This window comes from Bacillus sp. N13C7, from assembly GCF_026790065.1.
Classification (GTDB): Bacteria; Bacillota; Bacilli; order Bacillales; family Bacillaceae; genus Bacillus.
Genome location: NZ_JALAMO010000007.1, coordinates 242,500 through 300,170, shown reverse-complemented (window position 1 = coordinate 300,170; position 57,671 = coordinate 242,500). Strand labels below are relative to the sequence as shown.

The following is a 57,671-nucleotide window of genomic DNA, read 5'->3' as shown; positions in this document are numbered from 1 at the left end:
TAGTGACTTTTGCATTGGTCCCTTCTTTGTAAGCCGTGAGCTTATTATCAGCGTCTAAAGAAAATCCGAGCTGGCCGGACATAAAGTCGGCTGTAGCAGAGTCTGCTGCCTGTATGCTGCCTCCTGCACCTGTTGCTTTTGAAGAAAACGCAATCGTTTCTACATACTCTGATCCATTCCAAATTTTATCTTTAAATGCTGATACGCCAAGATCCGAGCTATTGATTTTAGAAATCACATTATCAATTGTATCGGCGCTCGTCACACTGATGTTTACTGTTTTTGCCGTTGTCTCGCCAGGCGCAACAACGTTGAATTCCAAATTATAATCGCCTTGTGTGTATCCCGTATAATTACTTGCCTTATACGTTGCTGCGGTAGCCAAGCTCGCTACTTCAACAGTAGAAGAAGAGTTTGGCGCACTTGCGCTTCCTGTAGCAGTTAATACAGACTCATTTGAGCTTGTTACAGTTTTGCTCTGATACGTACTCGGATATGTCAATGTATTTTTAGACATATAATCTTGCAGTTCTTTTATTTTTGTATTCACTTCACGATAGCTGTCACGCTGCCATTCAAGAGTCTGTTTTTTTTGCGTCAGCCTGTCAAGCGGCGCTCTTTCTGTCTGCATCAGCTTTGATACGATATCATCTATGTCCATTCCCGACGCCAGACCTGTTATTCTCGTGACCATTTCAAACCACTCCTAATCTACTTTTTTTCATCAACAAATAATCCAAGAAATTCAGTCATAGCTGCATAAAAATCAAGCCACCGTTTCGGCGGAATTTCGCGGATCACTTCATTTGTAGAGTCCTCTATTACCTTTACATAGTATTCATTTAACTTTTCATGAAGCTCAAACTTCAGGTGAACTTGCGAAGGTTCCAAAAGCTTGTTCATTTCCCCTACCATTTCAGCAAGACTGGTATATGAAACTTGATGAACGGGAACCTCACTGTCACGATCTTTCTGATTATGTATTTGAGTATCGTAACGATCCCAAACAGGTTGTAACGTAGTGAGCCTTTCAATATTCAATTGATCATCCCCTATGCCCCAATCTATCGTTTATATCGACTAAGTCGAGTTAAGATTACACATATTTTTGGAAAAAAACTCATTCGTTTTTGTATGATAATACATTTATAAAAAGGTAGTGGAGAATTCGGTTATTATATCATGAGTTAGAGACAGCAAGGGGAATGATTCGGAGTTAGAAATATAAAATAAAAGACCTCGGCAAACGCCAAGGTCTTTTTCAAAATTAACGTAACAATTGAAGTACGTTTTGCGGCTGTTGGTTCGCTTGAGCAAGCATCGCTTGAGAAGCCTGAGAAAGAATGTTGTTCTTTGTGAACTCGCTCATCTCTTTCGCCATGTCAACGTCACGGATACGAGACTCAGCAGCTGTCAGGTTTTCACCAGAAGCGCTTAAGTTGTTGATTGTGTGCTCAAGACGGTTTTGTACCGCACCTAATTTTGAACGTTGTTTTGAAACTGTGTTGATAGCATCGTCAACAATTTTAAGTTGTGTATCAAAACCTACATCAGCTGCGTCATGAGCATTATCTTTAAATTTAGTTACATCAATATTTGAAACTGCTTGGTTAGCAACAAGATTACCGTCAACATCTACAGCTCCAATTGCATTAGCAGCCATATTGCCGATATTAACATCCAGTTGTTGGCCAGCATTTGCACCAATTTGGAATGTAAGTTTTGCAGTTGCAAAGTCACCATTTAATAATTTTTTACCGTTGAACTCAGTACGGTCAGAGATACCATTTTTATTAGCTCCACCACCGATTTCTTCAACAAGAGAAGAGATCTCATCTTGGATAGCTTGAAGGTCAGTGCCATCTTGAGTACCAGAGTTTCCTGCTTGTACTACAAGCTCACGAACACGTTGAAGGATAGAGTGAGTTTCAGTCAATGCACCCTCAGCTGTTTGGATAAGAGAGATTCCGTCTTGGGAGTTTTTAGAAGCCATTTCAAGACCTCTGATTTGTCCTCTCATTTTTTCAGAGATTGCAAGACCCGCTGCGTCATCTCCCGCACGGTTGATACGAAGACCTGAAGAAAGTTTCTCCATGTTCTTTTGTGATGCGCTGTTGTTTGAACCTAAACGGTTCAGTGTGTTAAGTGCTGCGATATTGTGGTTAATTCTCATTGTTTTGTTCCTCCCTGAATGTGTTGTTACGGCACGTCCTTGTGCCTTGTTTTTTTGTAACTGGCGGAGTATTCGCGCCTCCTCCCGGCTACATCATTAATATCGGATTGTCTCTGATTTTGTTAATACAAAAATAAAAAAATCCTCACTTTTTTTGTGAGGATAATGCGGAGATCACATCGCTGGATAACGCTGCCGCGCGGTTATTTTCTTCTTGAATGGTCAAGTAAATTTCTTTCCTGTGAATATCAATATGCTTTGGGGCTTCAATTCCAAGCTTCACTTGATCCCCCTCAACCGCAATCACTTTCACTTCAATATCAGTGCCTATTTGAATCGCTTCGTTTATTTTCCGCGACAAAACTAGCATGATTCTCCTCCAATCGGATGCTTTGTCGTATATGAGGAGTCGTGTAAAACGACTTGCTTAGCCATCATGTTCTTGCGATTCACAATAATGGGAGCCAATAAATTCGCAGTAGACTTTTCGAATGGCTCTGCCATGGTCAGTATTGTCATGACTTCTATATCTTCAATATTTTTAATATCCAAAAGTTCAGCAGTTGATTCATCAAGGTCAAATTCATAATTCTTAAAAAAGATAAACGGACTTACAACGATGAACGCAAGATTTTCTGAAGTGACGGACTGCAGCGCCACGAATGGAGAGTCTTCCGAAAGCGGAAGAATGACGAACTGTTTTTCTTCTAAAAAACCTGGAATCCCGTTTTCAAAAAGGATGATTTGTTCTTCTTTTACGTTCATTTGGCCATGGTACTTAGTTTGAATGATCATTGTTCACGATCCTTTACTTTTTACTTTTCGGGTGATTCTTTCGGGTATTCTACATCTATTTTTAAATCAGGGTATTGGAGCATGTCAACCTTAACATTTCCCGGCGTATATTCAACTATAGGCTTATTCGGTTCAGCCTGAATAACAGGCTTTCGCGGCGTAATCTGAATATCAAGCTCTGATGGGGCATATTGTATTTTCACCCTTGAAAGAGAAGGAGCATAATGTTCTCCTAATTGAATTTGGTGCAGCTCAGAGTTCCTCCTTGCTTGTGAGGCGATTGGATTCCCCTTATTTTCGATTCTCATAAGCTCGTCACCTTCTTCTGCAGTGCGGGCTATTCCCTCCATTACATCCTCATGTCCTTGTTGGGCAGCTTCTGCGATCCGTTTGAATATATGCTTTCTGTCTAATTCTTCCCATGCTTGCGTTTGGTCAATCGTGAGTTTTCCAGGTGTCACGGATATTTCCATTTCTGCACTTGGCTGTTCGATCTCAAGATCGGCTTGCGGCTGCTCCATTTTTAAACTGGCGGGCGTCGTTGTTAAACCAATTTTCCCTTGAACACTGTGCATAATCAATCTGGGAATTTGCATCACTATACCTCCTGAACTATAAAAAAAGCGAACTCCTGAGAGCCGCTTACTTTAAAAAGTCAATTAATGTAGGCTGGACAATTTGCGCATTTACAGCCAAAGTAGCTCTATGCACGCTTTGCTGCGCAATAAATTCTGTTATTACTTCTTCCAGTTCTACATCTTCATTGTCTGATAACACTTTTGTAGCTGTTTCTTCTTGAGCTGAGAGTCTTGTATTAATCAGTTCAAGACGATTATATCTTGCTCCAAGATCTGAGCGTTCAGCACTCATGCCCTCAGAAAATCGATCAATATCATTTAAAACGCTGTCCATGTCATCGAGTGAACCTGAACTAAGTGCTTTTTCAAATGAGTCAAGCATTTCAAAGACATTCTGTCCGCTTTCAGAAGTGCCCCCAAAAGCTGACTTTGGATCTGAATTCACTTTTAATGTCATATTATTAGATATATTGACTATGACATCAGCAGTATCAGAGATTGTATAAGTTCCGTCTCCGTTATCTGTAACCGGAGGCTTGTCTGAGTTTGTGCCATTAAAGATATATCTGCCGTTCACTTGTGTATTCGCAATATTTAAAAGCTGCTCCTTTAACTGCTTCACTTCTACGCCAATCGCTTGCCGCTCTGCTTCACCGTTTGTGTCATTTTTTGCTTGAATAGCTAATTCTTTGACTTTTGATAAAATATCAATTCCTTCAGTGATGTTCGTTTCTGTGTTTTCAAGCCAGGTAAACGCTTGAGAAGCATTACTTTGATATTGCTGGACTTGAGACAGTTGTGTATTATACTTTAAGCTTTTCATTGCTACTACAGGATCGTCGGAAGCCTTTGTGATTTTTTTCCCTGACGAAATCTGTGATTGAAGTTTATCCAGCTTCGAGTAGCTTGAACCGATATATCTCAATGAGTTTTGCTGAATCATGCCTTGTGTTACTCTCATTTGATCTACCTACCTTCCTCCGACACCCATGCCATTGATCACTTTATCAAGGATTTCGTCTTGTAAAGTCACCATTCTGGCAGCAGCATTGTACGCGTGTTGGAATTGAATCATATTCGTCATTTCTTCGTCTAAAGAAACTGCGCTCATTTGCTGACGGTTTATGTCGGCGTCATTAAGCTGTGTTTCAGTATTAGACGCCAATCGATTTGCTTCTTGTGCTTTAATTCCCAGCTCACCAATCAGGCCCGCATAATAATCTAACACACTGGTTTCTTTACCGTTAATGGTTATTTTACCGGTTAAAACATTCGCTAAATTTGTAGCATTTGAGTTATCGTTGGCTGCACCAGTCAGTGAGAAAGCAATGTTTGCGCCTTTTGAATCTAAAATGCTGTCAGTAACTTTAATCTTGCCAGCTGCCCCTTTTGCCGGCTCAGTTTCACCGCCGGTAAAATCAAAAAAGTCTCCGCCTTGATCCCCGCTCTTGGTCAAACCATTTCTGTGCACCTCATTAAAAGCTTTTGCGAATTCAAGTGCCATCTTGTCAAGGTCAGAAAGCATTTCCGGGTATATGCCCTTTTCTTGGCCATCTGCTGTAACATACCCGTATGACTCCACAAATCCTAAAAGAGATCCCTTACTGGTGAATGACTCAGTCTGTACAGCATTGTCTCCGATTGAAATACTTGATACTAACCCAGTTTCAGTATCATAGTTGGCTGCAAGTTCTGAAACCTCGTAATTTTTACCGTCCAAAACAGTTCCCAGAGACTGTTTATTCTTATCAAGAATTTCAATGGATACAGTCCCTTCAGCAGAAGCAAGCGCATTCCCGCCTGACTTGTTGTAGCTGACCTTAATATCAACCATTGAGGATAATTTATCGATCAACACATCTCGCTGATCGTATAAACCATTCGGAAGAAGCCCGACCGGTTCTACTTGTGCAATTTGCTTATTTAAACTGTTTAATTGAGAAAGTAGAGAATTGACATCCAACACAGTTGTATCCAGTTCTGCTTTTAAGTTCGATTGAACATTGGTGAGCGATTCAGAAATATAATTAAACGTTTCTGCTACAGTTTTTCCTTTTTCAGAAACAACGGAACGCGCACTGTCTTCATTTGTATTATTTGATAATTCCTGCAGGGAATTCCAAAACGAATTGAGCACACTGTTCAAGCCGCTGTCATCTGTCTCATTTAAAACACCTTCCATTTGGGACAGCGCATTGGCTTTCGTGTCATAGTATCCGGCACTGTTGTTTTGAAGACGGTATTGGTAGTCAAGAAAGATATCTCTTATTCTCTCAACAGACTTCCCTTGAACTCCTGTTCCCATTTGTCCTGCAGTTTTTTCTGCATTTTTTGATACAGCAGGGAAATAGTCAGTTGCCTCCAAAGAGACTCGCTGTCTTGTATAACCATCAGTATTGGCGTTTGCCACGTTATTTGCAGTAGTGCTTAACGCTGCTTGCTGAGCGCTTAATGCCCGCCTTGCAGTTTCAAGCCCCATAAAGCTAGATGTCATATTCTGAATTCCTTTCTGCTAAGCTTTTGAATCAAATAATTTCATTCGGCTGCTCTTCGGAAGCTCAGCTTTAATTGATTTGCTGTAATTGATGCTGTTTTCCTTAGGAACCAGCATATCGTACGAAATAGAGATGAATTGCAGTGCGTCTCTCGTCAGCTGCCTATTCATCTCATTCACTTCTTTCAATCGTCCGAGAACTTTAGAAAGTGATTCATATAGTTGTTCCAGCTCTTCCTTTTCTCCGCGTGAAGTTTTGGCAATACATGCGGAAATGGTGTTATTTTCGCTGTACCCCAGAAAAGCGGAAGTTGCTTTGATCCGGTCATCTTCTGTTTGGCCGATTGCCTGAATATATTTTTGCTCTTTTGTCAAAATGTTAGAAAGCTCTTTTGTTTTGCCGGCTTTGAGCGCTTCCGTCTTTTCCTCAGACAGCGTGAGCAGGTGCTCATGCAGAACGCAAAGTCGCTTCAATAGTTCAATAATTGGCTTTGCTGACATGGGCTTTCTCCTTTTTTATTGCTTTTTATAAAAATTAATCATATTTTTTGCTATATGATTTGCGTCTACTTTGTATGACCCATTTTCAATTTGTGCTTTAAGCTGCGCAATTTTTTCCTGGCGTGAACCAGCGACTGCGTCGGATGCATTTTGCATTTCTTTAGCCTGTGATGAAATTTCAATTTTATCTTGAGGCTGTGCAGCTGTTTTTTGCACCGTTTGCTTTTCATAATTTTTTTGATATGGATTAACGGATTGTGTTCCAAATTGATTGATTTTCATAGGATTCCTCTCGCTTTCCGTTGCAGTCAGTCTTTAAACAATCTTAACCCTTTTATCGACTGCGTTTTCAGTTAGTTTAGGGAATCAGCTGTTTTTGGTATTATAGGCATAGTATGTGTCTTTTTTACTATTTTCCTTCTCGATTTTCAGGGCGTCCTCGTGGTTCAAATGATCCATTTGAGCCTTTATATCAGACTGGCAAGCCTTGCAGAACTTGCCTTCTCGAATCGATGCTCCGCACCTTTCACATGGATATGCCAAATTGGGAAGATGAGAGATTTGAATCCGCTTCTGCCTGATGAATTTCAATATCAGCTCTTCTTCTACACCTGTTTCCTCAGTTATCCGGTTCAAAGTTGATTGCCGGTTTTCCTGTTTTCTTAAAAACTTATAGACAGTTTCAAATGATTTTTCTTCTTCCTTAATACACGCCTGACATACGGTTTGCAGCTTTGTTTTTAAAAATAAAGCATTGCATTTCGGACAATTCGCCAGTTCTCCCATCTTTTTTCTCCTTATAAAATAATATGCCTGTGTTAATTTCTAGTGATTATATCGGCATAAAAACAGAATCATTTAGCTTCTGATCAAGGTAAAAGATGCCACTGAACGGGCTTTTCCTTTTTCTAATAAGCAGCGGGCTGCAAAATGCAAAGTGGCGCCTGTTGTATAAAGATCGTCTATTAAAATGATATTCATACCTTCGGCTGAATTGTTCTCTGTATCAAAAATACACTCTGAAAGCAGGCGTTCTGTTTTCTTTTTCTTGGACTGTTTCTCATTGTTCAGGCGAATAAGGGGATGGTGGACAGGCCGGTCTAAGCATTCTGCCAGAAGCTGTGCCTGGTTAAATCCGCGCTCCCCCTCCCGTTCCTTGCTCAGCGGAATAGGAACAAGAACAAAATGCTTATCGGGGTAAACCTCTGAGAAGGTTGAGGAAAAATCGCTTTTAAATGCATGTATGATTTCTGCATCTCCTCTGAATTTAAAACGGGAGAGTGTTTCTTTCATCATATCATTATAGGTATAAACTGAACGGTTTTGGCGGAGCAGCAAGCTGTCACTTATCATTGATTTCCACGTCTTGCAATCCCTGCATACCGCATGAACGGCTTGAGGTCTGCCGCATAAGGTACACATATGTCCTGTGATTTTCTTTAATTTTCTTCTGCAGGAATAACAAACCTTTTCGTCAGGCTTTAATAAAAAAAGAGCTCTCCATGTAATAGCTTGAGAAAATTGTGAATCGCATAATAGACAGATCAGTTTATGAATGCCTCCTCCTGCTTCGTTTGGCACTGATCGCTTGGATTCTCTGATACCATAGCAGCAGATTCAGCCAAAATCACTAGCATGGCCGTATTTTTTTGTTTATCTACCAGCTCAGCTTTTGTATAAGCGATCTTTTTAAGATCAGTGACGTAGGATGGTGTTACTTTGTTTAACGAAAGTGCCAATACATCGTTTTTGCATACTTTGCAAGTACAGGTCATATGAAGCTGGTCCATATATCGGTCGAGCAGTTCTTTCATTACAATTTCTTTTGAATTGACAAGCATTTGCACAGCTCCTCATCATCGGTTATATGAGTATACTGTACCATGTTTTCGAATAATGGCTAGCCTGTACATTCATTTTTCGCTGCCAAATCATTCATTTCTTTTATATGCTTTCGTGCATCCAGCATACTCTTTGTTTTACCGTAGTGAAAGAAAATGACATCACCGTCCGCATGCTCTTTATGCCGGCCTGTTCTTCCGGCAATTTGAACAAGTGCGCTTTCCGTAAAGATTGGTGATTCCGCCCCTAATACTCCCGTCTGCACCTTAGGAACCGTGACGCCTCTTTCTAAAATTGTTGTTGTGAGTAAGAGATCAAGCTGACCGTCTCGGAATTGCTGAACTTTTTCTTTTCTGTGCTTATCTTCCGCATGTACAGACGCTGTTCGGCAATTAACATCTTTAAAGCAGGCTACCGCCTTTTCCAAAACAGAAACCGAGGGAACAAATAAAAAAACAGGCCTCCCTTCTTTCACATGAAACGCTACCCATCTTTTTACCGCTGGCGGAACTTTGCTTCGGTTTAATTTCTTTTTCCAGTCTCCGCACCAAATAAAGCGCGGTTCCGGCAAAGGTTTTTTGTGGTATCTTGCTGGTATCCGAACTGAGTCTAACTGTCCGTTCAGTGCTTTTCTTTTTAATTCTTTAGGAGGTGTTGCACTTAGGTAAACAAGGGTGCTGTTTTTCTTTCTTGCTTTTTGAACAGCGAATTGAAGAGTTTGATCTACGGAAAACGGAAAAGCATCAACTTCATCCACGATCACAACGTCGAATGCGTCTTTATAGCGCAAAAGCTGATGTGTAGTGGAAATCATAAGTGAAGATAAAAGCCCTCTGTCCTCGCTTCCTCCGTAAAGCGCTGAAATGTCTGCCCCCTGAAAGGCAGCCTTGAGTCTCGGGGCAAGCTCTAGTACAACATCGGTGCGGGGTGTCGCAATACATACACGCAGTCCTTGATTTAGCGCTGATTCTATACCGGGGAATAGCATCTCAGTTTTGCCAGCGCCGCAAACTGCCCAGATGAGGAGCTCTTCTTTTTTTGATATTGCTTTAATTAAAACATTGGCGGCTTGTTGCTGTCCGCATGAGAGCTTGCCATCCCACGTCAGCTTGACCGGCCGCCAGTTTGGTTCATTATCCTTTTTCCATGAATATAAAGGAACATCCTCACTCACTCTGCCCATCATGACACAGGAACGGCAATACAGATGTTTTTTTCCAGATGAGTGATAAAAAGAAAAATACCGTTGATCATTTTGTCCGCATCTATTACACCTATACCCGCGTTTATTTATGGATATAGAGTTTTGAGCGGTGATATAGCCATTTTTAATATGCCATTCAATCATCTCATCGGAAAATGGGAGTTCAGTTCTAAGCAGGTGACGGCTTTGAAGGGCCTCCTGCAATTCTTTTGAGAAAGAAATGTTCTTTTCAGTCACATAGAACCGCCTCCTTTCGAGACAGTATGCCTGAATGAATATTTCCTGTCCAACAATCAAAATTAGAATATAAAAAAATCTCCGTTGCTAAACGGAGATTTTATATTATTTAAAACACCAGCAAATTCCGAGCGCGCCATCCCCCAAATGAGTGCCGATAACCGCGCCAAAATAACTGTTATAAAATTCAACATGAGGATATTTTGCAGAAAGCTCCTCAATGATTTTCGCTGCTTCTTCTTCTCGATTAGCGTGGATAACAGCAGCACACATAGGCAATCCTTTACTCGCATCTTCGTCTAAAAGCTCATAAATTCGCGAAATGGCTTTTTTACGTGTGCGAATCTTCTCAAAAGGCACAATTACCTTATTGTCAAAATGAAGAATAGGCTTTACCTTTAGAAGACTCCCAATAAAGGCTTGGGCGCTGCTTAATCGTCCGCCCCGCTGAAGGTGGGCCAAATCATCTACCATAAAATACGCCCGCACTGTTTTTTTCATTTCTTCGAGTTCTTTTATGATATCTTCCGGTGATGATGCTCCATTTTTGATTAATTCAGCCGCTTTAAGCGCATAAAATCCTTGGGCCAAACAGCTGATCTCTGAGTCAAATGGATAAACGTCAATATTGTCGACCATAGTGTCAGCCGCTGCTGCACTGCTGAATGTCCCGCTGATCCCGCTGGAAAGATGGATACTGATAACAGCATCATAAGTCTTGCCAAGCTCTTCATATAAAGCAACCAGCTCGCCGATTGGCGGCTGAGAAGTCGTCGGAAGTTCGGTATGTTTTTTTACTTCTTCGTAAAAGCTTTTCCAATCCAATTCGATTTCTTCGCGGTAAGTTTCTTCTCCAAAAACAACCTGCAGAGGGATCATATGTATCTGATGCTGTTCACGCATTTCTTTCGGAATATATGCCGTGCTGTCTGTTACTACTGCAATATTCATAGCTTCGATACCTGCCTTATTGCTTTATAACTCTATTGTAAGGGAAACGGCAGCCTAAAAAAAGACCTGCCTCATAAAAGGCAAGTCTTAATTTCCACTATCTCATTTCTACCCAGCCATTTTTAATGGCGACCACAACGGCTTGCGTTCGGTCGTTTACATTCATTTTTTGTAAAATATTACTTACATGGTTTTTAACGGTTTTCTCACTGATAAACAATGATTCACCAATACCGCGGTTGCTTTTTCCGTCTGCAAGCATCTGCAGCACTTCACATTCCCGCCTAGTTAAAATATGTAATGGTCTGCGGATTTCAGGGTAAACCTCATGCTGAGGATGTGCAGAAACTCCGCTTGTTGCAAGGCGGCGGAATTCGTTAACGAGGTTGTGAGTAACCTTCGGATGAAGGTAAGAGCCACCCTCGGCAACTACTTTAACCGCTTCGATTAATGTATCAGCATCCATCTCTTTCAGCAGATAACCTCTTGCGCCTGTTTTCAGGGCATGTGTTACATAATTTTCGTCATCGTGAATTGATAGAATAATTACTTTAGATTCAGGATACAGCTCTACAAGCTGTTTTGTAGCTTCCACACCATTTACGTTTGGCATATTGATATCCATGATCACAACATCGGGATGATAGTGCTCAACAATACGAGCCGCTTCGTCTCCGTCGTCACCTTCGGCTACCACTTCAAAGGTAGGTTCAAAATCCAATATCCGTTTAACACCTTCACGAAATAACTGATGGTCGTCGATAATAACAATGTTTACTTTAGTCACAAGCCACGCCTCCTTGTATTATTGTTCTATATACTCTAGCATTCGGTCAATATGCCTTTTGGCTCTATTTTACAAATCATAGTCAAAGAGATAACGGAACCTTAATCATAATAAATGTCCCAAGACCTATTTTCGAATCTATTGTCATCGTTCCTTCCAATAAATCTACTCTTTCTTTCATGCCAAGCAAGCCGAATGATTTGTTTTTCTTCTCTTTTGCTTCCTTCAGGTCGAACCCTTTGCCGTTATCTTTTATCATTAAAATCACAAAATCCGTTGTGATCTCAACTTTGACTGTAATTTCCTCAGATTCAGAATGCTTTAGCGCATTAGACACAGCTTCCTGTGCGAGCCGGAAGAGCGCAACTTCAAACTGGGGCGCTAGCCGCCTATCCTCTGTTTCACCGATGCACTGAAAATGTATTTTCACATTTCCGTTATATTCCTCAGTTGTATATAGATATTTTCTTAAAGTTGGAATCAGGCCTAGGTCATCAAGGGCCATCGGTCTTAAATCATATATAATCCTTCTCACTTCGTAAAGGGCATTCCGCACATTTTGACGGAGATTTTTAATTTCTTGGAATCCGTCCTCAGCGCCCCGGTCACGGAAAATCCGTTCGATTAATTCCGATCTCATCATTACATTTGCCAGCATTTGAGCAGGTCCGTCATGAATTTCTCTTGAGACTCTTTTTCGCTCTTCTTCCTGCGCCTCAATAATTCTCAAGCCGAAATCCTGTTTTGCCTGAGCATCAGCAAGAAGCAGTCCGACCTCGCGCAAATCCTGATTCAAGTAGTTGAGCACAACTGTAATTTGGCTTACTAATGATTCAGAGCGCTCAATGATTTCCTGAAGGCCCAACAATCTGCGCTCTAAATCATCACGGCGTTCGCGCAGTTGCTTTTCACGCTGCTGGATCATCGTCAATTCCACCTGCAGCTTATGGGCTTTTTCGTAAGCATTGCGGATTTCTTCTTCACTGAATCTATGAAAATTCCGGCTGACCTCGGATAAACGATTTCTCGCATGTCGGGTTTGCACTTCAAGTTTATCGCCAAGCTCGATTACTTCATAAACCTGCTGTTTGATTTGTTTCAGTTCTTCAACCAGCTGTTCATACTGCTGGCGTGACTGCTCCCCGATTTGAAAAACCTCATCCTTGCTCCCGTCAACGGTTTTCAGCATCTTCATCAAAATAGAATCCAGCACTTTGGAATCCATCTTTGTTTTATTCATAATTTCCCTCCGTCACGGCGTTGTCATATATTTTTATTATAAATGTAATTGATCTGCAAATTGTGTCGAATTATAATGAAAGAATGCGTATATTCTAGAAATAAACATTTTTATATACCTTCTATTCTTTATGATACCAAAATACGCACAAAAATTCTAAAGACTGTACGAATTTGTATGGGCAGTCTTTTATGCTTAGCAGGAGGGTCAGCAAGCATGCTGCACAGCTATTTTACTGTGAAAGAAGCAGGAGAACACGAGATTGTTATAGAAAAATCGCGTTTTATCTGTCATTTAAGCCGTGTTTCTACAGAACAAGAGGCACAGGAATTTATACAGAAAATAAAGAAACAGCACTGGAATGCGACTCATAATTGCTCGGCTTACGTAATTGGCGAGAACGATCATATCCAAAAAGCCAATGATGATGGAGAACCAAGCGGTACAGCGGGAGTGCCGATGCTCGAAGTATTAAGAAAACGCGGTCTTAAGGATACCTGCGCCGTCGTTACACGATATTTCGGAGGCATTAAACTTGGGGCCGGCGGATTAATTCGCGCTTATGGGAAATCAGTGTCTGAAGGATTAAATCATATAGGTGTTGTAGAACGGAAGCTCATGCGCGTCATGCATACTTCCGCAGATTACACTTGGCTTGGCAAGATAGAAAATGAATTAAGGGAATCACAATTTCTGTTAAAACAAATCCATTATGCGGAAAATGTTGAATTCGAAACATATGTGGAAGAAAAAGATACTGGCGCATTTTCTGAATGGATGACAGAACTGACAAATGGAAAAAGTGATATTAAAGAGGGAGAGTTGACGTATCTTGAAAAAGCCGTCAATCACATAAAGGAGACTGAATAATGGCTGAACGCGTTAGAGTGCGTGTGCGAAAAAAGAAAAAGAGCAAACGCAGGAAAATTTTAAAAAGAATGATGTTATTATTCGCCCTTGCATTATTGGTAGTCGTAGGGCTTGGAGGATATAAACTATATAAAACCATTAACGCTGCGGATGATTCGTACGATGCTCTTTCCCGCGGAAATAAATCAAATCTTCGCAGCGAAGTGGTAGACATGAAGAAAAAACCGTTTTCTATTTTATTTATGGGAATAGAGGATTACGCGACAAAAGGACAAAAAGGGAGATCAGACTCTCTTATTGTAGTTACCCTTGATCCCAAAAATAAAACCATGAAAATGCTGAGTATTCCACGTGATACACGGGTGCAATTAGCCAGTGACACAACTGGAAGCAAAACAAAGATTAATGCCGCTTACAGCAAAGGCGGAAAAGATGAGACAGTTGAAACCGTTGAAAACTTCTTGCAAATCCCGATTGATAAATATGTCACAGTTGATTTTGACGGATTTAAAGATGTGATTAATGAAGTCGGCGGCATTGATGTAGATGTGCCTTTCGATTTTGATGAAAAAAGTGACGTAGACGAAAGCAAACGGATTTACTTCAAAAAAGGCGAGATGCATCTAAACGGCGAGGAAGCCTTGGCGTATGCCCGTATGAGAAAACAGGATAAACGCGGCGACTTTGGCCGTAATGACAGACAGAAACAAATCTTAAACGCGCTGATTGACCGAATGTCAAGTGCAAGCAATATTGCTAAGATTGATAAAATCGCAGAAAAAGCGAGCGAAAACGTTGAAACCAATATTCGCATTACAGAAGGTTTAGCGCTTCAACAGATTTACAGCGGCTTTACCAGCAAAAAAATCGACACCTTGAGCATTACAGGTTCTGATTTGTATTTAGGGCCAAACAACACGTATTATTTTGAACCGGATGCAACAAATCTGGAGAAAGTCAGACAAACGCTCCAAGAGCATTTAGCTTATACTCCAGATACCAGCAGCACTGACACTACCGGTACCGGAAGTTCAACATACGGAACGGACAGTTCAAGCAGTTCCGACAGCACCGGCACAGATGAAAGCACAACAACTGACGGTACGACGAGCGGAAGCAGCTATTCGAATGACAGCAGCACAAGCTCAAACGGCACAACAAATTCAACAACTGATTCATCCTATTAAAAAATGCCCGGTCCTTTAGAGGATCGGGCATTTTTGTAACGAAAAAACTCCGGCCACTCAGCCGGAGTTTTTAATTCCTTTTTAACAGCCGTTTATAGAATTTCGTAAACGGCTTGAATTTTTCATTCACAAGTCCTGTCACTTCTGCAATGATCTGCATAAAAATAATTAAAATGAAGATAATAAACAAAGAGAGCCAAATTGTGGCACTTTTGAGCACAATTGCACTTATGCTGAAAATAAATCCAATCAGATAAATCACAATGACCGACATCCGATGTGAAAGGCCAAAGGCCATCAGTCTGTGGTGAATATGGGACTTATCCGGCGCCGAAATCGGCTGTTTGTTTAATATTCTCCTGATAATAGCAAATGTTGTATCAAAAATTGGCACGCCTAAAATAATAATCGGAATAACGATACTGAATAATGTTACGCTTTTATACAGTCCTAATAATGAAAGAATTGAAATACTATACCCTAAAAAAAGTGATCCTGTATCACCCATAAAGATTTTTGCTGGATGAAAGTTGTAAAACAAAAATCCCAGCGTACTGGCGATTACAACCAATGAGAGGGACAGAATCAGTATTTTTCCGCCGGATAGCGCCATGACGGCGATTGTTGACAGGCCGATAACAGAGAGACCGGCGGCAAGGCCATCCAATCCGTCAATCAGGTTAATTGCGTTTGTAATCCCGACAATCCATAATACTGTCAGCGGATAAGCCATCCACCCTAACTCAAATCGTTCTGTTAAAAAAGGTACTGAGAAAAAGTCCATTTTTAAGCCGGTGCTTACAATCATAATGGCAACACCTAATTGAATCAAAAACTTAACTTTTGCACTTAATTGATATTTATCATCAAGAATTCCTAACACAATAATGATGAATGCTCCGACTGTAATAGCCGTCATTCTTGTTTCTGTGTAAATACCGGATGCAAGCACGCCTGCAACCACCCCGATAAATATGGCCAGCCCGCCCATCCGGGGCATAATTTTGTCATGTACTTTTCGATTGCTGGGCTGATCAACTGCACCTATTTTAATCGCAATCCTTTTTACGATTGGGGTTATGATTAAAACTGTAAGCAGCGAGACAATAAACGCAACAACAATGCGAATCATGCGTTCGTCAAGCATAAAGAAGTCTCCTTTGGAATTAAATGAAGTCTTTATTTAGATAGAGAACCGTTCCTTCCATTATACCTTCTCCTTAGTTATTATAACAAGCTTCATCAAAAAGAAACACGTATAATCAAAAAACGCGCATCCCAATTTATAGGACTACGCATGTTTTTGAATCCCTGTATACTTCATGATTTGTTTAAATAAGCAGTTCCAATCTTGCGCGCGGGCAATGTTTCGGCGCATTTCTTTATACCTTTCATCTCCGTTTTGGGCGAGGACTTTTTCGCACGCGGCTATAAAATCAATCGGATCATCGCCTTCTACATATTCGTATATATACGGCTTTTTCATTTTTGATGTTGACGGAAGATTAGAGCCGACAACAGGCTTTCCTGCCGCTAAAAATTCAAATAGTTTCAGCGGAAACACGGCTTGATTATACGGTGAATTTTTATATGGCATCATGCCGATATCGATAAGCTCCATATAATGCGGAACTTCCTTTGGATCCGCCGGGCCGGTCCATATGACATTGGGAAGCCTCAGTAGCTCTTGAAACGAGGCATCTCCGTTGGTGGCATCCGGACCAACCCATAAAAATGTCCAATCAGGCTTTTGTAATGCAGCTTCTTCAATCATTTTAAAATCGAGCTTAGGTTTAATCCCACCGATAAAGCCTAATACTGTTCCTTCTCTTCCCTGTAATATACTGCGATCAGGAGCTTTCTTATTTGCAGAAAACAGCTCAAATTCAACCCCGTTCTCGACAGTATGAACCTTTTCTCGTCCTGCGGTCAGTTTTTTGTCTACTTCTTTGTGAAGATAATCCGATGAACAGGTAATGGAATCTGCACGATGTATAATTCTTATCTCCGCCGATTTAATGACTTTTCGCCGGAATTCAGACAGCAGATTTGAACGGCCGCTGATCGGCGCTGCCCATAAGTCACTGCAATCATAAATAACCTGATCCCAGGGATACAGCGAAGACAACAGCGGGAACCCAGGGAACGTGTACCACAAACAGCAGCGTTCACCGTTTGCAGAAGCAGTTTTCAGCTCATCAAGTAAAGGGGAGAGCTTGCGCCTGTAAAAGACATCTGTATATCGTCCGAAGCGAAACATTTTTTTCTGCAGCAGGTCTTTGACCGCGAATTGCCTGATGCCTGAACGAACCTGCTGGAATTCACTTTCTTGGGGGCGCGGAGCCGGGCACACCCAAATGACTTCCTTCGTTTCTTCCTGATCGGCTAAAAACTCCGCCAGCCGGTGCCTTCTGTATCTCAATTGGTCTTTTCCCCATTCAGCAGTGGCAACGATGACATGAATCATTGTTTCTTTTGTTTCCACCTTCATCACCTTTTCTCTCTGTTTGCGGCTATAATCTTTTTTTCACCGCATTTTTCGCATATTGTACAAAACACCATGTGGCTTTGATCAAATGAAGCCGCTCAATCTCCCTGTAAACAAACCACGTTTTTTTTGCGGCCTTCCATTTGTTGCTGGATATCGAGTTATCTACAAGCCGATATTCAGCCAGGCATTCATTCATTCCATAGGCGGTAAATCCCTTTTTCAAAAGAGACAGCCATGTGGCTAAGTCCTGTCTCGTTCTGATATTCGGCATTTGGATCTGTCCCGTTTGCTCCCTGTCAATCATCACCGTCAAACAGCCGATAATCGTGTTTTTCAGAGCGTCATCGTACGTCAGACTTTCCGGGGCATGAATAAACTTATCAAGCGGAGTCCCGTCTTGGGCCATTAGGCTGTAGCCTGTGAAAGAAAACGCACAGGAACGCTCCATCATAAAATCAAGCTGCTTTTCCAGTTTGTCTTTTTTCCATTTGTCATCACTGTCCAAAAATGCGACATAACGTCCTTGAGCGCGCTCCAATGCTTTGTTTCGAGCAACCGCTGCTCCGCTGTTTTCTTCCAGATACACGACATGAATTCTTTCATCTATTTTTTCATATTGCTGTAAAATGTCGCGTGTGCCATCCGTTGAGCAATCATCCACGATAATCATTTCCCAATGAGAGTGGCTCTGATCTAACACTGAATGAATCGTGTCTTCAATATAGTCACGCGCATTATAAGAAGGCGTAATGACAGATACGAGAGGTTTCCAATTGGTCATGATCACATCTCCATCATATGATTTTAAAAGGATTCCCTGAAAAATTCAGGAATGACAACAAACATAAAGGCGATCGTGAGGCCGATCATAACGCCAAGAACCGCTTTCTTTTTTGGAGACATTCCGCCGCCTGCCGCCTCACTTACGGTTTCAGAATCAGTGACACTGGCCGGTTTCAAGTTAAGCTTCGTGTTCTTCAGCTCATACAAAAATCTCTCTTTATCCACCTTGGAATCCTCGCTAACCGTCTCACCTTCAAGCGCGTCTATGCTGCTGCGGATGACGGCTTCTCTTTCTGAATAGAGCTTTTGATCGTTTTTGAGAAAGGCGGAGGAAATAGCATTTAAGACGGATTCCGTTCTATCCTTATCCTCGTCGCTATAGCTTAAAGTCAGTAACGATTTGGATTCCGTTTTGATGGTAAGCTTCTCTTTGATTTCTGCCAAATTTTCATCCTTCTCATCAGGAAGCGCCTCCTTCAAAAAAGAGTCGCTCTTCAGCAGAAGCGGAATCTCCTCTGTGCTGTTATAAACCGGATGATCATAGCTCCCCACAGCCAAAGTGTCTTCAGCTACAAAACTTTTTTGATCAGCAATCTGCGACGGCAGGATATACCCCGCCGCACCTAATATAATTGGCACTGCTATAATCCAAATGATATTTTTTTTCACGCGCCGGGCTATTCTTATCAATATATCGTTCATATAAGTCTCCCTGCTTTTTGTAGTCTGTTTATCTGTACATCGGTTCAGGCACCTGTCTGGATCGCCTTAACACATTCACAGCGGCGATGACGAGCGCAAGAAACACCCAGTGGAAAAATAAATTTGAAACAGAGCTTGGGCTGATACTGGATACCAGGAAACTGACCAGAGCCGTGATAAGCCCTTCTGTGATCAGTTTTGACTGATTTCCCAATTTTCTTTCATAAAATTTGTAAAGCACCCAGATAAGGTAGGCATAAACAGCCAGATATCCAAGCATGATGAACAAGCCAAAGTTAGAAAGAATTTCAACAAGCCAATTGTGCACTTCTGTGACGTTGTCAGTATCATATAACGCATGATGCTCAAGGTAATAGGATACATTCCCTGCTCCGACTCCGAATCCGTATGAATCAAGGAAAAAGTGCCATGCGTTTTTCAGCAGATTGGCCCGGGCCACATTTGACGGCAGCGTTTCATGAAATGAATGCAGCGTTTGCGGGGCCAGAAACAGCTCCCAAAACTTTGAATAAATTCGGCTGGCGAAAAGAACTGCAAAAATGGTGATTCCCGCTGCAGACAGCCAGATGGCGATTTTCTTTAAAACAGGCGGCAATACAATAAAGATGTAGACAGCAGCGCCCGCAAAAATCCCCAGAAGGCTGGCTCTTGAACCGGTAGCAAAAATTAAATACAACGCACAGACCGAAAGAAAAAGGCCAATCGCCTTGATGTATCCATTCTTTATGTTTTTCACCAATGCGATGTACAAAAAGAAGCTGATGGATAAAAATGTCGCAAAGTCATTTTGATTAAAAAAGACCGATGTCGGATAATGCTGCTTATATTCCGGTCCAGTGTAAAGCGTTGAACTCGGAAGATGATGATGGGTGATATGATTGTAAAAACCAATGATCATCAGAAGTATTGTCATCACCAGCCAAATGGAATAAACAATCATCAGCCGCTCCATTTTTTGCACGTACATGACAATGAGGTAAACGAAGAAGATTCCCATTGCCAATAAGGCCAAATATTTGATGCCGGCTGTCACTGATTTTGCCCACAGCAGTGAAACAAGACCGTATATAAACCAAAAGGCGAAAAAGAGTAAAATCCCTTTCACTTGCAGCCCGTTCCATCTTTCAATATGTGTTCGATTCCGAACCATACCGATGACATGGAGGCATCCCGCTGCAATGAGCAGTAGCCTGTAAAGGAACAAACTGAAAAATCCGAGATGAATGGCAAAGAATGCATTATTTAAAAAAGTGCAGGCGATCAAAATATAAATGACAGCCATAAAGAGCCGTTCTTTCGTTGTAAATGCGGTTGCAAGCGTCAGCGCAAACAAACCAATTGCCAGCACCGCAAGCACGGCAGCCATCTGCATGAAACCTGTGTCTGTACGGATGGCGCCCAGCAGTAGGACGACTCCAAATATGGCAGCGGCCAGTAACGTAAGCGTATGGACCGCTGAACGTTTGATACTCACATGTTTAACCCCTTTCCTGATGTTTCAGGAGCCGGCGGCCGAGCCTAAGCAGCCGGCAGCTTCAACCAAGCAACACTTTTCTATTTATAAATTGACGCTCCCCAAGTCTTTAGCGAGTTCCTCGAGCGGCAAGCCCGGAAAATACTTGTCAGAGGGTTCCGTTCCACGAACAGCAGGACGGCCGATGGAATGATAAATGTATCCGGCGGCCTGCATCTCTTCAAGTGAAAATAAATTTCTGCCATCGATAATGATTGGCTGCTTCAAGAGGGTTTTCACTTTTACAAGCTCCATTTCCTTCACTTCCGGCCAATCTGTTAAAATCAGGCATGCATCAGTGTCCTCAATCGCAGCATACACATCTGTGCAATACTCGATCTGTTCGCCTAGAATCGCTGAAGCTTCAGGAATAGCAATCGGATCATATGCTTTTACATGGGCGCCCAGCTGCTGCAGCATCGGAATAATATCAAGAGCTGGAGCGGATCTCACATCGTTTGTATTCGGCTTGAAGGCCAATCCGAGAACGGAAATGGTTCTTCCTTTGATGCTTCCCATAACAGTTAAGAGTTTATCTACAATGTGAACGCGCTGCTTTTCGTTCGTTTCAATCACAGCTTCGATGAGCTTAAATGGATAGCCGGCAGATTTTGCAATTTGAAGCAGTGCGGTTGTATCCTTAGGAAAACAGGAGCCGCCAAACCCAATACCCGCTTTTAGAAACTTTCTGCCGATACGGCTGTCAAGCCCAACGCCATCAGCAACTTTTGAAACGTCTGCGCCGACTCGCTCACAAATGTTTGCGATATCGTTGATAAAGGAAATCTTTGTCGCCAGAAATGCATTCGCGGCGTATTTAATCATTTCTGCACTTTCTAAGTTTGTTTTAATGACAGGAGCATGGAAAGGCTGGTGCAGATCCTCAATGATGGCAGCGGCTTTATGACTGGTTGAGCCAATCACGGCGCGCTCCATATTCATCGTGTCATGAATCGCTGAGCCCTCCCGAAGGAATTCAGGATTAGATACAACATCGAATGAGTATCTTCCTTTTGAAGCTTTCTGAACGATCGATTGAACCAGTTTTCCCGTTCCGACCGGAACTGTGCTTTTATTTACAATAATTTTATAGCCGTTGAGATGCTCACCGATTGTTTTCGCTGCCGCTTTGACGTACGTTAAATCAGCTTCACCTGTTTTGGACATCGGGGTTCCGACAGCAATATAAATAATGTCGGATGCCCGAATGGCGGATGGAATATCGTTCGTAAAGGACAAACGCTGATCCAGCACATTTTTTTCAACTAAGTCTGAAAGCCCTGGCTCATAGATCGGGATTACTCCATTTTTCAGACTTGTGATTTTTGATTCATCAATATCACAGCAAACAACTTTATTGCCGATCTCCGCAAAGCAAGTGCCTGATACGAGTCCTACATAACCTGTTCCAATTACAGCTATTTTTTTCACAGCGCTCATCCCTCTCCTGTAAAATGATCTTCCTATTTATATTGGTCGCAGTTACTTACGATTAAACGGACGTTTTCATGACCGTCAGATACTGATGATGCAAGGCCTTGGCATTTTTTCCGGCATCAAATTGAGCCTGCACGGTCTCATACAAATCATCTGCTACTTCCGGTTTCCATATTTGCTCATGTTCGTACAGAGTGATCGCTTCCGCCAAGGCTTGCGCGGATTTCGGTTTAATCAGCAGGTGCTGATGCTTTCCGAATAAAGATGCCACTCCGCCAACATCTGTACAGATGACAGGGACTCTTAGCGCCAGCGCCTCAATTACGACAGTCGGCATCCCCTCACTGTAAGAAGGAAGCACGAATAGGTCTGCCGCAAGCAAATAGTCTCTTACCTTATGATTCGGCACTTGGCCTGTGACGATATGCCCCTTCTGCATTATCATTGATTTTGCGGGACCGTCTCCGACAAAGACTGCCGTAGGAGGTTCCTTCAGCGATTCGATCGCTTCAGACAGTTCAAAAATGCCTTTCTCCCTGACAAGCCGGCCCACAAAGACAGCCAGACGCTGATCGAGCGGGAGTCCGAGTCTTTTTCTGATTTCTTCTTTCGTTTCCTCATTCTCCTGAAAACGGCTGAGCTGTATGCCAATCGGCAAAACCGAGCTGTCAAAGCCGGAAAGCTTTTTCGTTTCTTCCTGAAGTTTGTGGCTGACTGCTAAAACAGCTGATGCGGAGCCTACCGCACGATTGAAGGCCTTAAATGCCCCTTTGCTGTAGTGCGGATAGACATTTACATCACTGCCATGCAAGGTCAGGACATAAGGAATTCGCGCTGTTTCCGACACGACTGCCGCTGCCCCGCCTGATGGCATGGCAAAATGCGCATGGATCAGATCCGGATGTAAATCGCGCTGTTTCATTGTTTTTAAAACGGCTGATGCGATTCTCCGGTGGGGCTGCGCCCACTTCAGCTGGCCGGGAACTGCTCGATAGAAAGGCCGATAAACCGGTATCCCCTTCCTAATCTCATACTCCGGTCTGGCATCCTTTTTTCGATACGCCTTTTTCAGCATACGGACAGGCGCCGAATGAAAAGGCCTTGGGCATATCACGGTGATATCAATCCCGAGTTTTTGCAGTTCTTGCACCTGTGTCTCATGAAACACACCCTCACCGGGTTTCAGACTGCTCGGGTATACGCTTGTGATCCACAAAATCTTCATGACAAACGTCCTTTTCTTAGTAGTTTGCTTTTCGTTTGAGGGTACGCTTTTACCAAAAGAAAGAGATAGCACAGCGCCCCGGCCGCAACTGAAATGGCCAGCCTCATTTCTGCCTGCAGGCTGAAGTGTTCCGTCCCCAGGCTTACACCAAACGCAATGATGCCCATCGCGGCAGTAATCAGAAACGGCTTCATTATAGACTGGAAATAAGCCAACAGGTTAAGCTTGATGACATATGCCAGGAGCCAGCGCCCGATCATAAAATTGAAAACGCTGATGATGGCGTACACCCATGCGACGGTCTGCAGATTTCCTGTTTGCACAGCTGCAAACAGTGACAAGCCGTACAGCAGCAGCACGCCGGAATCCCAATAAAACGCTAAGTCCGCCCTGCCTTTAGCAAGAAGCACAGATCCATTTGGATTCATGAGCACTCTTAGTATTCCGACAATGGCGAGAACATTGAGGACCGGAACAGCAGCAAGCCATTTTTCTCCGAAAACCGCTGCGACAAAGGCGTCTGACACAGACACGAGCCCGATTAACAGCGGAAACGAGACGAGCGCCAGCATTTTTGTCATATTCAGAAAGCCTTCTCTGATCACGCTGTTTTCATATTTGTTTTTTGCGAAGACAGGGAATGCCACCCGTGTGACAATCGGATTGATCTTTAAAACTGGAATGGTGACAATCTGGTAAGCAAGGTTATAAATCCCCAGCGCTTCAGCACCGATAAACCGGCCGATCAAAATCATATCGATATTCGCGCCCAGCCTGTTCACAAGGCGGGATGAAAGCTGAAAGGCTCCAAAGGAAAAGAACCCCTTCATGCCCCTCAAGTCAAAAACAAGAGCGGGATGCCATTTTTTCCGGTATACGGCCCAATATAAAATCCCTTTACTGGACTGCAGAAGCACTTGAGAAATGACGTATGCCAAAATTGCATCCATCATAAAAACCGCTATCGCTAAATATCCGAAGGACAATACATTTGAAAAAATCTCAATTTTACTTAACGTATTAAAATGAAGCTGCTTTTGCAGCATATACTGATACTGCTGTCCGATTGGCGCGATCAAAAACATAATCGCCAAAATCCGAATCAGAAACACCAGCTCTTCCCTTTGATAAAATCCCGCAATGACGGGGCTGCTCACATATAAAAGAACAAACAGCAGCACGCCGGTCATAATATTAAGCCAATACAATGTTGACAGCTGGCGCTCCGTCGCATCATCTTTCTGAATCAGCGCTGCGCCAAAACCCATATCAAGCACAATCTGGGCGAATACTGTAACTGTTGTGATCATGCCGACGAGTCCAAATTCCGTTAAGGTCATCATATTTCCTAGCAGGGCAAACTGAACGATTTGTATGATTGTAATACACATGGTTGAAATACTTGTCCACTTTGCACCGCTTATGATTTGTTTTGTAATACTTGGCATCATATTCCCTACTTTTTTTTAAGCTCAGATTGATGGTGAATCCAGACATTCAGTTTTATCTTGCACCATCACCTGTCCAAACAACTTTACAAGTTTTTAACATAATTTTTAATTCTAAAGTGAAAGTCAGATTGCGAATGTAATATAAATCAAATATCAGCTTTTCCTTCGGCGTCATATCGTAACCGCCGTTCACCTGAGCCCAGCCGCTCAATCCCGGTTTAACAGCCAGACGCTGTGTAAAGCCTGGAATTTCATTTTGGAATTTTTCCGTAAACACAGGACGTTCCGGACGAGGGCCAATCATGCTCATATCGCCTTTCAGCACATTAAACAGCTGAGGAAGCTCGTCAATTCTCGTTCTTCTGATAAAAGCTCCGATCCTGGTCACCCGCGGATCTTGCTTCTGCGCCCAAACCGCCCCAGACTTCTCGGCATCTATTTTCATGGAACGTAGCTTATAAAGCTTAAATGGTTTCCCGCCTTTCCCTACGCGTTCCTGCGTATAAATGGCAGGCCCCGGCGTCTCCAAACAAATCAATATTGAAAATACCGCAATCATTGGCAGCGCAATCGCCAATCCAATGAGCGCAAACCAAATATCCATTACGCGCTTTACTGCCAAATAACGAGCCGTCTTTTCAGATAATGTAAAAGAATTTATTTGCTGAACTGAGAATTCACGACTCACATTCATGCTTTTCTCTGCACTCACTGACACACACCTCACGATTTGTTTGGGATGTTATGATGACCTATGCCAGTCAGTTTAGCAGACAGATGTTAATTGGATGTAAATGGTATGTTAAGAAGTGTGAATTTGTTATTTTTTCTGACATTTAATCGTAAACTTTTTATTGTTTTAGACACTTTTTTTAATAATTAAGCATATTGTATAAAAAAAGAGACAAACCATTTTCCAGATTTGTCTCTTTTGCGCTGCGAAGCATTTAATATTGAAAATAAAATTTTGATTTAGACGTTAACAGCTTGTATTGAACCTCAACCATTTTACTGAAGAATAACATAGATTTTCGTTCTACGCTTTTTGTGCCCAGAATAATGGCTTGGTTATCCACTTTCGCACTGATTTTATTTTGAGAAGTGTTGATCGCAAATTCAATTAATCGCTCTTTCTTTACATGAGCTAGCTGTTCAAGCAAGCTCTGCACGTTGACTGTCAGTTTCGTACAATGAGGCTCTATATCAATTCGTTTTACCGGTAATGAGATTTCAGACTGTCCGGTATTCACAATGAGTCTTGATTCATTCGGCAAACAGATTTGTTTATCTTTAAATATAAATGATAAATCTTTTGATTCTGTTTCATAAGAAAGTTCAGCTTCTGTGTAAGCATGCTTTTTGATATCAATCGAAAGATTATCATAGTTCATTGTGAAATATGGTCTGGCGCTGAAAACAAACAAAGCGTTATGCCCTAAATACATCGTTTTTGTTGAATACTTGTACGCAGCACGCTTGTTTCCTATTCTTGCCCTTAATTTATAGCCGCCTATTGTTGATTCGATAAAGAAATCCCATACGCCTAAATCTTCTTCAGCAGATGCAAGTTCATCAAACTTGCACTCAAATGTAAATGTTGAATGTTCAAATGAAGCCGGTGAAATGTACTTTTCCGCCTTTGTATCGCGATGAACAAATACTCCCGTCAGAGATTGATTATTATTCAATTCATCATTGACCAATTTGTGTTTAATGGTTCCTTGAATGCTGAGGCTGTTATCGCTAAATTCAATATTCTGCAAGTAATGTTCAAGCTTATTTTTATAATTTACTTTTAATAGTTCTTCAGAAATTGGATATTGCTCTAAGCTCGGATAACGTGCAATTAACTCCCCATTATGTACAGTACAGAACTTTTTAATGTCCTGTTCCTCCCGCTCATACTGGGTTAATCCTTGCAAATCATTATTCCGGATAAACAGCAGCCGCAATTTAATATGCGGAAGCACAAATTGATCAGCCTCTTCAGGCACTGCATGAATAAATGATGACAAGTATTTAAACCATTCAGCTCTTTCTTCATCGGTTTTCATTTTAATCGTGACATTTTTTGTCCGGGAAAAATCAAAATGCCTGTTTAAAAATACGGCCATCAGCTTAATTTTTCTCGCTTCTTCCAGATCACTTGCCTTGATAGCAGAGATAATATCCTCCATTGCTCCATAAAAGTTCTCTGGAGGAACATAAGCAACACTCATATGTTCGCCGTCTCTTTTGACCAGATAGTAATAATCATAGTCAGCTGAAACAGAAATCTTCTTTGCTTTCAAATAAGCGTTCATTGTGAAAACTTGATCTTCCGCTGCTTTTATGTGAGTAGGGAAGGTGATTTGATTTTCTTTTAAAAGTGAGGCTTTAAACAGTTTTTGAGGTCCCAATGTGAATACAATTTTGGAATCAACCAAATCAACATCCGGATTCGTTTCCTTAAACATTGATTTTGGAACACCTCGGCCGTTTATCCCTTTTAACTTTCCTAAGGTAATATCTGATTCATTCTCTTTTGAGAAATTGTACCACCTTAACAATGCTTCATTGCCCAGATAATCATCGGAATCAACAAACAGGATGTATTCACCCTTGGCCATTTTTATTGCATCATTCCGCGGGGCACCTGGTCCGCCTGAATTTACCGTTCTTTCAACAACAACAATATTATCATGTTTCTTTTTATATTGATTCAAAATGTCTAGAGATGAATCCGTAGATTTATCATCAACACATATAATCTCATAATCCTCTTTTGGCATCGTTTGATTAACTAAGCTGTCAAGACATTCGGAAATAAGATCTTCTGAATTATATACAGGGATAACAATGCTTATTTTCATCGATTACCTCACTACCCTAATGGATCGGTTATATTTTTGCCAGATAATTATATCAAAAACATCTGTCAATAAGAATAGGCCAAACCTTAAATCTTGTTAAACTTTTACATAGCATGTACTGTTTAAAAATTTTTCTCATTTTATCGCATAAAAAAGCTTGCCGGCAATTTCTGATGGGTTCTGCCGGCAAGCCGCTATTAACGTATACTAATTTATTCCTTAATAATAGCCGATAATTCCTTCATATATTGCTTGAGCTGCTTTTTCTTGGTACAAAGCACTCTTTAGCTTACTTGCGTCGTTCGCATTTGAAATGAATGCCAGCTCCGCTAAACTGCTCGGCATCGTTGATTCTCTAATGACATGGAAATTCCCGATTTTCACACCACGGTTTTGAGTATTGAGCGCTTTATAGAGTCTGTTTTGTATTTCTGTCGCAAGCCGTTTGCTGTTTTCTGACTCATACTTTGTATAATAGTATGTTTCAGTACCGGTTGCAGCAGGGCTCGCTGAATTGGCATGAATACTTACAAACAGGTTTGCATTATTGCTTTTCGCTTTAGCAACCCGTTCAGAAAGCTCTAAGAAAACATCGGTAGATCTGGCCATAATCGGAATCGCTCCGCCGTTAGACAGTTTGCTGTTTACAAGCTTAGCAACGGCAAGGTTAACATCTTTCTCCTTCAAACCATTACCGACCGCTCCGCTGTCATAACCCCCGTGTCCGGCATCTACAAATACCTTTTTGCCTACAATGACATTTTTCAGCTGGTTCACGACATTGTTAGTAACTGAAATGGTTCCCCCAAGTACAGTGAATGTGTTCTTGCTATTTGATCCGATGACTGTTCTTGTTGCAGTAGGCAGTGAACCGGCATCAGTAAAAAGCATTGGACGATTTTGCTTCGCTGCCAGCACAGAACCCGCTAAGGCATCTGCATATTGATAGCCATTGCTGACAAATGCAGCTTTTGATGATGAATAGTACTTCTTTGCTATATTTGCTGCCACTTCAAAACGGCTGTTTCCGCCGATTCTTGTCGGCGAAGGAAGCTGGCTGTAAACACTTTTAGAGACACTGATTTCTCCTCCGACCACAATAGTCGAGGTTGTTCCTTTGCTGCTCATCGCACTTTTCGTTGGTGCAGGAATGGAGCTTGCAGTTGTCAGAAGAATTGGAATGCCATTACGTGCAGCATAAGAACCGATTGCCAGACTGTCAGCATATGCAGTTCCATTTGCGATTACTGCTTTTGAATTTGAAGATAATTTTTTGGAAATATTTTGAGCAACTTCGTAGCGGCTTCTTCCGCCGATTCGTTCCACAGTGGAAACACCCAATTTTTTAATGTCACTTACAACGTTGTTAGAAACACTGATCGTTCCGCCAATGACGATGACCTTGCTCGGTTTAAGCTGGCTGATTCTTTCTTTAGTCGGCGTAGTCAGTTTAGATGATTCCGTCAATAGAATCGGCGCATTGTATTTATAAGCGAGCGGAGCGGCAGTTAATACATCGGCATATGCTGTTCCATTCGCCACAACAACTGTGCTCGCACTGCTCCAGCCTTGTTTTGAAACATTTACAGCAACCTCATATCTGCTTGCTCCATCCAGCCTTGTCACAGAGTTGGCCGCAAACGCATTTGGTATAAATAGCACGACTCCTAATATCAGCATCGGTATGCTTTTAAGAAAGATCCGCAAAGATAGTCCCTCCAAAGATTGATAATGATTCATACATCAAATAACGAACGAGGGAGGCGTATCGCCTCCCTGGACTTCTATCAATCTTTTAATAGCTTGATAGAGTCGTTCCCGGATAGTAAAAACTTAAAATCGTTGTATATGATTGTCCGGCAGCTGCTCTGGCATTAGCTCCATACTGGCTCATGCCTATGCCGTGTCCGTATCCCTTACCGCTAATGATAAAGGCATTTGTATTGCTTGAGACAGAAGCGTATGTACTCTTCATATTCGAAGCGCCAAGCATTGTCCTCAGCTCTGTTGTCGGCACAGAAATAGTTGCTGTTTTTTCACTCAGGCTGCCACTTGAAAGAATATAGCCATTCGATTTTTCTTTCACGAAATATGAGAAGGTGACGCTTGCTGTTTCCGGCCGCTGACCGGCCGTTTTCTCCGTGCTGAATTTCACACTGGATATTTTCGTGATTTTGATAGACTCGGCACTGCTGTATTTATTTTTAATAAACCAGCTTTTCAAACCGCTCAAATAGGCTGAGTTTGTTTCATTTTTTGAGTTCCACCAGGATCCCGGACTTTTGAGATTCAAGCTGTTTTTATCGAGCTGGGTTTTATTTAATGACAGAGACCAGCTGATTTGCGGGTCATACGTATCTTTTTTGGCGATTAAGTAAGGAAGCTGGCTGCTCCAAACCTCGCCGCTTGCTTCTGTATACCCGCCGTTGCTTGATGAATAAGTAGCTGAAATCAAATTGCCATTGTATTTCAGCACTTTTCCTTTTGTAGCCTCTACTACGTCTGAAGTCTTCGAATTCCAATCATAACCGCCGTATACTTGAAATGCTGTCGTATCTTTCACTTCTTTTCCAGCAGAAGAAATGGAATAGGTTCTGGCCGCAACCGCCTGGGCTTTTAATGCTTCTTTTTGCCAGCTCGCCGGCATCTCATGAGGAACAACACCCTTTAAATAATCTTCAAAAGGTATGTCCACATTGATCGGACGAACATATTTGCCTGACTCAATGGTAAATTTCATGTTTCCGAGATATGGCGTTCCATTCAAACTGATAGAATTTGTCGTTGCATATTTTTTAGGATTTGCTGTGAAAGAAGTTCCAAGCGTTTTGATAGCAGTGCTGCCTTTATAAAGCACCAGGTTTCCGCCTGATAACTTGACTGAATAGCCAGTCCCTGCAAAGGTATCTGCCAGTTTGTTCTTTAGCGTGTCACTGATGGAAATGCTTCCTCCAAGCAGCGCAAATGACTGAGTTCCTTTTGACGCCACTATATCAGCAACTGGCGATGGCAGACTTCCAGATTCAACCAGAAGTAAAGGGCTGCCCTGCTTCGCTGCAAGCACAGACCCCGTCAATGCGTCCGCAAATGTTTGGCCGTTTGACATGAATACCTTTGTTGCTTTCATATTTAATTCTTTTACGATATTGGCTGAAACCTCATATCGGGAAACCCCGCCAATTCGTTTCACAGTCGCCTGCTTTTTTAACGTCGCTTCCACGCCAGTGCTGACACTCAACGGACCGCCGACAATCGTAACCTTGCTCGGAATTTTGTAATCGCTGCGGATGTTATTGTCTCCCGCAAGTAATATCGGATAACCGTTCATTGCAGCATATGGCGCGATTGACAGGGCATCTGTAAAGACCATGCCTGTAGCCACTACTGCCTGGCTGTAATTCCCCATTCGGTCGGCTATGTTTTTAGAAACCTCGTAACGGGTAGCTCCGCCGATCCGATCGATAGAACCATATTTTTTTAATGTATTTTCTACATTTTTAGAAACACTGATCGTCCCGCCAATGATAAGAATATTGTCAGGATTTAGTTTAGCAATTTCGCTTTCTGTTTTAGGTGTTAATGAATCCGCGTCTGTTAACAAAATGGGTGCATCGTATTTTTTGGCAAGCGGTGTTGCTGAGAGCGCATCGGCAAAAGCGTCTCGATTCACAATGACCACTGTCGTCGGATTTGTCCATCCGGCTGAAGCTACAGTATTGGCAACATCAAAACGGGTAGCTCCTCCATATCGCTCTGTATCCGCAATTCTCGAGCCGGGAATTTCATAGCCGCCTGTGATATCGACATCCAAGCTTGACTTGCTGCCTACATAATTACTCAGCTTAACCGAAATGGTTTTATCAGCGGCTTTCGCAGACTCCATTAACGACGGGCATGCAAGAGCTGCCGCTGTAACTGACGATAGAAGCAAGAGCTTCATTTTTTTCAAAACATTGAACCCCCTAAGAAGTTTTTATTACTTCGTTTCAAGATCCTTAAGCATTAATGCGCCATTTGAATCTTTTGTATATTTGACCACAACTTTTTGCCCTTCTGAAATGCTGTTCATTTTGTCCTGAAGGTCTGAACCAACCTGAATCGAAGTCTCTTCACCATCAATAGTGACTGCAATCGTATGGCTGTCCGCCAAACCGGCAAACGTGCCTTCCTTCGTTACAGTCTCTTCAGCAGCCGCATCCTGGCTATCTGAATTTGTTTCTGAACCTGATGAGTTCTCAGCTGTTCCGCACGCAGATAAAAGAAGCAGCATTGAGAACATTAAAATAGCAAGTTTTTTCATTCCTATATCACCTCTCCTCTTTTTATCGACATTTTTAAGCTTATTTTAAGATTTGTTTCAAAACAACGAAAAATTTTTGCGGATTTTCTTAAAATACCGAAACATTTGTTACAAGCAGCCGTCTATTGTAAAGAATCAGACAAATTTTAGTTGTTTTCAAATATTAAGAAACTTATAATCGTACTAGATTACAAAAAAGCGAGGACTTTATTATGAGAGCTGAAAAAAGAAAGAAAAAAAGAAAGGTGTTACTTGTCATATTAGCTATTGTGGCCGTATTTGTACTCGGAACAGGCGGCTATGCATACTACTTATGGCATAAAGCAGCTACAACCGTGGCAAGTATTCATGAAAGTATTGATAAATCTAAAAAGAGGGATACAGAGGTCAACATCAATAAAAAAGACCCGTTTTCCGTGCTAATCATGGGTGTGGATGAACGCGACGGCGATAAAGGCCGTGCCGACACGCTCATTTATATGACTGTTAACCCGAAAACGAATACAACTGACATGGTCAGCATTCCGCGTGACACATATACAAAAATTATCGGAAAAGGCACAATGGATAAAATCAACCATTCATACGCATTCGGTGGCACCCAGATGACAGTCGACACGGTTGAGAACTTCCTCGATGTTCCGGTTGATTATTTCGTAAAAGTGAACATGGAAAGCTTTAGAGACGTTGTTGATACACTTGGCGGCATTACAGTTAACAGCACATTCGCATTCAGCTATGACGGTTATTCGTTCGGCAAAGGAGAAATCACGCTGAACGGAAAAGAGGCACTCGCCTATACCCGGATGAGAAAAGAAGATCCAAGAGGCGATTTTGGCCGTCAGGACCGCCAGCGTCAAGTCATCCAGGGTATTATTAATAAAGGCGCTAATATTTCTTCCATCACGAAATTTGGAGATATGTTTAAAGTTGTTGAAAATAATGTGAAAACGAACTTGACCTTTGATGACATGTGGGATATCCAGTCTGACTACAAAGGCGCGCGCAAAAATATTAAACAGCACGAACTGAAAGGCACAGGCACGAAAATCAATGGAATTTACTATTACCAAGCTGATGAAAGCGCACTTTCAGATATCACAAAAGAGCTGAAGGAAAGCCTCGAAAAGTAAAACAAAAAGAAGCTTCGCACAATGTGCAAAGCTTCTTTTTTATTTGCCTGTAAATGAATCAGGATGTTCTTTCCGATATCCGTAATGAAACAGCAATTCCTCCACAATCCGGCGGGAAGCCTCTCCATCTCCATACGGATTAGAAGCATGAGACATTCTCCGGTATTCATCATCATCAGTTAACAGCTGTTTTGCCAGCTGATAAATGGTTTCCTCATCCGTCCCTGCAAGTTTCAGCGTTCCCGCTTCCACTCCTTCAGGCCGTTCCGTCGTATCGCGCAGCACAAGCACCGGTTTCCCGAGTGATGGTGCTTCCTCCTGTACGCCGCCTGAATCTGTCAAAATGAAATGCGATTTTGCCGCAAAGTTATGGAAATCAATGACTTCCAAAGGCTCAATCAGGTGCACTCTGTCAGAATTGCCGAAATGCTTCTGAGCCGCTTCACGGACAACAGGATTCAGGTGCACAGGGTAAACGACCTGTACATCGTTAAACTCCTCAACAATTCTGCGGATGGCCTTGAACATGTTTTCCATTGGCTCGCCCAGATTTTCCCGGCGATGCGCGGTCAGCAGAACCAGTTTATCCTTGCCCACCTGATCGAGGACAGGATGTGAGTAACCATCCCTAACCGTTGTGCGGAGTGCATCAATTGCTGTATTGCCCGTTACAAAAATAGAGTCGGCCTTTTTATTTTCTTTTAATAAATTGTCTTTCGCCTGGCCTGTCGGCGCAAAATGCAAATCAGCAATCGCCCCTGTCATCTGGCGATTGAGCTCTTCCGGAAAAGGAGAATACTTATTCCCCGTACGGAGCCCGGCTTCCACATGGCAGACAGCAATTTGATGATAAAAGGCAGCTAGGCTTCCGGCAAACGTCGTCGTCGTATCACCATGGACAAGTACAATATCAGGCTTGATGTCTTTAAACAGCTCATCCAATTTCACAAGGGCGTTGGACGTAATCTCTGCCAGCGTCTGCCGCTCCTTCATAATGTTCAAATCGAAATCAGGCTTGATGTCAAACGCATCTAAAACCTGATCAAGCATTTGTCTGTGCTGGGCAGTGACCGTGACATAGGAATCTATTTCAGGATATTTTCTCAATTCAAGCACAAGCGGTGCCATCTTGATCGCTTCGGGCCTGGTCCCGAAGACGGTCATGACCTTTAGTTTTTTCATATTTGTCACCTGGTTTCTTCGTTTAACGGGCTGTTAGATAAAATTTGGATTGGTCTGATTGTATAAATAGATCTACTTTCTTCTTTATTTTAAAGCACCATAGCTTTTTTTCAATATTTTTACTGCAAAAATAAACGCTGACATCCTTTTTGGGAACCAATGTCGTTATGTATGAATTGATGGATAAAACGATATTGGTGTTTTGTAAATGAGCCGGGGCAAATTTTTGTTCAACGAGATTCCTGTCAACCTGTATCACTGTCCCGTCAGCGGAACTGATTTGTTTTTTAATTGGGATTAAAAACTCTTGGTTATTGAATTCAAGCAATAATAAAGATTGCTTCGGAAAAAACAATTGGCTTCCAGGGAATACAAATGTTAAATACTGATCCGAATCATCATTTCTGAATTCAACTTTCAGAACTTCCTGCTTTCTTATCTCCACCGACAAATTATCGTATGTTTTTGTAAAGTACGGTCTTGCGCTGAAAGCATACTCCCCGTTATTCCCAATATATTTAGCATGCTTTGAATAGGGATATTTTTCTCTGCTGCTGCCAATTCGGGCGCGTTTTTTATAACCGTCAATCTCTGATTCAATAAAGAAGTCCCAAACTCCAATATCTTCTTCATTAACGGCCAAATCAGCAAACTTCGTGAGAAATTCAAATTCCCCGTCCTTGGCATACACCGGAGAAATGATTTTTTCAGTTTTTCTATCACGGTGCACCCAAATGCCGGATAAAGTTTGCATAGCTTGATGCTCTGATTGTAAGGCCGAGTGGGTAACCGTCCCTTTTAATGAAAAAGTGTTGTTCTTCATTTGAAATTCGCTTACGTAATGACTGATTTTGTTTCTGTCATCAATGATCCGTTCGTTCTCTGCTAAATGATACGGGATAAGGCTGGGATAATCTGCTATGATATGACCATTTTTAATTGACGTAAATTGAGTCATATTTTCTTTATCCGCCTCAAATTGCTTCAAACCCTTTAAGTCATTATGACGCACAAAATATAATTTTAACCGCGTATGAGAATGAACAAGCTTGTCAATTTCCCGCGGAATATTTTGTTCAACAAAATGATGCAGCTCTGTCATCCATGTTTGCTGCTCCTTTTCGTCCTCGATTGTTACGGTAAAGTCCGTTGTTCTGGAAAAGTCAAAATGACGATTTAAAAACTTCGCCATAAACTTCTTTTTGCCAGTATGAGATAAACGGCTCTCCCAAATCATATCTATGATGGCCTTCATAGCGCCGTAGTAGCTTTGGGGCGCAACATATGCAAATGTCATATGCTCGCCGTCATGCTGTACGGCATAGTAATAATCATAGTCGGCCAAGACAGAAATTTTGTCCGCTTCTAAATAAGCTTTCATGACAAATACCTGATCCTCTGTGGCCTGTATATTGGAAGGAAAATATATGTCATGCTCTCTTAGCAGTGAAGTTCTAAAAAGTTTTGTCGGGCCAATTGAGTAGACAAGTGGAGATTTAACAAGATCCGCCTCAGGTTTTGTTTCCTTAAAAATAGCTTGCGGTACCGATCTGCCATTTACACCGACCATTTTTCCAAGCACAATATCTGAATCGTGCTGTTTTGCAAATTGATACATTCTCTCAAACGCTTCAATTCCTATATAATCATCGGAATCAATGAAAAAAATGTATTCACCGCCGGCAGCACGTATGGCTTGGTTTCTTGGTTCTCCTGGCCCCCCCGAGTTTTCCTCTCGTTCAATAACCGTTATATTAGAATACTGTTCACTGTACTTTTTTAATATTGAAACCGTGCCATCCTGAGAACAATCATCTACACAAATAATTTCGTACTCATTATTCGGCATGGTTTGTTGAACCAGACTATCCAGGCAGCGGGAGATAAAATGTTCTGAGTTGTATGTGGGTACTGCTGCAGTAATTTTCAACATGACACCTCTATCCTTATCCGCTTCTATTTCTTCACAAAAGCTCATATAATGAACAAAAAACGTATAGAAATGTATTATTTCGTCATTTCAAATACTTCTTCCCATCTTTCAAACAATCGGTCTTCACTATATTGTGTATCCATTAAGTTCTTTGCATTTTTTCCATATTGAATGGCTTTCTCTGGGTTGTCGTACAAATAAATGATACTCTCAGCAAGCATTTCAATATCATCAGGTTCTACAAGCATTCCCGTTTCGTGTTCTTTTATAAGCTCTCTCGGGCTGTATTTCACATCAAAACTGATAACAGGGGTTGCGCACGAAAACGATTCACAAATGGCAAGACTGAACCCCTCAAATTTTGATGTTAATAATGTGGCAAGCGCCTGCTGATAAAACGGCGCAGGATTTGCAATATAACCTTTTAAATGTACATTATCAAGCCGGAGATCATCAATCAGTTGCTGGTATTGCTCGTGGCCAGGACCGCTGCCGTAAATATTAAGGACAACTTCAGGACGCGCTTTTTTTACGATTTCCATTGCTTTTATGACTTTATCGATCCCTTTTTCCTCATGATATCTGGCCACCATGACAAATTCGTTTTTCTTTTTTTCATACGTTTGTAATTTTTTAAGCCTTCTTGGAGCATGAGGAATAACAAAAATATTATTGTTCGACTCAAAATCTTTCATGATATCTTCTTTTTGTTCATTCGTTAATACGATCAGCCCGTCATAATCGTTAATATGCTCCATTGCGTATTGATGATTTTTCCGGACTTTGCTGCCTAACGTGTATGGATAATCTAAATGATTTGAATGGACACAGTAATATCGTTTTGCCAATCCTTCACGCATTTCATTTACTTTAGAAGCACTTCCGACCCCATCACAGATAATAATAGGGTCTTTTTCCTTTTCACATAGCTTCTCAAGCCAGTGTGTATGAAACGCATGCTTGTTTTTGAAAGAGACAGCTTCCTTCTCATCTCGTTCAAACAGCATAACTCCCTGGCTGGCTCCCGTATGAAAATGATACCATTCCGTAAGATAACAGAAACCGTCCGGTGCTGTGTAGTGAATTTGATTGATTTTTCCGCTTCTCGTATCGAATAATACCGTTTTATTTACATAAGCGTCACGAAAGTATTCTCGCTTTGTCATCTGCATATTTTCATTGAAGTGATCTACATATAAAAGGTTATCCGACTCATCCCACTTTTTCCTTTTTATATATAAACCGTTCTTGAAGTATTCCGTTTCTGATTTTTCCTCATTATGATACATGGCATAGGGTTCTTCAAAGCGATTGCGATTTTGTTCATAATAACTTTGTTGTGCATTCCCGACTTTTATATGCTTATGCTGATTTTTATAGTCATCATAAATATTGAGGATATTTACATCAGCATGCAATCTTCCTGCGTTCTTCAGCTCTTTCTCAATCTGGTCATAATTCTCTTTATAATCAAGTGTGACCAAATCGATTTTATGGCCGCGCTCCGCAAATGTATAAGATCTTGACATCATAGAGCTTGTAATGCCGCCTTTTTCAATGTCTATTTCATATATTAGTGAAAAGATCCTTCTCATCTTCAAGCTCCTTCTTCTGGTAAAGCTTCTCTACTATTTCCTTGTAAACAGCCGGTTCATTAGTTTTCTCCGAAGTCCCTCGGCCGTCTGGACACGCAAATAATTATTTTCTACTGTTAAAGTCAATTGCCAGCCTGAAATGCTTTGTTCTGATGATGAAATTTTCTTTAGATCGGTTACGCGTACACCCGATGCAAAGAAGCTATTATCCCACTCTGAACAGAGATACAATTCGATCATGGACAGCTGATCTAATACTGAATGAACACGAAGAGTGCCGCTTACAGTAAATATCAGCTCTTCCTCATTGCTTACGCTTACTGTTGCATTAAACGTACTTTCAGTACCGCTCTTCTTATTTTTTACTTTCCAATACATTTTGTGACGGCCAACAGAATGGGTTGGAACGTCGCCTTTAAATTCGACCTTGGCTGACAAATATAAATCAGATCTTGATTGCCATTCTGCCGTTAACAGCTCAACATTCATATCTTTCAATTGATTGTTGAAAGGCACCTGATCAATTAATTTGCCCACAAAACGTTTGCGGGTAAAAGGCTCTTCAGAAACGTAATAAATATTTGTGCGAGGCCCCGTTTTTTCAATCGTGTCATGATATCTCTTCAATGAAGGGACCACGAACGCATCAAGATGGCTTATTTCCTTTTCAGGGCTGTCCAACATCACATTTGTCTCTATAAAACCTAAATACATAGAAGGATATTCAACTGAAAGAGATTTTAGTGTTGTATATATTTCCACTTCAGAAGTTAAAAATAAATAATCCGTTTCCTTTATCAAACGGCTCAGAAAATAATGTGATAGTTCATCTTCTGAATACAACACACTGACTATATTCTCTTTTTCGTCAAAAATGACAATTTTTTCAGTCGTGCCATCATTCTTATACCATTTGGTCATATAACAGGTGCCGTCTGCTCTTACATAAAGATGCTGCTTCGGTTTGTTAGCCTCCAGATCCATGTACATTAAACTGTGTACATAGCCGGATGAATCGTATTCTTCTCTTTTAAACCTTTGCCTGTTTTCGTTAAAGTAGTCAATAACAGCAAGTTCTCCTGATGCTGTAAACCTTTGGTATTTGATATAACGCCCATTTTGGTAATACCGGTAAATGGGCTTGTTCGGTTCTTGAATATATGTTAAACCTTCCTGTTCAATCGGATGCTTGATTTTATCTTTCTGAGGTTCAGATCCTTTAAAATAGCTGTACATATTGATAACAGCTGCATCTTTAAAAGAAGAAGGCCCATTAGGCTCATGATGTAAAGTGACAATTTCCATTGGATAATTCCAATCGATTGTATTGATATTAAACTTTTTTGCAGCATTCAGTCCTGTGCAAACATATGCTAATTTTGGGATAGAAACCTTAATCGTCATCATCTATTTATACCTTTCGAAAAAATTCGTACAGTCACATTTTCAGAACTACATTATATCATTTTTGCTGTGCTGGCTCTAGAGATGAAAAAGCAGTTACTCTTCTGGAATTTTTCGAGTCCGCGTAAACTGTCTTATCTATCAATTGATGTTAATTTTTTGTATTTCCTTAATCTAAAGTCACTGAATTGACTCTTGTTTAATAATGGTTTTTCTTATATGATTAAATGTGTTTAACAGAATGAAAATAGGGTATTGATGAGAAAAGAAACTCAAACATTTTAAATACTCAGCATTCAATAAAGCTGAACCCTAAATCTGTTCTTAAGGAAGGTGCTTTGAAATTGAAAAAAGTACGTAAAGCCATAATCCCTGCCGCAGGTCTCGGAACGAGATTCTTGCCGGCTACGAAAGCAATGCCGAAAGAAATGCTTCCTATCGTTGATAAGCCTACCATTCAATACATAATTGAAGAAGCTGTTGAAGCCGGTATTGAGGATATTATTATCGTAACAGGAAAAAGCAAGCGTGCGATTGAGGATCATTTTGATTACTCTCCTGAGCTTGAAAGAAACCTAGAAGAAAAAGGAAAAACTGAACTTCTTGAAAAAGTGAAAAAAGCTTCTAACCTGGCTGACATTCACTATATCCGCCAAAAAGAGCCTAAAGGACTCGGACACGCTGTCTGGTGCGCACGCAACTTTATCGGTGATGAGCCGTTTGCTGTTCTGCTTGGAGACGATATTGTACAGGCAGAAACACCAGGGTTGCGCCAATTAATGGATGAATACGAAAGAACACTTTCTTCTATTATCGGTGTTCAGCAAGTGCCTGAAGATGAAACACACCGCTACGGCATTATCGACCCGCTGACAAGTGAGGGCCGCCGTTACCAGGTGAAAAATTTCGTTGAGAAGCCGCCTAAAGGCACTGCACCTTCTAACCTTGCCATCTTAGGCCGTTACGTATTCACACCTGAGATCTTCATGTACTTAGAGGAGCAGCAGGTTGGCGCCGGCGGTGAAATTCAGCTGACAGACGCCATCCAAAAACTGAATGAAATTCAAAGAGTGTTTGCTTACGATTTTGAAGGTAAGCGTTATGATGTTGGTGAAAAGCTCGGCTTTATCACAACAACTCTTGAGTTTGCGATGCAGGATAAAGAGCTTCGCGAGCAGCTCGTTCCATTTATGGAAGGTTTACTAAACAAAGAAGAAATCTAAACAAAAAGGCTATTGGAGATTCCTCCAATAGCCTTTTCTTATTTCGACATCAGGGTCAGCGTATGCTCTTCATTATCAACTGTAAAAACCCGATCGTCTGTATTCACAAGAAAACGATTTTTACTGCTGTCATACAATACATCGGTGTCACTCAAAGATAGTGACGCCGGAGTAACGGGAGAAATATTATGAAAGATTAGCTCTGATGCTTTATCATTCTCCAGCACATAGCTGATTTTTTCATAATCAAAATCTAACGTTTTTCTGCCGTCAGCTGTATCTCCTTCAGTATATCCATTCAATTTCGATTGAATGCTGGCACTGCTGTCTCCCAAGAATTTCAGGAAGTAATCATAGGAAGATGCTGCATTTTGCGTGACATAAGGCGTAAAGGCAGCAGCCTGCACTTCAGCATATTTCACGTTTGTTTCAACAGCCTTCTTTTTCACAAAATAAGACTGACCGTCAAACTTTATTTTCGCTGCTTGTTTGCCTTTTGCAGCTACTGTCACCTCGGTACCGAATGGCAGTGTAACGTCAGCTTTCTGTTTCAAATCCTGGTCCTTATAAACAGACGCTTTTTCATCTGCTATAAACCCTTGCTTATTGACTGCGGTTAAACGTTCCTCTGACTTGCCCTTAGCATTGCCATGATGATTCTTCACTTCATTTTGCGGTATAGCGCCAAACGAAGCAATTGTACGAAGCGGGGCATTAAAGAACATCGTTCCTGCCATGAATACAGTCAGGATAGACAAAATAGCAATTTGAACCGCATTAGCCAATGATTTCGGCTTTTTCTTCTTATTGCGGAAACGGGCAAACACTTCAGGATCTTCTTTCTTACGTTCTTCCGTTTGCTCTTTTTTATATGTTTCTTTTTCTTTTTTCGACAGCTTATTAAACCAATCAATGAACGCTTTATACTCTTTGACAACCGTTTTTGTCTCATCAAACATGCGAAGCTCGCCGTAGTGCATCCAAGCGACGCGGTCACACATCTTTTCAATCTGGCCGATGGAGTGGCTGACAAAGAAAATGGTTTTTCCTTGCTTTTTAAACTCATTTATTCTGTCTACACACTTTTGATAAAACGTTTGGTCCCCTACAGAGAGCGCTTCGTCAATAATTAAAATGTCAGGGTCAATATGAACAGAAATTGCGAAACCGAGACGTGATTTCATCCCGCTGGAATAGTTTTTAACCGGCTGATTAATAAAATCGCCAATCTCGGCAAATTCCACAATGCTGTCATACATCTCGTCAATTTCTTTATTGGTTAACCCCATCATCAAACACTTAAGCCGGACATTGTCCCGGCCCGTTAATTGGTTATTTAAACCGGCAGCAATCGCAATCAGCGACGGCTGGCCGTTCATTTCAATTTCACCGCTGGTCGGCGGAATAATTTTAGCCAGCAGGTTAGACATGGTCGATTTCCCTGACCCGTTTATTCCTACAAAACCGATTGTCTCTCCCTCATACACGTCAAAGGAGACATTCCGCACAGCAAAAAAACCATTATCCTTAGCCGGAAAAAACAATCCTTTAATCTTGTCCGATTGTTTTTTATACAAATGATACTGCTTTGAAACATTTCGAAACGAAACTTTTAGTTTCATCGTACAATCTCCTTACGTATTAAAGAAAGTCAACAAACTTGTCTCTGAATTTCATATGCAGGATAGAACCTACTAACAATAAAAGGAATGTGAACAACCAAAAGTACAACGTGTACTTCATATCTTGGAAAAACCATTTTCCATCTAAGAAGCTGTTCCTGAATCCTTCTATCAGATAAAAAATCGGATTCAGCTTAAGCACAGGCAGAAGGTTCGGGTGATTTTTCCCGAGCTGCTCCGAGATATTCCAAAAAATTGGAAGTAAAAAGAACAATAATCTGGTTACGGCCTGCAGCAGAAATTGATAATCTCTGACAAGCACACTGATTGTAGAGTTAAACAAACTAAATGAAAACATAAATACAATCATGCAGATCAAATAGTAAATATATTGTATCCAATGCAAGCTAGGGTAAATACCGCTTGCTAACAAGACTATGACATAAACACCCATCATTACAAAATAACTAAATAAATTTGAAGCAATCACAACAGAAGGCAGTGAACTGATCGGAAAATTCATTTTCGCAACCATATTGATCCGCTTAAACACACTGTTTGATCCATCAAGAATGGTCGGGCTAATAAAGAACCACGGAATTAACCCAGCCAGCATCCAAACAATAAAAGGCACTTCTCCGATACCTGTTATGATCGGCTTGCTGTTGCGAATCCCCATACCAAATACAAACCAGTACGCCAGCATTTGAATGAGAGGATTTAAAAACTGCCATAATACACCAAGATAATTCATCTGATACTGAGACTTTGTCTCATACGAAGCCAAGCGCAAAATTAAAGGAAACGATGTCACTTGCTCTTTTACGATTCTTACTAATGCATTCATTGTTTATCTTCCTTAGACTTAAATGATTTTTTGGATCTTTCGGTTAAAGAAATTTGAAAGCACCGGTGAATATTGTAACAGATATTAAGTTTTTTTTCACATTGTAGCTGTCTAAATTTAATGTATAGAAAAAGCCGACAGATTTAATCCATCGGTTTTTTCTACAATGTTCTTATCTATTTGCTCTTTTTACAGTGTTTAAGATCGTATTATAGATACGTTCATTATTTTTATCATCTTTAAATTTAAAGATCTTCTTAGAATTCTCTTTAAATTGCTTATCTATTTCAAAGTTTCTATGACATATCTCAATTATGTTATTTACAACAGTTTCTTCTTCTGATGCAACTATTCCAATGTCTTCAGATTTAATCTCATTTACTCTGATGGAATGATTATCATAAGGATCAAATTGATAAAAAACAACTGGTTTATTCATAAACAAAAAATCAGCAGAAACAGATGAATAATCTGTAACCAATAAAGAACTTTCTCTAATCAAATCAGATACTATTGCATTATTTTTGGTTAAAATTTCAATCTGTGGATGATCAACATTGAAATTTTTTATATACTTCTGCATTTGATAATGTATATAAAATTTGACTTCAATTCCCTTATCCTCTATCATATTAAGGAACTTCTCATTTTTAAGCAAATTCTGGTAAGAGAGGAAGTACTTAGATTTCAAAAAGTTATGTTTATTCATTTGAACTAAACTTCTTCTCCAGGTCGGCATAACTAAAATCTGGTCTTTATTTGATTTATTTTTTGACAGCCTATCGAACCTCGAAAGACCAGTTACGACAACTTCATCACTATTGTAACCTAGGGTATTAAGTATAATCTCTTTTTCTTTTTCTGAACTGCTAATAACGAGATCTTGATTATACTTCTCTTTATGCAAATAAGGTGAAATGTTATACATAATTAAACCATGTTGCAGACAGATATTATATTTGTTGCTTAAAACTTTTTTATAATACTTGTTATACACCTTTAAAGGCCATGGATACAAACCTTCTTGAAATGTCCATGCACTTATATATGCATTAGCTAAAAACATATATAATTTATGTTTAAAACTGGAGTGATAAAGTATATTTCCTAAGCGTTTTACCTTTTCAGCATGCGGGGAACCTTTTTCAATAATATAAAAGATTTTTTTATCTGGATGATTTGTTCTACAATACTCAAAGAAGGCGTATCCATTGTCTTCAGCTTGATCAAATCTCTCTCCGACTAACCATACATCTTTTCTATATAACAGCTTCACTATATATGTAAAAGAAATAAGAAGATATTTATATAGCATCTGCTTGATATGGCCGAATTGATACTTTAAGTCTCTCAAAGGCTTCGTTAATTTCCAAGATAACGATTTTTCAAACAACGGAACTCTCGCAAAATAAGATTTATAAGTTCTTGATTGATTGAACCAATGTCTTTTACTCTTTAACAATTTCATAAACTCTGTTGCTTCATAATAACAATTTTTCTGGATCAATTTAACAAAGGTTCCATAACCTACTTCATTAAAGTTATAAATCTCCTCTACCTTAACAATTTCACTTATCTTTTTTATTGTATCGTACGCAACCCTATGATCTTTATCAAGTAAATTATTCAAAAAAACATTCGTATCTACATAAGACATTAATGTTTCCAATATCAGTTCTCCAAATTCCGTAAGAAATTGCTCATTATTTAAGCTGACGATTTTTTTAAAAGATTGGATATGACACTGATAACTATATTCTATAAATTCATTATCTACAAAACACTCTCCCAAATAATCCATTTCAATATTCTTTGTATCTTGCTCAAAAAAGAATTGAACTAAATTATCACGATTAAAAGTATTTTCTGAGAAGAAACCGGTCTCAACCAAATATTGTTTTGGCATTATCCTCGAAGCAATTATATTTTCATATAAATTGTTATTTAACAATCTATATGCTTTTATTACAGATACCCCATTTATATTCATCTTTTCAGAAAGTCTTTTCAATAAATTTGAATCATAGCGATATTCAATATTTGAAAGGAATATATACTTTCCTTTACTCAATGAAATATTAAAATTTTTACTACTAATTAAATGTACATTCTCATCTAGATTTTGATCAGCTATATCATTGTCGTCTACAACAAAAAATATCTCCAAGCTATTCCAATTCATACTTTGACCTTTAACAAAATCAATGTATGTTTGCATTAAGTTGTTATCTTGGGTGCCAACAGGAATCAATAATGTAGTTTCAATCACTAACCAATTTCTCCTTAATTTTATATTTCAACTTAGTTGCTTTTATTTTACTTCTGAAGATTTTAGTTATTCTCCAAGATAGTGAGTTTTTGATGGCTTGCTGCCGCTTAAACATTTTTTGCAATTCTATTCCTGTATTGTACCACCATCTTCTTGAGACGATCATAGAATTGTATTCTAAAGCTTCTAGTAAGAAATTTTTTTCAATCAAACTAAGTAAAGGTTTCTCAATAGAAAAATATTTTCCGGTAATATCAGGGTTAAATCCTTGTACAACAGGTCTAATCATTTCAAATATCTCAAGCCTCTCAGTTACAGACATGTTGTTGAAATCAGGATCACAAATTTTCCACAATAGAGACCTAAAAGCATTTATTTGAAAATAAAAGTATTCTTCTTCATTTAAAAATTCTTTTATTTTTAATGCAGCAGTTACATCATTTTTTAGGGTATTTTTAATATTTTGCTGTGTCAACGATAGATTGTTTGCATCATTTCTTGTCCTATAATAATAAATATACTCAGGTATATAACTGAACTTTTCGGCTTTTGTGAAGAGAGCCATATCATAAATTTTATCTTCCCCATTTCTCATACCCTCTGGAAATAAAATATTATGTTTTTTTAAAAAACTTGTTTTTACTAATTTTAAGTAGACAGCTGTTTTTACTTGAAGGAAAAATGGAACAGTTTCAATATTTACATTATTATAATGCTTATGCATAAAATAATTTTTAAATGTTATATGTTCATGTGTATTTCCAGTTTCATCATTAAAGCTTAGCATTTTGCCCATAACGAAATCTGATTTGTTTTTTTCCATGACCTTATATAATTTTTCATAAGCATCTTTTGGAATGTAATCATCAGGATCTAAAAATATAATATATTCACCTTTAGCTTTATTAATTCCAATATTTCTTGGTTTTCCAGGTGCTCCGCAGTTTTGTTCCAAATGTATTACTCTAATGTTTATAAACTGCTCGGCATATCGATCTAGAATAGCCGCTGTGCCATCCGTTGAACAATCATTGACTAAAATAACTTCAATTTTCTCAAAACCCAATGTTTGGCCAATTATAGATTGAAGACATTCTTCTACATAGGCTTCCACATTATAAACAGGTAAGACTACACTGATTAATGGATGTTTCAACTTAATTTCTCCTTATTATAATGATTTATAATCACCTTAGTTCTGTTTGTATATCTTCAAGTACTATCGAATTTAAACGATCCATAAATTTTTTATAATATGCTGATTCGTAATGAGAGAATGATTTTCCGAAAGGATATCTCTCATCACCAATAAATGGTGTATTTGTCAAGTCAATAGCTTTAACGCTAGGTAGCTTATATTCAAAATAATTATCAACTTTGTCCCAAAAATAATTATTCCTATTAATTAAATCCTGATCTCCAAAAGGTTTAATTTCCCCATTACTATCTTTATATTTACTCGTAAAACGACCTTTGTTTAAAATGATTTTTGATGCGGGTATGACCTCTGTCAATTTGTTGATAAAGTTATCAAGGGATTTTTTGTATATTTCAAAATATTTTTTGTTATTAGTATGGTTAATAATAGTTACATTTCTTAAATTCTTAAAAAACTGGCTTTGTTCTATAATAAAACTTGCACTGACAAATTGTTGTTCGCTAAACTGAATAAGTGATTTTGCAGCGTCCGAGTATAGGTCAATAATGAGATAATCCGGCTGTGAATTTTTAAGTTTTTCAAAAAAATCTTTTTTGAAATCTGTTTCAACAAAGTTGATATCTTGCTCTTTTATATCTTTAAAATCATCACGAGTAAAAGGGGTTGGCTCAGAAACCAAGCTCACTATTGAAGAGTGGAATTGAGTATAAACACACTCATAAATCTTCTTATATCCAGGATTGAAATAATCTCTGGAGTTAAAAGGGTTTCTACTGAAGCAAGTGCCCATTACAGCAATTCTGATCGGTTTAGTTCCTACTGTTTGTCGGTCTGAAATAAAAAGAGATAGATTAGATTTTCCGTTTACAAAAAATTTAGCATCTGAATTTATTAAATGCTTTGAGTTTGTTTTAAAGTAATTAAATGAATAAGTTGTTTCTTTATTTACGCTAACTTCGCTTTCTATAAAGTAATTTTCTTTATTTATGCGAATAAAAGCATCCCAGACTTCATTTCCTTTAAGAATAGACTCAGAAAAAGTAGTTGATTTTAATATTTTTGCTGTAAAATGACTCTCATTAAATTCTAATGGAAGTGCAATCTCGTCATAATATTCAACTTCTTTTCCAAGTTTTCTTCTTCTCTTCAGCACAAAAAACAGCTGGGAATGAGTGTCTACAAACAGATTTACTCCTTTTATTTCCAATGTAAATTTCTGCTCGTCCTCATCGTTATCAACTTTACTAATATTTGCAGAAAGTTTTTTGACTGTTTGAAAAGAAAGTTGATTTAAAGCATTTTCACTTGCCTTTAAAGAGTAAAACTCATTTATAGGATAATTATTTTCTTGGAGTACTCCTATTATAGTTTTCTCTATATTAACTTTTAAATATACTTCTTTTTGATTGGATAATAATTCATTATCATTATTTAAGGGCACTTCTGCTTTTAAAAATACATCGTACAAATCATTATTTATTAATAAATCTTCTGGTATACAGAAATGTAAATTTTCCGATGAATTATCATCTTTTGCTATATTTATCTCATCTGAGTAGAAATATAAATCAGGTTGATCCCGTCTTAAAAGAGATAACGAAAATTGACTATTCAAAAGGCTTTTGTAGTCAGCTCCCACACATTCAATATTTAATCGAAATTGATTATTTACGTCTTGTTTAAATTCATTTAAAACCGGTATAAAATCAATGGGCCTTATAAAGAATGCTAAAGAACAATCTTTTGCAATATAAGGTCTAACTTTGTATATAGAATATTGATGAGGTATAAAATAGGGAAAAGTAGTTTTTTCGCCATGATCAAATTTTAATAATTTCTTCCCCGATGATGTCATCATATATACTGACCAGAAACTTTCGCTTATATTACAGGAAGTGAAAATTATGTTAAGATCAACGTTTAACCATAGTGAGGTACTATTGATTTCTTCATATTCAATTCTTATTCTTTCAAGAAGCTCTGTATCTCGGTGATTTACTTTTTTTTCTAAGTAAAAAGCATGGAAATTTTCATCTTTACTAAATTCGCAAAGTATCTTCAAACTTCCCTTTATCTCATCATATTTTACATCTAATATACTCATGTCATTTCGCCTTTCCAATTAAACTATTCATACATAATAGTTTTTTATGAAGAGTTTTTAATAAATTAACTTCATTGAGTACTACTGAAAAATTATCTCCCTCTAATCCGATTGAAAATTTTAAAATCCAAATGGGAAGTTTTAAACTAAAACCTGCATATTTATAATCTCTAACTTTATGGCCCCATATAATTATTTTTTCATCTAATTGTATTTGTTTGGCATATATTTTTTTATTAAAATATTTTAGATAAATTCTGTCATCTTTTTTCATCTCATAAAGTTCATTAATAAAATGGCCTTTTAAAACTAAAAAGTATCCTTTATATTTAACATCATTTATAGTGATATTTTTCTTTTTTAGCTTTTCAACACCGTGAGCATATAAATATTTCTCATTCTTAAACTCTAACATTAGCTCTTTATAGTAACTATTCATGTTTTGACACAGAATATATTTAGATTCTATTTCACTTAAAATATATTTAAACTCAAGAATAAATTGATTAAATTCCTTAGTATTCAAAATATCTGTAGCTTGATCTCTATTTTTAGGGTATAAATATAGTTTAATATGATAAGCAGTTAAATATTGTACATAAGGAAGTATCTCACCATAAATTTCTTTAGACCATTCAAATAAAACTGAATAAGAATTTTTCAAAAAATCTGTATAACGTTTTTTTGATGACCAAGAAGTATCAACTAACGAATTGCTTTCGAACCTTTTTCTGTAAAAATACTTTCCGTTTGCTACAACCCCGTAACAAGACTCGTTTAATATCAATTTATTCATAAAAAGGGCGTCTTCCCAAAAGTCCAAATCTTCATTGAATTTTGAACCATATTTTTGCAGAAGAGATTTTTTAAAAAAACTTCCCCCTATAAAGTATTGAGGAGCGTCATATTCATTCAAAATGTTAACTACCCTATTTCCTTTAAGAAAGCGATAATTCAATTTATGTTCGCCTTCTCTACAACCAAAATAATGTATCGGTAAGACTGCAATGTTTACCTTACTTCCCATTGCCTCAAAAAAAGATTTTACTTGATAGAGGGCCTCAAGAGATATTTTGTCATCAGAGTCAAGAAATCCAATATATTCAGATGTTTCATTGACTAGTTTCAGTCCCATATTTCTCGCTGCAGATGGCCCAGTATTATTTATCCTTTTATAATTTATATTGTTTGGGTACTTTTTTTGCAGTTCTTCGCAAATTTTTTTACTATCATCTGTGCTACCATCATCAATTAAAATGACTTGAACATATTTTTCAAAATCAAGCGTTTGGTTAATGACACTATTTATCGTCTCTAATAAGTACTTTTCCGCATTATAAACTGGAATAATTAATGAGAATATAATACTAACCTCCTTCCTGACTCTAAAAAATCCTTTCAATTACTCTTTTAGCAGCAAAACCATCTTCAATAGAGCAAAATTCATTATAAAATTGATTGTATTTATTTGGTATAAAGCCCATTTGAATAATATTTTTCAATTTCAAATAAAGTTCTTTTTTATTTACTACAATTTCACCTGGAGCATTTTGCTCAAAATCGAAATAAAAGCCTCTTAATTTATCTCTATACAGTTCTAAATCATAGGTATAAAAAATGATAGGTTTTTTTAGATTGCCAAAATCAAAGAAAACTGATGAATAATCAGTAATTAATATGTCACTTATCAAGTACAAATCTCTGATATCCTGATACGAAGAAACATCTTTAATGAAATGATGATATTTTTGCAAATTAAAGTTTTCTCGCACTAAATAATGCATCCTTAATAAAAAAACAGCAGAATCTTCAAATTCTTTTTGTAATTCTTCTAAGTCAAGTTGTAAGTCAAATTTATACTTTCCCACACCATAAAATTCATTGTCTCTCCATGTAGGTGCATACAAAATGATTTTTTTATTATCGTCAATATTTAGTTTTCTTTTAATCCTTTTACTAATATCGTCTCTATTTTCTGCATATAATAAATCGTTTCTCGGATAACCAGATTCAATAATTTCTTTTTTAAACTGAAAAGCACTTCTAAAAATCTCCGTAGAGTAAGCGTTAGGGGAAATGAGATAATCCCATTTACTAGCTTCTTTCAGGAAGTTTTTTTTATATTGTTCAGTCGTCGTGCCGGGCATATGTACTTCGTCCATGTCATTTGCAAGTTTTTTTAGGGGAGTTCCGTGCCAAGTCTGCACATATGTGGTTTTTCTCGGTTTTGGGATCCATAACGGCAAGCGGCTGTTTGTTATCCAATATTTCGCTGTAGCCATATACCATAGCCATTTGAGAGAGAATCTTTTTAAATATTTCACATCTAAATTATCAAATAAATCTTTGTTTCTTTTATCTATACTCCAGATTAATCGGTAATCATATTTATCTTTATTTTCCTCAAGATACTCAAAAATTGCTCGTGGATTACAGCTGAATTGTTTGCCGGAATAGCTTTCGAAGATGATTAATTTTTCATTCCTGGGCAAAAGCCCAATTATTCTAAAAGCAATTGAGTATACTCTGACCAATAGACTTCTATATTTCATTAAAATCTTTGATTTCATCTTAGACTCCTTAAATGTTCGAACAATTAAATACTTATCTCAGCAAACAAGAAAAAAAGAAGCAACTGAATTTACTTCAAGCCTCTTTTAGTTAGTACTTCTATAAACTAGCCATGTCTTTTTTGATTTGGGTAGTTGAAATGCCTTCTGTTCTTGGAAGGTAAATGACCTCACAATATTCCTTTAAGAAATCAAATTTCCCTTTCCAGTCATCACCGATGACGAATGTATCTATATTGTACTTTTTAATATCTGAGATTTTTTGTTCCCAGTTTTTTTCGGGAATGACTTCATTAACAAAATCGATTGTTTCTAGCATGAATTTTCGATGTTCATAAGAATGATGCGATTTTTTTTGTTTTTGAAGATTAAATTCATCTGTAGACAATCCTACGATTAAGTAATCACCCAGATTTTTTGCCCTTTCCAGCAGCTTCATATGTCCGTAGTGAAATAAATCAAATGTTCCGTACGTTATCACTTTCTTCATTAGATAACATCACCTTCCAACCGTTTTCAACTGAGAGTACCAGAAAAAAACCAAAAATCTTAACAGATTGTTTATCATTTCGACATATTTTTTACGTACCATTAATAATGAACAATAATAGCATAAGTTCCTATAAAAGTTAAGGCTCTTTAAAAATGTCAATCATCAGCATTTTTTGGTATCTACGTTGTATTGATGTATAAATTTTGCAGGCCTAATGTCTCATCCCTACCCATTATAACAAGTTTTCTTTTTGGGAAAAATCGATTCTTTTGTCGCATTTTTAAGTGAAACGATTTTCTTTCTGCTGCGTCATTTATTCTGTACGCCCTCCTCATATTAATTCATCGTCAAAACGTGAAGGAATTGTAATGTGAATGTTAAAAGTTCCTAAAGATTTTTGTGGTAAGATAGAGTAAAATGTTTTCAGGCAAAGAGCGTTTAATCAAACTATACGAATGACACGTGTTTTTTATAGACATATAGATGAAAAGGAGGGTTGATACGATGCAAACGAAACCCATTAATCAATTAGATTTTGTAGACGGTGAACTGACTTCATTTGTATCACATTTAGAAACGTCATATTTGGACCAGAATAGAGGTGCGTTCATCGTAACAGCGAATCCTGAAATTGGATTTGAGGCGATGCAGAATCAGCGTTATGGAGCGGTTCTTTCTTCTGCTGACTTCATTTTGCCGGATGGCATTGGTGTTGTGATGGTTTCCAAAATGATTGGAAAACCTCTTCAATCCAGAATGGCCGGTTATGATTTGTTTACGTCTCTGCTTGAGAAAGCCAATCAAAAGAAAAAACGGGTTTTCTTTTACGGTGCAGCTAAGCATGTGATTGCGGAAACAATTGAGCGAGTTAAACGTGATTTTCCAGGAATTGAAATTGCCGGATATTCTGACGGCTATGTGAAAGATCAGCGTGAGGTGGCGGACAAAATTGCGGCCTCGAATCCTGATATGGTATTTGTCGCTTTAGGCTATCCTAATCAGGAGTTCTTTATCCATAAATACCGCCATTTATTCCCTCAGGCTGTAGCTGTAGGGCTGGGCGGAAGCTTTGATGTGTTTAGCGGCAATGTAAAGAGAGCGCCCTCATTCTTTATCCGTTTTCACCTTGAATGGATGTACAGGCTGATCACAAATCCTGCGCGCTGGAGAAGAATGCTGAGCATTCCTAAGTATGTTACAGCTGTGCTGAAATATGAACGGGCTTCAGCAAAGCCGCAATATACAGGACAGGTCAAAGATCAATCACGCCATCTGTAATCGGCCTTAAAGGAGCTATGGTATGTAATGAAATGTAAGAATCTTTCGCTGTGCCTGCGGACAATCTGTGACAGCCAATTTGAGCTGATGACAGATTGAAATCCTGGATTGCGTTTTTTTATTATTTGTTTGTCAAAGTCATTGGCACATTGCTGTTTTGGGTCAAACCTGGAAGGCAAGTGACCCTTCTTGTTTCTTTTCCTGATAATGCCCGGGCAATATTAAAGGAATATCAGAAGGGGCACTATTCATTTCCCATTCATGTGCTTCTTACCCAGCATGCCAAATCGCTGGAAACAGAATTTCCTGAGCTTACTGTTTCAGTGATTAACGAAAAACACCCGCTTCATATATATAAAGCGGTCTTTTCTATGCTGAGCAGCAAAGCTGTGATTGTTGATAACTATTTTGTTTTGACAACCGTTTTGACCAGTAGGCCTGATATCGAGTGTATCCAGGTTTGGCATGCGAATGGAGCGTTTAAGCGATTTGGGTTAAAGGATATCAACACACAGAATCGTTCACGGGCTGACGTAAGACGCTTTCGCAAAGTGTATTCTTCATTTGACCGGATTGTCGTCGGTTCTGAACATATGGCTGAGATATTCAAGGAATTTTTCGATATAAAAGGTGATAAATTTCTTCGGTTTGGTGTACCTTTAACGGATGCTTACTATGAGGCGCGGGAAAACAGCAATGACCTTAAAAACAAATATCAACTGCCGGCAGAGAAAAAAATCATTCTGTATTGTCCGACCTTTAGGGATCATCAGTTTGAAAGCTTTTCGCTGCCGTTTTCAGAAAAACAGCTGCAGCATGATTTAAACGGAGACTATTTACTTGCAGTCAAACTTCATCCTGTTATGAAGCAATCTGCTGAATTACCTGAGGATAGTGCGTGGATAAAAGATGTTTCAGATCTCCCGCTTGCAGACCTTTTAAAAATGAGCGATCTGTTAATATCAGATTATTCTTCTGTCCCTTTTGAATTTGCGCTGCTGGACAAACCCATTTTGTTTTATGCGTATGATATGGAGGCATACAACAGAACCCGCGGTTTAATTCAGCATTATACAGAGGTGATTCCCGGGGTGCCTTGCTGTGATTCAGGAATGCTCTTGGACCAGCTGAAAGACATGAACAAGCTCCAAGCTGAAGTGGAGCGTTTTTCACGTGAGTGGAATCAATATTCCAAAGGGGATGCCAGCAGGCAGCTTTTAAGCTATATAAACGAGAAATCAAGCTGATCTTTATATATAATAGAGATCGGAATTGCAAAGAATATGAAAACCCTTTATAAAACATTATGAGCTGTAGTAAGGAAGGAGTCATTTTATGATTTATGCTGAGATTCTAGCCGGTGGAAAAGGTTCCCGCATGGGGAACGTCAATATGCCAAAACAGTTTTTACCGTTAAATAAACGCCCTATTATCATTCATACGGTTGAAAAGTTTTTACTAAATGACCGTTTCGATAAGATTTTAATTGTTTCACCTAAAGAGTGGATTAACCATACAAAAGATATTTTAAAGAAATTCATCGGGCAGGATGACCGCCTGATTGTCGTTGAAGGCGGCAGCGACCGTAATGAATCTATTATGAGCGGCATCCGCTATATTGAGAAAGAATTCGGCATCCAGGATGATGACGTGATCATCACCCACGATTCTGTGCGTCCGTTTCTCACTCATCGCATTATCGATGAAAACATTGATGCAGTTCTTCAATACGGCGCGGTTGATACTGTTATCTCAGCCATTGACACCATTATTGCTTCAGAAGACCAGGAATTTATTTCTGATATCCCTGTCCGCGATAACATGTATCAGGGGCAAACACCGCAAAGCTTCCGGATCAGCAAATTGGTCGAGCTTTATAATAAACTGTCCGATGAACAAAAAGCGGTCCTGACTGACGCTTGCAAAATCTGTTCGTTAGCAGGTGAAAAAGTGAAGCTGGTCCGAGGTGAAGTCTTTAATATTAAAGTAACGACACCATATGACTTAAAAGTGGCTAATGCCATTTTACAGGAGCGAATTTCACAATGATTAATCAAACGTATCGTTTAGTTTCTGCCCGACAATTTGAAGTGACGTATAAAGATAAAGTTGTCCATTCAGATAAGGTCGTCGTCCGGCCTACCCATTTATCCATCTGTGCTGCCGACCAGCGTTATTATACTGGTTCACGCGGTAAAGAAGCGATGGATAAAAAACTGCCGATGGCCCTCATTCATGAAGGAATCGGAAAGGTCATGTTTGATCCGACAGGCACGTTCAAAGTAGGAACCCGGGTTGTTATGGTTCCAAATACACCTGTTGAAGAGCATGAAGTCATTGCGGAGAATTACCTGCGTTCCAGCAGATTCCGTTCAAGCGGCTACGATGGATTTATGCAGGATTACATGTTTATGGCGCCGGATCGGCTCGTTGAACTTCCTGACAGCATTAATCCGCATGTCGCAGCCTTTACTGAGCTTATTACAATTGCAGTACACGCGCTTTCCCGCTTTGAGCGCATGGCGCACAAGAAGCGTGACACATTCGGTGTCTGGGGGGACGGTAATCTCGGATTTATCATGACACTGCTTCTGAAGAAGAAATATCCGGACAGCAAAGTGTTTATTTTCGGAAAAACGCCTTACAAACTTGATCATTTTTCATTTGTTGATGCAGCTTATCAAATCAACGACATTCCTGAAGATGTCAGGATCGATCATGCCTTTGAATGTGTAGGCGGACGCGGCAGTGAAAGCGCAATTGAGCAGATCATTGCCCATGTTCATCCTGAAGCGTGTGTAGCGCTCTTAGGCGTATCTGAATACCCTGTTGAAATCGAAACGAGAATGGTGCTTGAAAAAGGGATTACGCTGATCGGCAGCAGCCGCAGCGGACGCGAGGATTTTGCCCGTACTGTGGACTTTTTAGCTCAATACCCTGAAGTCGTTGATTATTTAGAAACATTAGTTGGCGGACGCTTCCCGGTGCGCAGTATTGAGGAAATTACAAACGCGTTTGAAGCAGATTTGACTTCATCTTGGGGAAAAACTGTTATTGAATGGGAAATTTAAACAGTGAAAACATTCCTTACACGAATCGTAAAAGGAGTATTCAGCACTGCTTATAAACTATTGAGCGCTTTATTACCAGTACAGCACAACAAAGTTGTCATAGCTTCCTATCGTGAGGATCATTTAAGTGATAATTTTAAAGATGTCTATGAAAAGCTGAAGCAAGATCCGTCTCTTCGCATCACCCTGCTTTTCCGCAAGATGGATAAAGGATTGGTCGGACGAGCTGCATATTTGCTTCATCTTTTCAGCTCGTTATATCACCTTGCCACTTGCCGTGTGCTTTTGTTGGATGATTATTATTTTCCTTTGTATGTTGTGCCAAAACGCAAGGAAACTGTCGCCATCCAGCTTTGGCATGCTTGCGGCGCGTTTAAAAAATTCGGTTACAGCATAGTGAACAAGCCGTTCGGTCCATCTTCTGATTACCTGAAGATTGTACCCGTGCATTCTAACTATGATTATGCCATCGTGAGTGCACCCGCTGCCGTGCCGCATTTTGCCGAAGCGTTTCAAATGGAGGAAAAACAGATTTTGCCGCTCGGCATTCCAAGGACGGATTATTTTTATCATAAAGAACATATTCGCAATGTACTGGATGAGTTTCATCAGGCTTATCCAGAACTTAAGCATAAGAAAAAGCTTTTGTATGCTCCTACTTTTCGAGGCAGCGGACATCATCAAGAGGGTGACGCTACACCGCTTGATCTGCTACAATTAAAAACGGCGCTAAACCATAAAGATTATGTCGTGATGCTCCATCTTCATCCGTATATGCGCAATCATGCGCACACGGAAGAGGATGATTTTGTGCTGGATTTATCCGATTCGTACTCTTTGTACGATTTGATGGCAATCTCCGATGGGCTGATAACCGATTATTCTTCAGTCATTTTCGAATACAGCCTATTGAAACGTCCTATGTATTTTTACTGTCCGGATTTAGAAGACTACTTGGAAGAACGTGATTTCTACTATCCGTTTGAATCATTTGTACCCGGGCCGATTTCTAAGGATGTTCCATCGCTTGTACACGATATCGAGAGTGATCACGAGGCTGATAAAAAGCGGATTGAAGCATTTTCACAGACGTTTATTACCCATCAGGACGGCAAATCTTCGGAGCGGGTAGCCGATTTTATTTCATCATTTTTAACATCTGGTGCCGATTAGGAGAAAGTGAGGTACAAAGTGAAGCTGGCCAGAAAGATTAAGAACAGACTTTTCAGATCAAAAAAGAAAACGAAAAAAGAAGATGCAGCTGTCATTGTCCATCCGGCAGATAACAGGGTATTTTCTCTTTTCGATAAAACCAAGCGAATTGAAGAAAACCAGCAAGTCCCTGTCAGAAAAATTTCTGAGTTTTCTTGGAATGGATCAATTCTTAAAATTGCGGGTTATATGTATATCAAGGGCCTGCCGCTTCAAAAAGAGGATCAGGTTCGAAAACGTTTGTTATTGGTGAACAATGGTGTTTTATTTACAGCGATTTCATTGCGTGATGTTCCGGTAGATCAGCTGTCAATTGACACTTCTAATGTGCCTGGGGCCTATAAGTGGGCAGGATTTTCACAGCAAATTAACTTTTCTAAGCTGATGAATGACAAGCCTCTTCCGCAGGGCGAGTATAAGCTGTTTCTCGAAATTGAAGCTGTAGATGACCAAAATGTAAAACACCAGGAAGTGCATACGGTTGGAAACGTCAGCAATTTCCTCTCTAATGATGTGTATGCCACAAAGATGGAATATCATTCTGCTAAAAAGCTGATGAAGTTCAATCTGATCGTTAACTATGATGAGGGCGAAAAGACGATTAACTTGTCCTGCAACAAACTGCAGGAAATTGATCCGAGCCTTTTAGAGCTGGATACTGGAAAAGAGGCAAACCGCTTTTTGCGCAAGCTGAATACAAGCTTGTTCCATTTTGTTTATGATGTGTGCCGCCTGCTGCCGATTAAGTCCAATAAGATCGTCTTTGCCTCTGACAGCCGGCTAGATATGACAGGAAACTTCGAATTTGTTTATGAAGAACTTCTGAAGCGCGAGGAAAACTTTGATTTCAAGTTTTTCTTAAAGAGCAGTATTCGGGATAGAAAAAGCCTGTCTGAGCTGATGTCTATGGCTTATCACTTTGCGACAAGCAAAATCATTTTT

The 57,671-nt window shown here is 39.5% G+C and carries 52 protein-coding genes (2 of these 52 only partly in view); 10 read left to right on the top strand and 42 right to left on the bottom strand.

The window, feature by feature from the left end; genetic code table 11:
• From MOB98_RS09665 to degS, 17 genes are all read right to left on the bottom strand, one after another.
• A protein-coding gene (locus MOB98_RS09665) for a flagellar hook-associated protein 2 (protein ID WP_268360492.1) crosses the window boundary here: on the bottom strand, positions 1-694 show its beginning. It extends 803 nt beyond the left edge of the window; the window shows 694 of its 1,497 coding nt (coding positions 1-694); the start codon lies at positions 692-694; its stop codon lies off the left edge, out of view.
• Positions 695-711: 17 nt separating this feature from the next.
• Positions 712-1,041, bottom strand: coding sequence for a flagellar protein FlaG (flaG, locus tag MOB98_RS09660; RefSeq protein ID WP_268360493.1), 330 nt, complete (start codon positions 1,039-1,041; stop codon positions 712-714).
• Positions 1,042-1,267: 226 nt separating this feature from the next.
• Entirely contained in the window at positions 1,268-2,173 is a 906-nt protein-coding gene (gene hag, locus MOB98_RS09655) for a flagellin Hag (protein WP_268360494.1), read from the bottom strand.
• Positions 2,174-2,318: 145 nt separating this feature from the next.
• Positions 2,319-2,543 (bottom strand): carbon storage regulator CsrA, encoded by a 225-nt coding sequence (gene csrA / locus MOB98_RS09650; protein WP_268360495.1) that lies wholly within the window; start codon positions 2,541-2,543, stop codon positions 2,319-2,321.
• Positions 2,537-2,968 (bottom strand): flagellar assembly protein FliW, encoded by a 432-nt coding sequence (gene fliW, locus MOB98_RS09645; protein ID WP_268360496.1) that lies wholly within the window; start codon positions 2,966-2,968, stop codon positions 2,537-2,539. The genes csrA and fliW overlap by 7 nt, the downstream gene beginning before the upstream one ends.
• A 20-nt stretch (positions 2,969-2,988) precedes the next feature.
• Entirely contained in the window at positions 2,989-3,564 is a 576-nt protein-coding gene (locus tag MOB98_RS09640) for a DUF6470 family protein (RefSeq protein ID WP_268360497.1), read from the bottom strand.
• Between the two features lie 46 nt (positions 3,565-3,610).
• Positions 3,611-4,507 (bottom strand): flagellar hook-associated protein FlgL, encoded by an 897-nt coding sequence (gene flgL / locus MOB98_RS09635; protein ID WP_268360498.1) that lies wholly within the window; start codon positions 4,505-4,507, stop codon positions 3,611-3,613.
• Between the two features lie 9 nt (positions 4,508-4,516).
• Positions 4,517-6,040 (bottom strand): flagellar hook-associated protein FlgK, encoded by a 1,524-nt coding sequence (flgK, locus tag MOB98_RS09630; RefSeq protein ID WP_268360499.1) that lies wholly within the window; start codon positions 6,038-6,040, stop codon positions 4,517-4,519.
• Between the two features lie 18 nt (positions 6,041-6,058).
• Positions 6,059-6,541 (bottom strand): flagellar protein FlgN, encoded by a 483-nt coding sequence (gene flgN / locus MOB98_RS09625; RefSeq protein WP_268360500.1) that lies wholly within the window; start codon positions 6,539-6,541, stop codon positions 6,059-6,061.
• A 15-nt stretch (positions 6,542-6,556) separates the two neighbouring features.
• Positions 6,557-6,823, bottom strand: a complete 267-nt coding sequence (gene flgM, locus MOB98_RS09620; RefSeq protein WP_268360501.1) for a flagellar biosynthesis anti-sigma factor FlgM — start codon at positions 6,821-6,823, stop codon at positions 6,557-6,559.
• A gap of 84 nt (positions 6,824-6,907) precedes the next feature.
• Entirely contained in the window at positions 6,908-7,327 is a 420-nt protein-coding gene (locus MOB98_RS09615; protein ID WP_268360502.1) for a TIGR03826 family flagellar region protein, read from the bottom strand.
• Positions 7,328-7,399: 72 nt separating this feature from the next.
• Entirely contained in the window at positions 7,400-8,122 is a 723-nt protein-coding gene (locus MOB98_RS09610) for a ComF family protein (RefSeq protein WP_268360503.1), read from the bottom strand.
• Positions 8,086-8,382, bottom strand: a complete 297-nt coding sequence (locus MOB98_RS09605) for a late competence development ComFB family protein (RefSeq protein WP_268360504.1) — start codon at positions 8,380-8,382, stop codon at positions 8,086-8,088. The genes MOB98_RS09610 and MOB98_RS09605 overlap by 37 nt, the downstream gene beginning before the upstream one ends.
• Before the next feature lie 59 nt (positions 8,383-8,441).
• Complete coding sequence (gene comFA / locus MOB98_RS09600) at positions 8,442-9,824, bottom strand: ATP-dependent helicase ComFA (RefSeq protein WP_268360505.1); 1,383 nt, start codon at positions 9,822-9,824, stop codon at positions 8,442-8,444.
• 105 nt (positions 9,825-9,929) lie between these two features.
• Complete coding sequence (locus MOB98_RS09595; RefSeq protein ID WP_268360506.1) at positions 9,930-10,775, bottom strand: DegV family protein; 846 nt, start codon at positions 10,773-10,775, stop codon at positions 9,930-9,932.
• 97 nt (positions 10,776-10,872) lie between these two features.
• On the bottom strand, positions 10,873-11,562 hold the full coding sequence (degU, locus tag MOB98_RS09590) for a two-component system response regulator DegU (protein ID WP_003219701.1): 690 nt from the start codon (positions 11,560-11,562) through the stop codon (positions 10,873-10,875).
• Between the two features lie 82 nt (positions 11,563-11,644).
• On the bottom strand, positions 11,645-12,802 hold the full coding sequence (gene degS, locus MOB98_RS09585) for a two-component sensor histidine kinase DegS (protein WP_268360507.1): 1,158 nt from the start codon (positions 12,800-12,802) through the stop codon (positions 11,645-11,647).
• A 216-nt stretch (positions 12,803-13,018) separates the two neighbouring features.
• On the opposite strand from degS, the gene MOB98_RS09580 reads away from it, so the two are divergent.
• Both MOB98_RS09580 and tagV read left to right on the top strand, forming a co-directional pair.
• Positions 13,019-13,672, top strand: a complete 654-nt coding sequence (locus MOB98_RS09580; protein WP_268360508.1) for a YigZ family protein — start codon at positions 13,019-13,021, stop codon at positions 13,670-13,672.
• A complete protein-coding gene (gene tagV, locus MOB98_RS09575) occupies positions 13,672-14,859 on the top strand; it encodes a polyisoprenyl-teichoic acid--peptidoglycan teichoic acid transferase TagV (RefSeq protein ID WP_268360509.1) in 1,188 nt (395 codons plus the stop codon). Before MOB98_RS09580 ends, tagV begins: the two co-directional genes overlap by 1 nt.
• A gap of 70 nt (positions 14,860-14,929) precedes the next feature.
• Here the strand turns inward: tagV and MOB98_RS09570 are convergent, their stop codons facing one another.
• From MOB98_RS09570 to MOB98_RS09510, 13 genes are all read right to left on the bottom strand, one after another.
• The gene (locus MOB98_RS09570) at positions 14,930-16,006 is read right to left on the bottom strand and encodes an MraY family glycosyltransferase (protein ID WP_268360510.1); all 1,077 of its coding nucleotides are present in this window, start codon (positions 16,004-16,006) and stop codon (positions 14,930-14,932) included.
• Positions 16,007-16,150: 144 nt separating this feature from the next.
• On the bottom strand, positions 16,151-17,344 hold the full coding sequence (gene tuaH, locus MOB98_RS09565) for a teichuronic acid biosynthesis protein TuaH (protein WP_268360526.1): 1,194 nt from the start codon (positions 17,342-17,344) through the stop codon (positions 16,151-16,153).
• Between the two features lie 28 nt (positions 17,345-17,372).
• A complete protein-coding gene (gene tuaG, locus MOB98_RS09560) occupies positions 17,373-18,131 on the bottom strand; it encodes a teichuronic acid biosynthesis protein TuaG (protein ID WP_268360511.1) in 759 nt (252 codons plus the stop codon).
• A 23-nt stretch (positions 18,132-18,154) separates the two neighbouring features.
• Positions 18,155-18,835, bottom strand: a complete 681-nt coding sequence (gene tuaF, locus MOB98_RS09555) for a teichuronic acid biosynthesis protein TuaF (RefSeq protein ID WP_268360512.1) — start codon at positions 18,833-18,835, stop codon at positions 18,155-18,157.
• Positions 18,836-18,863: 28 nt separating this feature from the next.
• A complete protein-coding gene (gene tuaE / locus MOB98_RS09550) occupies positions 18,864-20,330 on the bottom strand; it encodes a teichuronic acid biosynthesis protein TuaE (protein ID WP_268360513.1) in 1,467 nt (488 codons plus the stop codon).
• 84 nt (positions 20,331-20,414) lie between these two features.
• Positions 20,415-21,800 (bottom strand): UDP-glucose 6-dehydrogenase TuaD, encoded by a 1,386-nt coding sequence (gene tuaD / locus MOB98_RS09545; RefSeq protein ID WP_268360514.1) that lies wholly within the window; start codon positions 21,798-21,800, stop codon positions 20,415-20,417.
• Between the two features lie 61 nt (positions 21,801-21,861).
• The gene (gene tuaC / locus MOB98_RS09540) at positions 21,862-23,031 is read right to left on the bottom strand and encodes a teichuronic acid biosynthesis protein TuaC (RefSeq protein WP_268360515.1); all 1,170 of its coding nucleotides are present in this window, start codon (positions 23,029-23,031) and stop codon (positions 21,862-21,864) included.
• The gene (tuaB, locus tag MOB98_RS09535; RefSeq protein WP_268360516.1) at positions 23,028-24,479 is read right to left on the bottom strand and encodes a teichuronic acid biosynthesis protein TuaB; all 1,452 of its coding nucleotides are present in this window, start codon (positions 24,477-24,479) and stop codon (positions 23,028-23,030) included. The genes tuaC and tuaB overlap by 4 nt, the downstream gene beginning before the upstream one ends.
• Positions 24,480-24,534: 55 nt before the next feature.
• Entirely contained in the window at positions 24,535-25,194 is a 660-nt protein-coding gene (locus MOB98_RS09530; protein ID WP_268360517.1) for a sugar transferase, read from the bottom strand.
• A gap of 235 nt (positions 25,195-25,429) precedes the next feature.
• A complete protein-coding gene (tarQ, locus tag MOB98_RS09525) occupies positions 25,430-27,334 on the bottom strand; it encodes a (poly)ribitol-phosphate teichoic acid beta-D-glucosyltransferase TarQ (protein ID WP_268360518.1) in 1,905 nt (634 codons plus the stop codon).
• A gap of 219 nt (positions 27,335-27,553) precedes the next feature.
• On the bottom strand, positions 27,554-29,041 hold the full coding sequence (locus tag MOB98_RS09520; protein WP_268360519.1) for an N-acetylmuramoyl-L-alanine amidase: 1,488 nt from the start codon (positions 29,039-29,041) through the stop codon (positions 27,554-27,556).
• 88 nt (positions 29,042-29,129) lie between these two features.
• Positions 29,130-31,283, bottom strand: coding sequence for a SpoIID/LytB domain-containing protein (locus MOB98_RS09515; protein WP_268360520.1), 2,154 nt, complete (start codon positions 31,281-31,283; stop codon positions 29,130-29,132).
• A 27-nt stretch (positions 31,284-31,310) separates the two neighbouring features.
• Positions 31,311-31,634 carry a hypothetical protein gene (locus MOB98_RS09510; RefSeq protein ID WP_151267904.1) on the bottom strand — a complete coding sequence of 108 codons (324 nt, stop codon included), beginning with the start codon at positions 31,632-31,634 and terminating at the stop codon, positions 31,311-31,313.
• Positions 31,635-31,846: 212 nt separating this feature from the next.
• Between MOB98_RS09510 and lytR the strand changes: the two genes are divergently transcribed.
• Positions 31,847-32,767, top strand: coding sequence for a transcription antiterminator LytR (gene lytR, locus MOB98_RS09505; protein ID WP_268360521.1), 921 nt, complete (start codon positions 31,847-31,849; stop codon positions 32,765-32,767).
• A gap of 39 nt (positions 32,768-32,806) precedes the next feature.
• Here the strand turns inward: lytR and wecB are convergent, their stop codons facing one another.
• From wecB to MOB98_RS09485, 4 genes are all read right to left on the bottom strand, one after another.
• Positions 32,807-33,949, bottom strand: a complete 1,143-nt coding sequence (gene wecB, locus MOB98_RS09500) for a non-hydrolyzing UDP-N-acetylglucosamine 2-epimerase (RefSeq protein WP_268360522.1) — start codon at positions 33,947-33,949, stop codon at positions 32,807-32,809.
• Positions 33,950-33,971: 22 nt separating this feature from the next.
• Entirely contained in the window at positions 33,972-35,882 is a 1,911-nt protein-coding gene (locus MOB98_RS09495) for a glycosyltransferase (protein WP_268360523.1), read from the bottom strand.
• Between the two features lie 74 nt (positions 35,883-35,956).
• Entirely contained in the window at positions 35,957-37,477 is a 1,521-nt protein-coding gene (locus tag MOB98_RS09490) for a glycosyltransferase (RefSeq protein WP_268360524.1), read from the bottom strand.
• Between the two features lie 33 nt (positions 37,478-37,510).
• Positions 37,511-38,884: an alpha-glucosyltransferase N-terminal domain-containing protein gene (locus MOB98_RS09485; protein ID WP_268360525.1), complete on the bottom strand. Its 1,374-nt coding sequence runs from the start codon at positions 38,882-38,884 to the stop codon at positions 37,511-37,513.
• A 341-nt stretch (positions 38,885-39,225) separates the two neighbouring features.
• Here MOB98_RS09485 and galU point away from each other — a divergent pair, with 341 nt between their 5' ends.
• Entirely contained in the window at positions 39,226-40,104 is an 879-nt protein-coding gene (galU, locus tag MOB98_RS09480; protein WP_029316912.1) for a UTP--glucose-1-phosphate uridylyltransferase GalU, read from the top strand.
• Between the two features lie 38 nt (positions 40,105-40,142).
• Here the strand turns inward: galU and tagH are convergent, their stop codons facing one another.
• The 8 genes from tagH to tagD all read right to left on the bottom strand — a co-directional run bounded on the left by tagH (position 40,143) and on the right by tagD (position 51,165).
• Positions 40,143-41,726 (bottom strand): teichoic acids export ABC transporter ATP-binding subunit TagH, encoded by a 1,584-nt coding sequence (gene tagH, locus MOB98_RS09475; RefSeq protein ID WP_268367358.1) that lies wholly within the window; start codon positions 41,724-41,726, stop codon positions 40,143-40,145.
• A gap of 19 nt (positions 41,727-41,745) precedes the next feature.
• Positions 41,746-42,573 (bottom strand): teichoic acids export ABC transporter permease subunit TagG, encoded by an 828-nt coding sequence (gene tagG, locus MOB98_RS09470; protein WP_133485789.1) that lies wholly within the window; start codon positions 42,571-42,573, stop codon positions 41,746-41,748.
• A gap of 172 nt (positions 42,574-42,745) precedes the next feature.
• The gene (locus tag MOB98_RS09465; protein WP_268362166.1) at positions 42,746-44,842 is read right to left on the bottom strand and encodes a CDP-glycerol glycerophosphotransferase family protein; all 2,097 of its coding nucleotides are present in this window, start codon (positions 44,840-44,842) and stop codon (positions 42,746-42,748) included.
• Positions 44,835-45,998: a glycosyltransferase family 2 protein gene (locus MOB98_RS09460; RefSeq protein ID WP_268362168.1), complete on the bottom strand. Its 1,164-nt coding sequence runs from the start codon at positions 45,996-45,998 to the stop codon at positions 44,835-44,837. The genes MOB98_RS09465 and MOB98_RS09460 overlap by 8 nt, the downstream gene beginning before the upstream one ends.
• Positions 45,999-46,029: 31 nt before the next feature.
• Positions 46,030-48,105 carry a DUF6270 domain-containing protein gene (locus MOB98_RS09455; RefSeq protein ID WP_268367357.1) on the bottom strand — a complete coding sequence of 692 codons (2,076 nt, stop codon included), beginning with the start codon at positions 48,103-48,105 and terminating at the stop codon, positions 46,030-46,032.
• 1 nt (position 48,106) lies between these two features.
• The gene (locus tag MOB98_RS09450) at positions 48,107-49,507 is read right to left on the bottom strand and encodes a glycosyltransferase family 2 protein (RefSeq protein ID WP_268367355.1); all 1,401 of its coding nucleotides are present in this window, start codon (positions 49,505-49,507) and stop codon (positions 48,107-48,109) included.
• Positions 49,491-50,675, bottom strand: coding sequence for a CDP-glycerol glycerophosphotransferase family protein (locus MOB98_RS09445; protein WP_268359665.1), 1,185 nt, complete (start codon positions 50,673-50,675; stop codon positions 49,491-49,493). The genes MOB98_RS09450 and MOB98_RS09445 overlap by 17 nt, the downstream gene beginning before the upstream one ends.
• A 100-nt stretch (positions 50,676-50,775) precedes the next feature.
• On the bottom strand, positions 50,776-51,165 hold the full coding sequence (gene tagD, locus MOB98_RS09440) for a glycerol-3-phosphate cytidylyltransferase (protein WP_268359662.1): 390 nt from the start codon (positions 51,163-51,165) through the stop codon (positions 50,776-50,778).
• A gap of 507 nt (positions 51,166-51,672) precedes the next feature.
• On the opposite strand from tagD, the gene MOB98_RS09435 reads away from it, so the two are divergent.
• The 6 genes from MOB98_RS09435 to MOB98_RS09410 all read left to right on the top strand — a co-directional run.
• Positions 51,673-52,446 carry a WecB/TagA/CpsF family glycosyltransferase gene (locus MOB98_RS09435; protein ID WP_268359660.1) on the top strand — a complete coding sequence of 258 codons (774 nt, stop codon included), beginning with the start codon at positions 51,673-51,675 and terminating at the stop codon, positions 52,444-52,446.
• 95 nt (positions 52,447-52,541) lie between these two features.
• Positions 52,542-53,693 carry a CDP-glycerol glycerophosphotransferase family protein gene (locus MOB98_RS09430; protein WP_268359657.1) on the top strand — a complete coding sequence of 384 codons (1,152 nt, stop codon included), beginning with the start codon at positions 52,542-52,544 and terminating at the stop codon, positions 53,691-53,693.
• An 88-nt stretch (positions 53,694-53,781) separates the two neighbouring features.
• Entirely contained in the window at positions 53,782-54,495 is a 714-nt protein-coding gene (locus tag MOB98_RS09425) for a 2-C-methyl-D-erythritol 4-phosphate cytidylyltransferase (protein ID WP_003235520.1), read from the top strand.
• Complete coding sequence (locus MOB98_RS09420; RefSeq protein ID WP_003235523.1) at positions 54,492-55,517, top strand: ribitol-5-phosphate dehydrogenase; 1,026 nt, start codon at positions 54,492-54,494, stop codon at positions 55,515-55,517. The genes MOB98_RS09425 and MOB98_RS09420 overlap by 4 nt, the downstream gene beginning before the upstream one ends.
• A 3-nt stretch (positions 55,518-55,520) precedes the next feature.
• Complete coding sequence (locus MOB98_RS09415; RefSeq protein WP_268359654.1) at positions 55,521-56,690, top strand: CDP-glycerol glycerophosphotransferase family protein; 1,170 nt, start codon at positions 55,521-55,523, stop codon at positions 56,688-56,690.
• An 18-nt stretch (positions 56,691-56,708) separates the two neighbouring features.
• Positions 56,709-57,671 carry the 5' portion of a CDP-glycerol glycerophosphotransferase family protein gene (locus MOB98_RS09410; RefSeq protein ID WP_311766004.1) on the top strand. It continues 897 nt past the right edge of the window, so only the first 963 of its 1,860 coding nucleotides appear in the window; it begins with the start codon at positions 56,709-56,711; its stop codon lies beyond the right edge, outside the window.

Excerpts from the sequence above, each read along its gene's own strand:
- hag (WP_268360494.1), bottom strand. The coding sequence starts at position 2,173 with ATGAGAATTAACCACAATATCGCAGCACTTAACACACTGAACCGTTTA.
- csrA (WP_268360495.1), bottom strand. The coding sequence starts at position 2,543 with ATGCTAGTTTTGTCGCGGAAAATAAACGAAGCGATTCAAATAGGCACT.
- fliW (WP_268360496.1), bottom strand. The coding sequence starts at position 2,968 with ATGATCATTCAAACTAAGTACCATGGCCAAATGAACGTAAAAGAAGAA.
- MOB98_RS09640 (WP_268360497.1), bottom strand. The coding sequence starts at position 3,564 with ATGCAAATTCCCAGATTGATTATGCACAGTGTTCAAGGGAAAATTGGT.
- flgL (WP_268360498.1), bottom strand. The coding sequence starts at position 4,507 with ATGAGAGTAACACAAGGCATGATTCAGCAAAACTCATTGAGATATATC.
- flgK (WP_268360499.1), bottom strand. The coding sequence starts at position 6,040 with ATGACATCTAGCTTTATGGGGCTTGAAACTGCAAGGCGGGCATTAAGC.
- flgN (WP_268360500.1), bottom strand. The coding sequence starts at position 6,541 with ATGTCAGCAAAGCCAATTATTGAACTATTGAAGCGACTTTGCGTTCTG.
- flgM (WP_268360501.1), bottom strand. The coding sequence starts at position 6,823 with ATGAAAATCAATCAATTTGGAACACAATCCGTTAATCCATATCAAAAA.
- MOB98_RS09615 (WP_268360502.1), bottom strand. The coding sequence starts at position 7,327 with ATGGGAGAACTGGCGAATTGTCCGAAATGCAATGCTTTATTTTTAAAA.
- MOB98_RS09605 (WP_268360504.1), bottom strand. The coding sequence starts at position 8,382 with ATGCTTGTCAATTCAAAAGAAATTGTAATGAAAGAACTGCTCGACCGA.
- MOB98_RS09595 (WP_268360506.1), bottom strand. The coding sequence starts at position 10,775 with ATGAATATTGCAGTAGTAACAGACAGCACGGCATATATTCCGAAAGAA.
- degS (WP_268360507.1), bottom strand. The coding sequence starts at position 12,802 with ATGAATAAAACAAAGATGGATTCCAAAGTGCTGGATTCTATTTTGATG.
- MOB98_RS09580 (WP_268360508.1), top strand. The coding sequence starts at position 13,019 with ATGCTGCACAGCTATTTTACTGTGAAAGAAGCAGGAGAACACGAGATT.
- tagV (WP_268360509.1), top strand. The coding sequence starts at position 13,672 with ATGGCTGAACGCGTTAGAGTGCGTGTGCGAAAAAAGAAAAAGAGCAAA.
- MOB98_RS09570 (WP_268360510.1), bottom strand. The coding sequence starts at position 16,006 with ATGCTTGACGAACGCATGATTCGCATTGTTGTTGCGTTTATTGTCTCG.
- tuaG (WP_268360511.1), bottom strand. The coding sequence starts at position 18,131 with ATGACCAATTGGAAACCTCTCGTATCTGTCATTACGCCTTCTTATAAT.
- tuaF (WP_268360512.1), bottom strand. The coding sequence starts at position 18,835 with ATGAACGATATATTGATAAGAATAGCCCGGCGCGTGAAAAAAAATATC.
- tuaC (WP_268360515.1), bottom strand. The coding sequence starts at position 23,031 with ATGAAGATTTTGTGGATCACAAGCGTATACCCGAGCAGTCTGAAACCC.
- tuaB (WP_268360516.1), bottom strand. The coding sequence starts at position 24,479 with ATGCCAAGTATTACAAAACAAATCATAAGCGGTGCAAAGTGGACAAGT.
- tarQ (WP_268360518.1), bottom strand. The coding sequence starts at position 27,334 with ATGAAAATAAGCATTGTTATCCCTGTATATAATTCAGAAGATCTTATT.
- MOB98_RS09510 (WP_151267904.1), bottom strand. The coding sequence starts at position 31,634 with ATGAAAAAACTTGCTATTTTAATGTTCTCAATGCTGCTTCTTTTATCT.
- lytR (WP_268360521.1), top strand. The coding sequence starts at position 31,847 with ATGAGAGCTGAAAAAAGAAAGAAAAAAAGAAAGGTGTTACTTGTCATA.
- wecB (WP_268360522.1), bottom strand. The coding sequence starts at position 33,949 with ATGAAAAAACTAAAGGTCATGACCGTCTTCGGGACCAGGCCCGAAGCG.
- MOB98_RS09495 (WP_268360523.1), bottom strand. The coding sequence starts at position 35,882 with ATGTTGAAAATTACTGCAGCAGTACCCACATACAACTCAGAACATTTT.
- MOB98_RS09490 (WP_268360524.1), bottom strand. The coding sequence starts at position 37,477 with ATGAGAAGGATCTTTTCACTAATATATGAAATAGACATTGAAAAAGGC.
- MOB98_RS09485 (WP_268360525.1), bottom strand. The coding sequence starts at position 38,884 with ATGATGACGATTAAGGTTTCTATCCCAAAATTAGCATATGTTTGCACA.
- tagH (WP_268367358.1), bottom strand. The coding sequence starts at position 41,726 with ATGAAACTAAAAGTTTCGTTTCGAAATGTTTCAAAGCAGTATCATTTG.
- tagG (WP_133485789.1), bottom strand. The coding sequence starts at position 42,573 with ATGAATGCATTAGTAAGAATCGTAAAAGAGCAAGTGACATCGTTTCCT.
- MOB98_RS09455 (WP_268367357.1), bottom strand. The coding sequence starts at position 48,105 with ATGAGTATATTAGATGTAAAATATGATGAGATAAAGGGAAGTTTGAAG.
- MOB98_RS09445 (WP_268359665.1), bottom strand. The coding sequence starts at position 50,675 with ATGAAATCAAAGATTTTAATGAAATATAGAAGTCTATTGGTCAGAGTA.
- tagD (WP_268359662.1), bottom strand. The coding sequence starts at position 51,165 with ATGAAGAAAGTGATAACGTACGGAACATTTGATTTATTTCACTACGGA.
- MOB98_RS09435 (WP_268359660.1), top strand. The coding sequence starts at position 51,673 with ATGCAAACGAAACCCATTAATCAATTAGATTTTGTAGACGGTGAACTG.
- MOB98_RS09425 (WP_003235520.1), top strand. The coding sequence starts at position 53,782 with ATGATTTATGCTGAGATTCTAGCCGGTGGAAAAGGTTCCCGCATGGGG.
- MOB98_RS09420 (WP_003235523.1), top strand. The coding sequence starts at position 54,492 with ATGATTAATCAAACGTATCGTTTAGTTTCTGCCCGACAATTTGAAGTG.